The sequence below is a fragment of the Leptospira semungkisensis genome, from assembly GCF_004770055.1.
Lineage (GTDB): Bacteria > Spirochaetota > Leptospiria > Leptospirales > Leptospiraceae > Leptospira_B > Leptospira_B semungkisensis.
The window spans coordinates 230,687-288,357 of sequence record NZ_RQEP01000012.1 but is presented as its reverse complement, the minus strand read 5'-3'; the positions used below and the strand labels follow the sequence as shown (position 1 = coordinate 288,357).

Genomic DNA, 57,671 nt, shown 5'->3' with positions numbered 1-57,671 from the left:
AGCGCTTCGAGATCGCTACGCAACTCTCGCTTGGCCTCCGGCACATTTCGCTTTGTCACTCGCCTTGCAGGGCAAGTCTCGCGCCAAGTGCTTACGCACTCGCGAAACGTCGTCAAGCCTTGGTCGTTAGGCGAAATGATAATGAATTTATTCTATAACGGTGTTTAGTCATCAAGAGTTTTGGTAGTACCTTCAGTTCATTCTATTCGGGAGACAAATGTGCCTAAAAAAGCCGATGTGAACAATTTGCGAAGAAAGACAGAGGTTGAACTATCTGAAGTAGTCGCTCGCTACAAAAAGTTCAATGAACTCCAGTCACTTACCGTTGAGGACAATAGATGGGTAGTTTGCATGATCTTAGTGAATTTGCAATCTATCTGGGAACGATTTGCGGAGAAAAGATTGGTCTCAGTGATTAATCATTCCCCTGATCATTTTTTGCTCGAAAATAATGTGAGAGGGATTAAAAAAATACCTGTTGGTTTGGCTTTCGCGCTGATCAGAAAAGGTGGAAAGTATTTTGATTTTCGATCCTATAACGAATTAATAGAAATATCGAAAAGAATGGTTGGCGTTGACGCTAACCCATTTCCAATTTTAAAGGGCAGTCTTGATGAATATTTGGATACTATCGCCATAGTTAGAAATTATATAGTTCATAAGTCGGACTCATCTTTTACTTCTTATAAAAGACGAATGAAAGAAAAATATTTAATGTCATATCCTTCTGGGCCAGGGGAGTTTTTGCTTTCAATTGATTATAAGGACAATAGTATAAAGAAAAATGAACCAAGAATTAACGGCTTTTTTGAAGCTGTGAAACAGGCAATTACTCAAATATAAGAAGATTATCACTTCGCCTAACTATCGGCTCTGACGCATCGCTTCGAGATGCTTTGCACTCTCGCTCGGCCTCCGGCAAATTCCGCTTTGTCACTCATCTTGCACAGCAAGCTTCGTGCCAAGTCCTTACGGACTCGCGAAACGTTGCCAAGCCTTGGTCGTTAGACGACATTTTGAAAATCTACTTTTTGAATAAAAATATTAACACTTTCTTGGAGACGCTAATATATATAAATAATGAATAGTTTTCTATCTAGAATTAACAAAATATATGCGAGCTCAAAGGCTCGAATGATGTGCAGATGGCCCGAAATCAAATCGTTGTATGTTCAGGAACCTGATATTTTTGAGAATATTTTCAAAAGGGGCAGTTCGATTCGGTACAAATTGCGCCACGACGTGCGAATGAATGCTCTTTGGATTGCTTACAATATTACCGATGGATATCTTAAAAATCCGAGGTGCTATTATTGCGGTATACTATTCGAAAAATCAGATTATTTTAATGGAACTGTTCATCTTGACCATTTTGATCCGATAAGCAAAACAGGAAAGCATTTAGCCGGCAACGTAGTTCCCGCTTGTCGAGATTGCAATTTATTAAAATCGAATCTATTGGATATTGAGCTCTTGCAGATATCAAAAAATCCTGAAACATTTTTTACGAATAAATATTTAAGTTCTTCTGATTCTAAAAAGGAAAAGCTAATGGATTTTTCTGCATTATTTTTTCAAAGAATTGGTGGTATTGACGGATATCGGGAAAAATACAATATATCAATTAATGAAATTAGAAGTCATCAAGATAAGATGAAAGACAATTACAGAGCTAAATGGTATAGAAATTAATTCAAAACGCCGTCTAACTATCGACACTTCCGCTTCGCTTCGAGCTCGCTAACGCTACTCTCACTCCGGCCTTCGCCACATTCACTTCGTTTACAGAACAAACTCATACCATCACAAAACGTTACCAACCCTGGGTCGGTCATGCGGCAAACATTAAACTCAATTTTTGTGTTTAGGAAATATAAATAGTAATTTCCTGTTCACAATCTATTTATACACTAACCTGCGTTAATTATTTATGCCAATTTTCTCATATCACTTAGCAAATGTCCCATTCCTTATGGGGCTAAAACTATTTCTATGTCCTAGTTATCTTCGAAGCATTGATGGGATAATTCACTACGAACGAATGACGGTGATGACATTAGGTAGTTCAATAATTTCGCCAAGACGGATGTTATTTAGGCAAATAGCTTTCTTTGCTCAATGGGAGAATGAATCTTCATTAGATTATTTTTTAACAAATCATAACTTTGGGAAAATACTTGCAAAGAGTTGGCACACCCGGTTGGAGTTAGTCAGGCAATGGGGGTCTCTTAGTGGGCTTAAAACTTCCAATCTCGAAATGAACAACGAAAAGCTTGCAACGGATTCTGTTGTTGTAGCGGTTACGATAGCAAGAATGAAGTTTTTTCAAATTCCTAGATTCATCCATTGGGGTAAACCGGTTGAAAAACTTGTGCGGGATCATCCGGGCAAAATATTTGCTTTAGCGTCTATAAGGTTGCCCAATACTGTTTCAACATTTACCATTTGGAAGTCCGTTAAAGAGATGACTGATATGGTTAACGGTTTGAGTAATATCCCTCAGCCAAAACGTCACATTGATGCTATGAAGGAGAGAGAAAGAAAAGATTTCCATTTTGAATTCGTAACCTTAAGGTTTAAGCCTTTATCGGAAGTTGGAAAGTGGATGGGAAATGAAGTTATATTTTCAAATCGCCATTTGATATAAATGAAAATATTGAATGGTGATCAATCTAAACTAGACTGGCTTACACAACTGTGGGTAATTCTATTTGGTAGAAAGATAAGCTATAGCGACTTTGAATTTCTTCATGGCCCAATTGGTACTTCAGATTTTGTAGGTCATAATTTCATTAATAACTTAGCACAATCTGAAAATCTTTTAATTGATAAGTCACGAAAGAGGAGGGGTTTGCTTAAATCCTTTAAAGATTTGTTTCCAAATAAGACGGACCTTCAGTTGATTCCCACTCAAATAGTTGATTTTTATGAAAATACTGAAAGTTATACTTTAAACTTAAAAGTAAAATGGAATCCGATATTTAAATTGCTTGGTTGGGTTATTAATTATTTGTTTAGTTTCAGACTAAACCAGTTTAATATTCCTAACTCTGATAAAAGCTCACAGTCTTTATCCAATGAGATTATTGAATTGTTAGAGCCTAACCGAAAGAGAACAAAATATACAATATGGTTGCGAATAAATAAATTTAATAAACAAGTTCTATATTTGGGGATCTATGAGATTTGTACGTTAAACTCCGGGGCGAAATGCGTTAAGGCTACTTTTCCGTTACCAAATGGAAGTGCAACCGTATTGCTTCAACCGAGTATTAAGACAAATGGTAACTTTATTCTAAACGCTTCTGGCGATAGATTTGGAGACCCAGGTTTCTACTTTCTCTTAAGAGGTGAAGAAGGGTCTATTTGGGCAAAATACATAAAGAGTTTTCGTGATAGCTTAATTTTAAGTGTGAGTGACGATGGAAATTTATTTGCGGAACAAGCTATTTCCTTATGGCACATGAAGGTGATGACTTTAATATATACGATCAAAAAAATATCTTGATGGTTGTATTAATGTTCGGCGCATAACTTTCCGTTCTGACCATTATTTGCAATGTTCTAACGCTCATGCTATCTACAAATAAAAACGACCACAAAAACATCGTACCGCCATGACCGAAAATACTGAACCCCTCATCCAATCGTTTACATCCGCAAAGCAATGGAATAAATGGCTCACTGTAAATTATGCCATTGCCAGTAAAGGTATTTGGCTTCGAATTTTTAAGAAAGATTTTGGTGAAGCAACGATCACTTATGATGAGGCATTGGATGAAGCACTTTGCTTTGGTTGGATCGATGGTCAAAAGAAAACGTATGATGAAAAATCATGGCTTCAAAAATTTACTCCACGCAGATCAAAGAGTCTATGGTCAAAACGTAATAGAACAAGAGTGGCCCAGCTTATTAAAGAAAAGCGAATGCAACCATCCGGACTCAAAGAAATTGATGCTGCAAAGAAAGACGGTAGGTGGGATAAGGCTTATGATTCTCCCAGTCAGATGAAAATTCCCGCTGATTTTCTAGCAATACTTAAGAAAGACAAGGAAGCTTACGATTTTTTTAAAACGTTGAATAAGACAAATACATATGCTATTGCTTGGCGGTTAGAAACAGCAAAGAAGCCGGAAACTAGAGAAAAACGGATGCAACTTCTTCTGGACATGATGAAGAAGCGACAAAAATTGCACTAACTTCTATTATAGTCATTTCCCGAATACTGTCGCCCAACCATCATCAACGCAGCTAGCTGTAAACAACCTCGAACATTATGCAAAAAATAAATCAATTTATCGATAAAGTGAAAGAATTCGCTTTGAAAAGAGAAGAGGTTCAAGGTGTCGGAGTCGGCGGTTCGTATCTTTCTAAGGATCTTGATGAATATTCAGATATCGATTTTGTAATAGTGTTGAGAGACGGGATCCGCTATGAGCGTCAGCAAATGGTGGACTTCGCATCTAACTTTGGCCAATTGCTATCTGCATTTACTGGCGAACATGTAGGAGAGAGTAGGCTCTTAATTTGTTTATATGAAGCGCCATTTCTTCACGTAGACTTTAAGTTTGTGCAACTTACAGAAATGAAAGATCGAGTTGAGGACCCTTTCTTTGTCTATAAGAATAGCGCCGAACTTTCACAGATCCTTGAAACTACGAAAGCGAAATGGCCGAATCCCGATTTCCAATGGATTGAAGATAGATTTTGGGTTTGGGTTCACTACGCCACCGCAAAGTTAGGGAGAGGGGAGTATTTTGAGGCAATTGACTTTTTGTCATTCATTAGGAGCATTGTGTTGGGTCCCATGCTCCATTTAAAAAATAAGAGCCTTCCCCGGGGAGTTAGAAAGTTAGAATTTATTCTGGATGCAAGCGACCTTGAAAAATTGAAATCGACTGTCCCAAAATATGATTTCATATCAATTAAAGAAAGTATAATGAACGTCGCCAAGTTATACAGAGAATTAAGAGAAGATCTTTCCGAATTTAAAGTCCGAGAATTCTCCAAGGCCGAAAATTTTGCTATAGAGTACTTAAGCAAAATTGCAAACTAGCAAATCTACTAAACCTAATTGCAGGCCTTGACGTTACACTGCTAGATACTTTGGATCTTTGCCTTCGATGTATTGTATTTCTATTATTTTGTTTTCGAAACAAACTCCGCTGTTACAAAACATCATCGTGTGCCGGTTGTTAAGCGAAACTTTCAATAGATGATTTTCAAACTAGCTCTTGACTAGAGTAAACAATTTTAAAGAAATAAGCCAGTGAAACATTTCAAAGCATCTATAACACCTGAAGATATCAGATGGTACTATGATGAGAAAAGTAAAATGCCTTGTCATGATGCAATTTTGCGACCGATTGTTGAATCAGCCATTAAAATAATCGTATATGGTATAGACGTCTCTTCAGAGTTATATCAATTGGCGTCACCCATATTAATTAAATCGAAAGGTAAATTCGAAATCGATTTGTCAAAGGAGGTGATTGACGGCTTTGAATATTTATGGAACGCACATAGCTGGAAACGCGGTTCTATATTAATAGTCTTACCTAATAATTTTAACTTTGAAAGTATTCTTGAAAAATGTCATAGTATTGGTATCTTCACTAATCCAAATACTGGTAATTCAATCAGCGCGATAAAGAGTGCAAAAAAGGAAGTTGAGAATGATAATATCTCTGTACTACTTCCTGCATCAAATGGAATTGAGTGGATGCAAGTTTATTACGATGAAGAAGTTAAAAGAATTATTTAAGTTAATGAAGAATTAATATTTCAGGTGGAACAACTAAATGCCCACGATCGACTCATTCGAACTATTAATTCTGACTACGGAACTTGATAGGGCTCTTGTCCAACCGATTGAATCATCTCTTGGAGATTCCGTTGAAAAGTTTTTGCAGTACAAGGGAAAAATCCTAGGCATTGTAAATGATAAACCGGTTAGTCATAGATTAATTGAAAACTCCTCCAATTACTCGCAAATCTCTCTTTGCTATTCCTCGAGCTGGCAATACTCATCGGTCATTCCTAACTATAGCGAGTTCAAGTTTCTATTAGAAAGTTATATAGCTAATTTATCTAAGTATTTTATAATATTTGAAGTAGATTGTGAACAATCTCCATGGGTCCAAATGAGATCGAATAATGAAATGGATGTTGGGACAATTCTCGATTTAATCGGAAATTATTATGAATCGGGGTTTATTGAGCATAAGGCGATTTTCTTTGAGCAAACAGAATGATTGACTATTTTCTTCAAAAGAAAAAATGCCTTCACCATTGCACCAAGCTACATTCTTTTTATTAAAAACCCTTTCAATCAGCACTTGAACTTTCAAGTAGTCACTTTATGATTAGATATATGAGAAAAATCATTTTTGGAATTAACATTAGCGCGGATGGGTATTGCGGCCATACAGATATGGTTGCTGATGATGAATTGCATAAATACTTTACTGATCTTCTGCGCTCTGCAAGTCTTATGCTATATGGTCGGATCACTTATGAGCTTATGGTTCCTTTTTGGCCGGATGTTGCAAGAGACCGATCTATGTCAGAGACATCAAACGAGTTTGCCGATATATTTACCTCTATCGATAAGGTCTTATTCTCAACTTCATTGGAACATACAACGGACGCTAGTACTCGCCTTGTCCGTGCAAATATGATCGAAGAAGTGACTCAATTGAAGCAACAATCTGGGGGAGACATTCTTGTAGGCAGTCTTAGTATTGCGTCTCAGCTTTCTGAGCATCGTTTGATTGACGAGTATCGTTTTGTAGTCCATCCTGTGATTGCGGGCAAGGGTCCACGATTATTTGATGCTGTGAAATTGCAGAACACACTTAGGCTAGACTTTCTTGGTTCGAGATCCTTTCAATCTGGCTCCATGGCTCTTCATTATAAAATGCGTTTAGATAACTAACAATCAATAGGTGATAGAATCGCGATAGGGGAAAGGGACATTCGAACGATGGCAAAAAACAAAGTATTAAGAATGCATAATGTCGGCATCGTTGTGGAATCTCTCGACGAGGCCATCTCGTTTTTCTCCGAGCTGGGCCTACAGCTTGAAGGGCGAGCCATGATCGAAGGAGAATGGGCAGGGCGAGTAACTGGATTAAATTCTCAGCAAGTCGAGATTGCTATGATGGTAACGCCCGATGGCCATAGCCGGCTCGAGATCTCCCGATTTCTCAACCCGACTACGGTTGCCGATCACAGGAATGCTCCCGTGAACTCTCTTGGTTATTTGCGAGTCATGTTTACTGTAGAGAATCTGGATGAGCTTCTTGTCAGACTAAGCAAGCACGGTGCGCAGCTAGTTGGTGAAGTGGTGCAGTACGAAAATGTATATCGACTTTGTTACATACGCGGACCCGAGGGAATTCTCATTGGATTGGCAGAAGAACTTGGCAACGAATAAATAGTGATACGCAAGAGCGGGATTGTGTTAGCCTTTGGTCGCTAACCGCATTTCAATAAATAATTTTCTTTATCTAAACTAGAAATAAGCTTTCAAAAGAAGATAATTTTGATTTCTTCTTCCCATTAAAAACCGTAGTTTATTAACTTCTGATTCCTAAGGAATATATATGAGAAAACTAATCATGTGGAATGTGATCACTCTAGACGGATATTTTGAGGGCGAGAAAAGCTGGGACTTGAGTTTTCACGAACTTATCTGGGGCAACGATCTGGAGGAATTGAGCCTTACTCAATTAAGGTCAGCCGATATGCTTGTGTTTGGTGCAACGACATACAAAGGCATGGCGGACTACTGGACAAACGCGGAAGGTGGAGACGAAGGAGAAGTTGCCAAATTCATGAATGGGCTTCCAAAGCTTGCGTGTTCATCCACTCTCAAAACTGCTGAATGGAAAAATACTACAATAGTAAAAGATGCAATCGCCGAAATCCCTAAATTAAAACAGCAAGGAAACGGGGATATGTTTGTATTCGGTAGTGGTAATCTTTCTGATTCTTTAATGAAAGCGGAGTTATTTGATGAGATCCGTCTATGCATTGCACCTGTATTTTTAGGGAAGGGGAAACTTTTGTTCAATCAGGGGATTCCTTATAAAAAACTCAAATTGCTTGAATCCCGTCCTTTTGCTACAGGTGGCATTATTGTTCGGTATGCTCCTGATGATAAGTGAAGACAATCACTTCTCAAGTTCAGTATTTCAAATCTATCTGCATATTTACGTTAGGCGCTTCTTCTCATGGCAGTTAAAACCCAAAAATATCGAAACATCATCGATTCTCTTGTGAAGATGTGTAAAACTGGGCAAGGAAAAATCGGATCAAATCGTGTTAAGTCCGGTATTTGGAATAACTATGCAACGCCTGATGCAGAAGATTTCTCTGATGAATATCATATAAATCAATTTCTCGCGCGATTGTCCGAAAGCGATCGATTGATTCTTGCAAAAATGTTGGAAAATGAAGTGGTCGTTGGCGTTTTTGAAACACTTAAAGTTCTTGAAGAATTTGAAATAGATCAATTTGACTCTGGATATGAAGGATCTCCATATCATGATTTCATTGGTCGCCTTTCGGATGATTGGGAATGGCCAGAAAAATAATTGCTAGGCTCAATAACTTCCTGTCTGAACATCACCTGCGCGTTTGTAGTTCGCGATAATAACTCCGCTTGGAGAGACCTGACTTTCCGTTACTTTGAATGCTGCAGGGATTGTCCCTTCTACAAATAATCGTTTCCCGCTGCCTAATGTGATCGGATAAATTTTTAGCCAGAATTCATCAACCAAATCATGTTTCATTAGTGTCTGAACGAGGTTCGCACTTCCGTAAACATGCAGATCGGGACCCTCTTCTTGTTTGAGTTTGGTAATTTTCTCTACAATGTTTCCGTTTAAAAATACGGAGCGTTGCCATTCATGAGAAGTCATTGTATTCGAGGCAACGTACTTAGTTGCCGTCATGACGCTCGGCCAGAAGTCTGCATGCTTTGGCCAATACGGTGCCCAAATTTCAAACGTCTTACGTCCTAATAAGAGATCGAACGGTAGATTCATCTGCTTATTCATAACTGTTCCCACAGTCTCGTCTGAATAAGGGACCTGCCAACCTCCGTAGGTGAAGCCACCACTTGTATCTTCTTCTGGGCCACCTCCTGCTTGGATTACGCCGTCGAGGGTGAGAAATTCGAGTACAATGACTTTTCTCATGATTTTAATTCCTACAAATCTAGATCTTTAATTTGCCTCAGTGTACTTTTTAAAGTTATCTAGAATTGCCTGCCAACCGCCTCTCTGCATTTCGGCCGGATTCATCTTCTCTGGATCGAAGCTTACAGTTACAAGAGTTCCATTTCCTTTGTTTTCAAATTGGACCTCAGCCTTTCGTCCGTCCAGCATCGTATACGCAAAAGCTTTTTGATGGATGACTGAGTCATAAATAGCTTCGAATTCAAAACCGAAGCTCCCATCTTTCGCTTCCATTCTTGCACTATACTTGCCGCCAGGCTTCATATCGTTTTTGGCCCAAGGGCATTGCCAATCATCCGAGGCAAAGTTCCAGCTGATGATATGTGCTGGATTCGTATAGTATTCCCAGACTTTCTTGACGTCTGCTAAGATAGTAGATTGAACAGTGATTTTGTTTGAGTCCATTTTGGAGAATATAATCGATTTCATCCCAAGTAGAAAAGCATTTTCGGTGTATTGAAATATTACTTTATGGAAAAATTAGAAGAATATTGATTTATTAAAGCCTCAATCCGCTTGCCCTGAGAATCAATAATGCATAAGACTTCTATAGACAGAGTGATATCATAAATTATGAGCAAAGCTAAATCGATTCATAAAGAATTATCTTCAAAAGAGCAAGAAGATCTTCTCAAAATATTAAAAGCTCGTTTTAAGAAGAATAAGGAACGTCATAAAGGTCTGGACTGGGCCAAAGTGGAGATAAGGTTGGCTGCTGCTCCAGAAAAACTCTGGTCTCTGAATGAAATGGAAGCTAGCGGCGGTGAGCCGGATGTGGTTGCACTCGATAAGAAGACTGGCCAATTTATTTTCTATGATTGCTCAGAAGAAACTCCTAAAGGTCGCCGAAGCCTTTGCTATGACCGCGAAGCATTGGAGGAAAGAAAAGAGCATAAGCCTAAAAATAGCGCGATTGATCTGGCAGCTGCAATGGGAATTGAGCTATTGACTGAAGAGCAATATCGAGAGTTGCAGAAGCTTGGAGAATTTGATCTGAAGACCTCGAGTTGGGTGCAAACGCCTTCTACTATCAGAAAACTTGGTGGTGCTCTTTTCTGCGATCGTAGATATGATACTGTTTTTCTGTATCATAATGGAGCTTCTTCTTATTATGCAGTTAGAGGATTTCGCGGTCTACTTAAGGCTTGATCTCTACATAAGAGCAACATGATATAACAATATTCTTTCGTATATCATGCGATCGTTTCTACATTTCTTGCTATCTCTTTGAATTTGCGGTCCATCATCTCTATATGTTTTATATTTCGAGTGAGTTTCCAAAGAGTTACATATCCTTGGTAAGTACTGAGCATATCTAATGCGATGTCTTTCGCATTTGCATCTTTGCGAATCTTTCCTTTTTCTTGGAGGTCAATCACATAGTTGGATAATTGTTTTATCCAATCCTGGCTTATTTCCTCCATCTTTGGAGAAAAAATTTCTACGTCGGCGGTAGAAAGCTGATATGCAAAGCTCGCGAAAGGGCAGCCGTGAAATTTTTCTTCTTTTATACTCTTCTTAATATACCATACCCATTTGCTCAGATACTCGCTTAGCGATTTTCTCTTGCTAGTCCATAATGAAATTCTATTGAATAGATCTTCTTTCATCATTTCTAGATAAGCCAGACCAAGGCCGGCTTTGGATCCGAAATGATGGTACAAACTCGTCTTTGCAAGATTGCATTTATCGAGTATCTCCGCGAGTCCAGTATTATTGTATCCATTCACGTAGAATAGATCTGCAGTTATTGCCAGAATGTCTTCTTTTCCGGACATGCTTTCTTCTTCCTTACTTTAGCTTTGAAAAGTTCTTGATTATGTACGTACCAGTCGGTACATAATCATATAGGATCAAAATTAAGGAAAGGACTTTTGTGGACCTGAAAGAAAAAAGTAATGTGTTGGAGTTTGATTTGGAAATAGACGGAGCTTCTATTCGGATTTCGAAATTCGAACAGGAGAATAAGGATCTTCCGGTTCTAATTTTTCTGCATGACTCCTTAGGATGTATATCTTTGTGGAAAAATTTCCCAAACCAACTGGCGGAGACTGCAAATTGTAATTCTATTGTGTATGATAGAGTGGGTTACGGGAAATCCAGTCCCTTCCCGCCGAAAAAAAGAGACAATTCCTATTTAGAGAAGGAAGCGGACATCTTACATAGAATTATCCAAGAATTGAATATTGAAAAAGCAATTCTCTTCGGACATAGTGATGGCGGCTCTATTGCACTGATCGCTGCCTCAAAATATCCGGAACAAATTATCGGAGTGATCACAGAAGGTGCTCACGTCTTTGTAGAAGAGATTACTTTAGATGGGATTAGAGAAGCCGTGATTGCTTATAATACAACTAAATTGAAGCAAGCATTGGAGAAATATCACTCGGATAAAGCAGAAGCTGTCTTTCAGGCCTGGGCGAATACTTGGCTTTCTAATGAATTCAGAAATTGGAATATTGAAAGTTTTCTTCCGTCTATTCGTTGTCCTGTCTTAGTTCTCCAAGGAGAAAATGATGAGTACGGAAGTGAAGATCAAGTGAGCTCAATTGCAGGCAAAGTATCAGGCGCTTCTACAAAGAAGATTATTCCTTCTGCGAAGCATTCCCCTCATAAAGAAACTCCTGATATTGTGATTAAAGAAGCGAGCGAGTTTATCCGAACATTGCGCGGATTGCGAAATGAATCCGCGCTTTAAGGTCTTTAGTTCCAATCATCAATCTTGAGATCGTCCGGAGCGGGTTGGCCTTTTCCGGTTTCGACAAACGATCTTAGGCTGAGTAGAAATACTGCCCATTTCATGCTGCAATGAGCAGTTAATTCATTCTCGGTTTTCCAATCTTGGTGCCGAAAGAACACGATAGTCATTGCTCCTCCGTCCGGGGCTGTGCCTTGGGTTAGTTTAAAATCTATATGGGAGCCGACCCATTCTTCCGGTCCAATTGCACATTCCCAAAGAACTCTTTGTGGGGAAAGTTCTTGTACTTTCATATCGAAGCTTCCTTTTCCAAAGTGAAAACGGATAGATTCGCCTGCAGATGAGATTCCGTTCGGAAAATTACCTGTTACTTCTTTTGTCCACCAACCTGCTAATCCTGCTTGAGTCGATAAAGCCTTAACGACTTCAGGAAAGCCAGCACGTATTCCAATTTTGTGATATATTCCATTCATGTGTATATCCTTCTCCTTTTGTTTATTCTCTTTCGGCTTTGCCAAAAAATATTTTCGTTTATTGTTAGCTTCCCCACTTGGAGAGACCTTCGAGAATGCTTGTCCAACCAAAACGATGTTTTTCAATCGATTCAGTACCTACTAAGTTCTCATGGATTAATGTGACTAGAGTTTGAGGTTTTCGTTTTGCAGAAGTAGAATTTTCGGTTTCTGCATCCATTAGCTCCGTAAAGGTAACAGTGACTAACGTTTCTTTTCCTCCTGTCGCATCCGATCTCCAAGTAAAGACAAGCTTTGTCGGTTCTTCGATGATATGATATTCACCTTCGTGAGGAAGGATTTTGCCGTTTAAGAGCATATTAATCTTAAACTTACCACCAGGACGTGGATCAACGTTAACCGATTCGATGCCGACGTCCGCTTCGGACAAGAACCATTGCGAGATCGCCTCCGGTTTTAACCAGGCTTGGAATAATCTCGCAGGCTCTGCGTTAATTCTTTTTTCTACTTTTAGGATCTCTGTGGGTACCATGATCTTGCTCCTCTATAAAAGATTCGAGTCTCTCGAGTTTGTTGGTCCAGAATTCTTGATGGTAGGTAAGCCAAGCGGAAGCTTCTGTGAGTGTTCGATTTTGCAGTTCGAGTTTATAACTACGCCCATCCGCCGGATCCTTCATTTTTCTCACTAATCCCGCCGCCGTTAGCACATCTATATGCTTTGCTACTCCTGCAAAAGACATGGAGAAGGGCTCTGCCAGTTCCGAGATTGTAAGTGCACGCTTTCTCAAGCGCGCAAGCATCTGCCTTCTCGAGCTATCCGCAAGTGCTGCGAAAACTCGATCCAGTTGTTGTTCGCTTTTCTTTAATTCAACCATCTGGTTGAATAATTGGGATTGATTTAGCCCGCGTCAACTATTAAACTATTTAGTTGAATAAAATTTTTTCTCTTTGCCGGTTCTGTTTACGGAGAAGGGGAGATTTGCCGGACCTTTTTTCCTTTCGACTTATATGGATCTATATGCGAATTGCTTGCACTTTGCCTAAAAGTATGTGCTTATAGTGCTTCTTTGTTCGGAATAGAGAAGAGAATGGAAACAAAAACTATTAATATCAACGCTAGTACAGCTCGCTTGTTCTTCGGTTTAAACGCTGCGTCTTGTTTATTTGGGATCGTGTTGGAACTTTGGTGGTCGTATCACCACGAGTCTCTTCTGCCTCCGAATGCCGGCTTTACGCGCACTTTCGGTCCGGGTTGGGATAGCTTCTTTAACCAATTTGTTTTTTTTACTACTCAATCCAATATTATCCTAGGGATTACGACGCTTCTTCTTGCTTTGCAAATAAAGAGAAATTCGGAGTGGTTCCATATTTGGAGATTGGTTGGACTGATTGATATTACGATTACTGCAATTGTATTTAACTTTGTATTGGCGACCGGACCGAGTAGGGGAGGCATCGCCGAGCTAGCGAGTACATTCGAGCATATGATCAATCCAATACTTGCGATCGTCGGGTGGTTTGTTTTCGGTCCTTCCGGATCAGTTACTATCCGAAGAATGATCATCGCCGCTATGATCCCTATTCTTTATGCAGGATTTACTTTAATACGCGGGGCGATCATGCAATGGTATCCCTATAATATTCTTGATGTTACGAATCTAGGTTATTCGGGAGTATCGATCTATATCGTTGCGATTTTTATCCTATTCCTTATAATTGCATTCGTCCTCTTTCTATTTGATCGATGGCTTGGATCAAAATGGATCCGGCATTGATCCTTATATTGCGATGTCGGATAATAGATCATAAAAGCATATTAGAATGACAACGAAGGAAAAGATCCTTTATCATCAGATTCATCCTTTGAAACTGATGGTTGATTTTTGTACAGGTTTCTTAACTACGTTTTTGGCGTGGGAACATAACCTTCTTTGGTTTTTAGTTCTATTCCTTATACCATCGATAATTGCTACCTTGGTGATTATTCAATTTGTCGATTTGGAACGAAGAAAGAATTCACCCTTCGGAAAGTACATAGAAAACTATATGGGTTCAAGTATGCAGATGATCCGAAGTTGTGGACAACTCATCATGTGGTTTTCCGCATGGTTTCATCTTCCGATTTTAATCATATTAGGGTTTATCGTTATCTTGGCAGGGTGGATGAACGGGCTCGTCATACAATGGTTTAGAAGAAAGCGCAATTAGGATTTACAATTGACAAACATCTGATTCGACTTCAAGATCGGCCGATGCAATCGAATCCAAGTATGTCCGTTAGCACTCGTATTGTGCAGATCTGTTTGTTCCTATTTGCGGCTATCGCTATCTTCGGTGGAACATTACAAATGTATTTAGGCGAACCAACAACGAGTCCTCGTTTGGATAACGTACATCGGTTTATGGCAGGAATTTACTTGTCCACAGGTCTGATCTGCTTTTGGGCTGCTTATACAGTAAGGATGCAAAAAACATTAGTGTATCTGATCGCGATTGCGGTTCTCTTAGCTGCGACGGGAAGGTTGATTTCTATTTCAATCGTTGGCCTTCCTGAGCCTGCGGGACTTTGGATCGGTTATCTTGTACCAGAGCTATTGGTTCCTCCTATCTTGATTATTTTTCAGCTTAGAAGAAGGGACTAGATATTTCAAGGCTTTGAGGTCTAAAACTGTTTAAAGTTCGATTGGAGATCTAATGTACGTATCGAATCGCTCGCAAAGTTTATTCGTTTTTCTATCCTTCCTCTTCTTTTCAATCATTCTCTCCCAATGTAAGACCTCCGAAAATTCTACCCAGAATACGGATCCGACGTCGAAGACTATATCTTCTTTAGAAAAAGTTGAAATAGGTGAAACCGGCCAATGGCTTTTAATGAGAGGTGCGGATATTCACAAACCTGTACTCCTCATTTTGCACGGTGGTCCCGGCGCTGCTTCGATCGGATTTGCTCGCCATTTCTATAAGGATTTGGAAAAGGATTTTGTAGTAGTGAACTGGGACCAAAGAGGTTCCGGAAAATCCTTCTCCTTTTTTCTGCCAGATCTGACTCCGGATATGTATGTATCGGACACTCACGAAGTAATAAACTTTCTAAAGAAGAGATTCGGTGTTCATAAAGTTTTTCTAATGGGGCATTCTTGGGGAGGCTATATTGGTGCTTTGTATGCGAGTCGTTATCCCGAGAATCTGTTTGCGTACATTGGGATCGGTCCAGTAATTCGAGGAGAAGAAAGCGCAAAGATCTCTTATGAATACGTTTTGGAACAAGCTAAGAAGGATCCAAAATTAGAGTCCCAGGCCAAGGATCTTAGCTTAGATTCTTATCTTCAGGATCGTCGGTATTGGTTGAATTCTTTCGGGATCGGATTATTTCACGGGGAACATAGTAAGGACGAATCTGCCTTTCTAAGAGGATTAATGTCCGATTCTCCCGATTATTCTTTGCTAGATATGATTACGTATTTGCCTGGGATTTGGAAATCGTCCTCTAGGATCCGACCATATTTCTTTCAAATGGATTTATTCCAGCAAGCGCCTGAAATCCGGACTCCAGTTTATTTTTTTACAGGTCGTCACGATTACTATAATCCACTCGAGATTTTAGAGCGATATACGAAAGCCCTGAAAGCGCCTAAAAAGAATATTACGATTTTTGAAACCTGCGCACATGCGCCTCATTTCGAGTTGCCCAAGGAATTCTCGGAAAAGATGACTGCTAAATTGCTTTCCGAAAAATAATTCGATGTCTTATTCCTTTTCGGATCTTAATTCGCGGATAGCAGACTTTAAGATCTCTCTGGAAAGTTTGGGATCATTCACGGCTCTCGCCATAGATAGGGCTCCGACCAATGTGGACAAGATTGCGATTGCCTTTTTTCTCGAAGCTTTCTCTTCTCCTTGGATCAGGCCTACGAGTAGATTCAGATAGGCTTCAACTTGTCGGGTGTATGCTGACCTCGCCCTTTCATTGCTTCGCAATACGTCCGCAGCAAGAGTAGTTACCGCACAACTATTTGCCAAGTCCTCGCAATGGAGTCGGCTGAGATATCCGTTTACTAAGGTGTCTAAACGCAAATCCTTGCTCTTGCCGGAGGCCTCTACAACCTTCTGGCTGCCGTCTGCCAAAGCTTTTTCTATAGCTTCGCTTATTAGTTCCTCTTTGGATGAGAAATGCCTGTAAAATCCTCCGTGGGTTAATCCAGCTTCTTTCATCAGCCCATCCACTCCGATTCCATTTACTCCGAGTTCGCGAAACCTGGCGGCGGCCACATGCACGATCCTGTCATGGCTCTCGGTTTTGTCCGCTTTTGAATAACCCATTAGAAAATCCCTCGTTTTGAACTTGACATGGGCTGTCCCCATGCTCAGTTTCTGGAAGATGACGATCGTCATCCACAATAAAAACTGGAGTAAGAATACTATGCCAATGATAGATGTTTACGCGCCAACTGATCTTTTCCCGGCAGGGGCAGATCGTCAACTCGGGGAAGAATTGACCTTGGCCATTCTTCGTGCGGAAGGAGTTGCGAATCCAGGTCCCTTCCATTTAGACAATACCGCCGCTTATATCCATAGAATGGCGGCTTCGACAGTTCAAACTGCTTCAACTGCTCTAGCGAGAACAGTCAGAGTGCAAGTAATTACTCCTCCAGGTGCTTTAAAGAGAGAAGGGCAAAAACAGCTGGTTAAGGAAGTAACTGAGATTGTCGCTAAGATATCGGGAGATCCAAGCCAAGCAGGAAGGACCTGGGTCATTCTTACCGAAGCTGCAGAAGGTGGATGGGGATTGTTCGGCACTGCGTTTGGTAAGGAAGAATTCATTGCACTTGCGGCAAAAGCCAAAGCAGCTCAGTGAGTCGATTCACCGGTAAAATTAATCCGTTGGAAATTTCTCGGACTTCTTAAATTTTAATTTTCTATCGGATCGATTCAGGCAAAGCTCTCTTCATCCGATTGATTGCGATATTTTGCGCGAGCAAAAAGATCGTGAGTGGAATTGGAATTTAAGAAGAGAGAATTCTAAGACATTATGCCAAGCCAGGAAACATTAGAACGATTCATCGAGATGGTAGAGCAGAACAAGCATGATACTGCGATAGAAGAATTTTATACGGAAACTTCTTCCATGCAAGAAAACCAATCTTCTCCCAGAGTAGGAAGAAAATTGCATTTTGAGAATGAGCGTAGAGTTTTAGCTCGAGCGAATTCCATTGTTTCCAAGTGTGTGCGTCCCGTATTCGTGAACGGAGACTATGTTGCGATCCGATGGATCTTTCATTTTGAATGGAAGGATGGAACGGTGACTCACATGGAAGAAATGGCTCACCAACGTTGGGAAGGAGAACGCATTGCGGAGGAGACTTTCTTTTACGATCCCGCGCAACGTGTTCCCGTGGCTAAGAAATAAAAATTAGTTACGCTACTTTTACTTTTTTTCTTTGCACTAGAATTCCGCCTGCCCAAGCGCAAGGGAGCGCTATTAGCACGATCAATATCGAATACCAAGCTGGCCCTTTATCTCTCATCATGATCGCCCCAGCTATACTGATCGCTAATCCTACATAGCCTAGGATCATTGCATGGAACATAGGACGGGAAGGCGCCAGTCTTGCGGCAATATAACTTCCTAATATTCCATAGACCACTCTATAGGAAGCGGCTAATACGAATAAAGAATCGGACATCATACTGCCGAACGGTGGATATATTCTGATTAAATGTAATACAGTATCCGTTCCAATAGAAAGGATCAGTATCAAAAAGAATCCGGCGAGTAGGGCGCCGGTACTTTTTAGAATTTGTGTGGATCGTTTGGTTTCGCTCATTTTTTATTTACCGCCTTCGACCTTTTACTTTGTCAATGTCTCCATTAAATCCTCTAAGCGATTATAGCTTATCGCTACTCCTCCCTCCATCGGGGATTTTAATACCATGTCTCTGGTTTCCTTTGAGTTGTAGAGAATCGTAACTATCAAAGTGGTTCTTTCATTCTTTTCTAAGAAGTGACTTTGTACTAAAGCTTCTCCCGGATACCAAGCCTCGTCGAATACTTCAGTGCAATGAATGAGTTCCGGGCGAGTGATCACCTTAAATTCTCCACCCATTCCCATCGTGATTCCGTCGGCAATCTGTTTCCAGACATATCTATATTTTCCGCCGATCTTTAGATTCACCTCGCAAACTTCCATGATCCAGCCGTCAGGACCGAGTAGCCATTTCTTTAGAAGCTCCGGTTTGGTATGACATTCGAATACAAGATCGCGGGGAGCATCGAAGTCCCGAGTCATTACGATCTCTCTTTCTCCTTGTGCCGTTACTTTTAATTTGCTTTTAGTTTCCATCCTTAGCTCCTTGGGCGCTTTGCACGTTTTGTCTTGGTTTGTTTAGAAAGTTTTAACTCATCCAATAGAGCATCTAATTGCTGGTATCTTCCTTCCCAGAATTTGCGATAGTTTTCCAACCACTCGTTTGCCTCTCCCAAAGGCTTTGCCTCGATTCGTCTTGGTCTTCTCTGTGCATCCGATCCTCGAGAAATGAGTCCGGCTTGCTCCAGGACTTTTAGATGTTTGGAGATGGCAGGCTGGCTCATCGAGAAGGGCTTTGCCAAATCCATTACAGTGGCGTCTCCTTTTGCTAGTCGGGCAAGGATTGCTCTCCTTGTGGGATCTGCCAGTGCAGCAAAGGTGGCATCTAATCTATCAGAAGTGCTCATTCTATAATTCATAAGTTATATAACTATATGGTTATGTAAAGTAAGAAAAAGTCAACCCATTTTCTTAAATAATAATCCATTTTTGCGAATTACCCACACCTCTTTCTACTCCCGAATAAGTGCTGACCAAAGATGGAACTATGGACTTTAATTCACTTGTCAGAGGGGAGTGCCGATAAAAAATCCAATTTAGCCGCTTAGATACGGCGTTTCCTATATGAAGATCAAACTCACTAGTATTTTTGTTCATGATCCGGCCCAAGCTTTCCAGTTTTATACCGAAAAATTGGGATTCATTAGTAGGCTTTATCTTCCTCAAGCTAGACTGGCTATTGTGGCTTCTCCTGAAGAACCGAATGGGACCGGACTATTGCTCGAGCCAAATGATAATCCTCTTGCGAAAACATATCAAGAAGGCTTGTTCAATGCAGGATATCCAGTAATCGTATTCTCTACGGAGGATATTCATAAGGAATTCGAGAGATTGAAACAACAAGGAGTAGTTTTCAGAAAGGAGCCTACTCAAGCAGATATCGGAATAGAAGCTGTCTTCGAGGATAGTTGTGGAAATTTGATCCAGCTCTATCAGCTCGTCCCATAATATTAGAAAAAAATGATACAAGAACTCGAATTGAGGCTCTTGCCGGAGATTGCGGAGCAACCCGATCAATTAAAGAATTATATCTCCAAGTCCAAAAAGATCCCGGCAGACGAGATCCGCTTTGTTGAAGTCGTACATCATTCCATCGATGCTAGACAAAGAACCGTCATTATTAATCTCAAAGTAAGAGTGTATCTGGGAGAAGATTATCAGGAGAAGGAGATCCAATTCCCGGATTTTCCGAACGTGCGAAATTCCGAAGAAGTTATCGTCATCGGCGCAGGCCCCGCCGGATTATTTGCCGCCTTGGAGTTAATCCAATTAGGATTAAAACCTATCGTAATCGAAAGAGGAAAGGACGTTAAGAACAGGCCCAAGGATCTCCAACAGATTAATGCACATCATATAGTGAACGAAGACTCCAACTATTGCTTCGGAGAAGGTGGGGCAGGAACTTATTCAGACGGCAAGCTCTATACAAGATCCAAGAAACGTGGCGATGTAAAACGTATACTGGAGCTTTTAGTCGGATTCGGGGCGAATAAGAATATCCTAATAGAGGCTCACCCTCATATTGGGACCAATAAATTGCCTGGGATCGTAAAAAACATCCGAGAGTCAATCCTTGCCTGCGGAGGAGAAGTCCATTTTAACCAAAGAGTCGAAGACCTTATATTAGAGGGAAATAATATACGAGGGGTTCTTACGAAGAATGGAGACCGTTTTCTTGCAAATAGAGTAATTCTTGCAACTGGGCATTCGGCTCGGGATATTTTCGAACTTCTTCATAAAAAGGGAATAGAGATCGATCTGAAACCTTTGGCCGTCGGAGTAAGAGTGGAACATCAGCAATCCTTAATAGACTCCATCCAGTATAGCTGCGAGACTCGAAATCCTTTTCTTCCTCCTTCTCCTTATAGTGTCGTGAAACAGATAAATGGCAGGGGAGTGTATTCGTTCTGCATGTGTCCTGGTGGAGTGATCGCTGCCTGCGCTACTAAACCGGGAGAAGTGGTGACTAACGGGTGGTCTTCTTCTCGTCGAGCAAGGCCGACAGCTAATTCCGGCATAGTTGTAGAATTAAGACCCGAAGATTTTCGGGCTTTTGCAAAGCACGGTCCTTTGGCCGCAATGGAATTTCAGAAATCAATAGAACAGAAAGCATGGATTGCCGCTGGCAAAAAACAGACTGCGCCGGCGCAACGACTTGTGGATTTTGTAGAGGGAAGAATCTCCTCAGACCTTCCTAAAACTTCTTATCCTCCTGGGATCGTTTCTGTGGATCTTGGATCTGTGTTACCGGATTTTATTCATAAGTCCCTGCAGGCAGGATTTAAAGAATTCAATAAATCTATGAAAGGATATCTTACGAATGAGGCAGTAGTGCATGCGCCTGAAACGCGTACATCTTCGCCGGTGAGTATTCCTCGGGATCCCAAGACATTGGAGCATGTAAGGATCAAAGGTTTGTTTCCTTGCGGAGAAGGAGCCGGATATGCGGGCGGGATCGTTTCCGCTGCCATGGATGGTATCAATTGCGCTCGAGCCTGCGTTCCGAAATGATCTTGAGAGTTGTTTATGAAAAAGAGCACAAACACATTCCAAAATTCTGATGTAGCCGAAGTATTTGCAAATTATCCAGATAAGATCAGAGAACGATTATTGTATCTGAGAGAGTTGATCTTTGATGTGGCGAAAGAAACAGAAGGAGTAGGAAGGATCGAAGAAGTCCTGAAATGGGGACAGCCCAGCTATGTGACTGAAGAATCAAAAAGCGGATCCACATTCAGAATAGACAAGATCAAGACTGAAGAGGACCAATATGCGATCTTCTTTCATTGCCAAACGGATCTGATCTCCAGATTCAGAAAAAATTTCCCCAAGCAGTTTTCCTTCGAAGGGAATCGAGCTATTATTTTTACTGAAGGCAACAAGATTCCTGAGAAAGAATTAAAGGAATGTATTGCTTCTGCTCTTACATATCACTCTGATAAGAAAAAGTCACAAGGATCGAAGAAGACTTCAAAGAAGAAGTCCGACAAGAAATATAGAAATTAAACTAAGATTTAATGCCTAAGTGCCTTCTGCATTAAGTCAGAGAAGGGATCTCTTCTCTTCTTAATCCTTATACCCTTTTTCTCTTCTGGCATCTTCCAATTTGCGGATGATCTCTTGCGCTTCTTGGATTTTTTCTCTTTCTTCTTCTGGGGTCATGAGCTTGGGCTGTGTCGGAAGAATGAGATTGTCCATTTGATTGTCATCATAAAAGAAGAAAATCCCATATAATGATAATCCTAGGATCAATCCTCCTATAATGCTTATATTCTTACTTGCTCTTATTCCGTAAAAAATGCTTAAGATAATGATATACGTCGCGTATATAAAGAAAATCAAATATAGTATAAAACCGAATACCCTGACGAAATCAAACAGTACCAGGAGACCCCAAACCGGTATTAGAAAGGAGATCTTCGAGGCCAATCCTAAGCAGAAATCCGGCTCGGAACGACCTGAGAAAAATTTACCGATACCAAAGAAGATTGCTCCTGTAACGATCAAATACAATGAGGTATACAAGAAAGCGTAGAATGTTCCGAGCAGTGTGCTTGGGAGCAATAATTGAAAAATGAATCTGTATAAGGATCCACCTAAAAAAACATATTCAAGTGCCAAGGCCTTAAAGGAGAGATGGGAGAATAGATAGCCTGCTAAAATAGGAAGTAAGGCCCAAATATAGATCTCTAAATAACCGCTATAGGTGGAAGGTTTTTCTAATTCTGATTTAGGAGAGCGAATGAGTCGCCAGGTATCTTGCAAATAGAGTTTTATAAATTTCATGGAGGGCGCACTCAGATTAAGATGCGCCTCCGTTCTGGCAAGCTATTCTCTTTTGTAGGAGCTCCTACTTATTTAGGAAGAGAGATATGATCCGTATAATCCATCATTGTTGTGAATTTAACTGGATCTCTATCATATTCTAAGACGTCAGACAAGGTCCTGAATCTATTGATCCCTGCTCCTATCTCTATGTCTAAGCCGGTAAATTGGAGTGGATGCTCATAGCCGCAAGCATGAGCGACCGAAAGTAATTCCTTTCTAAAACCCTTGATATAGTTTGCAGCTCTCTTTGCCTTGAGATCTACATCTAATCCAGCTTGAAGCCATTTACTTTGAGTAGCTACTCCTGCAGGGCAATGGCCAGTATGACATTTTTGAGCTTGGATACAGCCTATGGACATCATAGCTTCTCTTGCTACATGAATCAGATCGCAGCCCATTGCGAACGCTACTATAGTTCTATCAGGAAATCCTAATTTACCACTTCCGATCCAAACGATTCTCTCGGAGAGATTTGCAGATTGAAAGATTTTGTACACTCTTGCAAAGCCTACTTTAAACGGAAGGGATACGTGGTCCGTAAAGGTGAGGGGAGCCGCTCCCGTTCCTCCTTCTCCTCCATCTATGGTGATGAAATCGGGACCACTTCCGGTTTCTTTCATCCTACGCGCCAATTCCTCCCAGAATTTAGTTTCTCCTACAGCACTCTTGATCCCGATCGGAAGCCCCGAAGCTTCTGCTAATCTTTCTATGAAGTCTATGAGGCTGTTTACATCGTCGAACTCTGTATGCGCATTCGGAGAAATGCAATCTTCTCCTTCTTTGATACCTCGAATGGCAGCGATCTCTTTCGTTACCTTTGCTCCGGGTAAGATCCCTCCTTTGCCTGGCTTAGCACCTTGAGAGAGCTTGATCTCTATGGCTCTTACGTTCGGGTTCTCACTTAAACGTTTTCTAAAGCTGTCCATTGAGAATTTTCCTTTCTCATCTCTGGCTCCGAAATAACCGGTGCCCAATTGCCACATAACGTCAGCACCAAAGCCGTGATAAGGTGATAAGCCTCCTTCTCCCGTATTTTGATAACATCTAGCAAGCATAGCTCCTTTGTTCAGAGAGGAGACTGCTCTTTCTCCCAAAGAGCCATAGGACATTGCAGAGATATTCACAACGGAAGCGGGCCTGTATAATTTTTTCCTTTTATGAAATTCACCCATGACTTTCAGAGAAGGGATCATCGAAGAATCTCCTTCTACATACTTGGCCTTGCTATCTGCAAAAGGAAAAGCGGAATGTTTAATAATAGGATAGCCTGCATCGTACAATAATTCGGTAGTTCCAAAGCCGAAATTATTATTTTGCATTTTGGCAGTAGCGTAGACCCAAGACCTTTCCGCGCGATTGAAAGGCATTTCTTCCTTATCATTCGCAACCCAGTACTGCCTTAATTCAGGACCTATCTTTTCGAATAGATATCTGATATGTCCTACGATAGGAAAGTTATGTTTGATCGTATGCTTTTTCTGAAAGATATCGTGAATGAAAACGCCGACTAAAAAAACAAAAACGAGAGCAGACCAGAATAGCCATGCATGTTCGTCTATAAGTTCCAACAGTTCAAGAATTTGATCTTCTGACATGCGCCGAAGTATAGCCCGTTGGCAAGAAATTGCAAATTAGTTTTTATTTTCGGAATATAAAGAGGCTCGGAAGGATAAAATGAACAACAAGAGATCAGAGTTTTAAGACGAATTCTTTCTTAAATTCTTTTCTCGCTATCATACGGATCCCTGAAAATTTCTTTTCGTCTTGGATCACGAAACTGTTACTTTTTACCCAGTCTCCGGTATTGATAATATTGATCTTAGGGATACAAAGGAAATCATGAGTATGCCCCGATATCAAAACCTTTTTGCCCTGATGAGTTAACCGAGAAAGTTTTTGGTAGTAATGTAAAGTTTCTTCGATTGTACTAGGGTCTTGTCGATTTAGATGCTTATGATAGAAGTTCTCGGAGAATTTGAATAAGGCCGGAAAGATAGAAGCGAATATATGCAACAGCCTAAGCACTAAGATCGAGCCCATCCAAGTAAACTTATTGTACTGGCCTTGGTGACCATGGATTGCGATCAAAATTTCGTTTTCTGCCTTCTCGCAGATAATCCAATCTCTTTCTCTAAGATAATTTTCCACCTTAGGCGAGAGCCTCATCAGATAGGATGTTGTATCGTGATTTCCCACGATATAATATTTCTTTCCACCACCGGAAGCGAGCTTGTCCAAGCGATCGAATAGCTTATTGAATCTCTTCTTTCCTTTTACCCTTTGGAGTCTGCGGTCCGCGCTGAAGAACCAATTCTCTATGATATCTCCGACCAAGTAGAGATTATTGAATTTGATCTCTTTCTTTCCTAAGTGATCCAATAGCTGGAAGAGTTCTTTATGTTTATGGGATTTTATCTTCTTATTTAGAAGATAGTGGATGTCCGAAATGAAAAAGGCCTCGTAAATTCTTCCTCTTCGAAATTTCATCTAGTTGAATTGCACCTTAATTCCATAAGACGCGAATCTGCGCGTTTGTCAACGGATTCGAGACTCGATTCCGTTACGGAAAAATTCCGAAGATGAAAAAACGATTACAATTTTTTCGGAAGAAGGATCGCTAAAATACTTGGATTTGAACTCTGATCCTATGAGAGCCTAGATTGGCCTTGGATTTTCTATCCAAGGCTCTAGTCTCTTGCGATTTCAAATCTGGTTGATCAGGTTGGAGGTTTGCTTCGATCCCATTCTAGATTTAGGATCGCGATGCAGCAGAGGAGGACAGTAACTGCGAGAGTAAACAATAGGCCTCCATCATTATCTACTACGATACCTAAGAATGCGATATGAGAGAAGACGGCGCCTACCATCAGTCCAAAGCCGCCTACCGCTCCTAAAAATCTAGAGATCGGAAAGAGAAGCAATCCTGCGACAATGAATTCGATTGTGCCTGTTCCGATCCTTCCCCAAGGTTCTATTCCTAAGGTAGAGAAGATCTTTACCGACTCGCTGGCTCCGGAGAATTTGAAGAATAATGTTTGTAAGAGAACCAAAGCCGAAAAAAGAGATAGTATCGTAGATAACCGACTCTTCATGGTTTGAGTTAAAACCGGCATGCAAGACTCCTTTTTGTTAGGTTCGGATCTCTTCCGAAATTGTTACATTTGGTCCCGGAAATTATTTATATAATTCTTCGATCTGTATCTTGTACTTATCCGCGACTACATTCCTTCTTACCTTCATCGTCATCGTGAGCTCGTCTCCGGGCTCGAACTTTTTAGGAAGAAGATAAAAATTAGAGACCTTTTCAAAATTTTTGAAACCGTTTTTTGAAGAGATTTTATCTTTAATTTCCTTTTTGAAAAGCTCTCTAACATCAGGATCCGAATTCGGGTCGGCGATCTCTTGTAGTAACTTCGACTTCCAATTCCTAAGCTGTTTATCTAACGCATCCCAATCCGGGACTAAAAGTGCACCGAGCATTTTCTGATCGTGGCCCACGACCATCGCTTGCAGGATCAACTCGCTTTGAGTTAGAGCGAACTCGATAGGTTCAGGTTCCAAGTTTTCCCCGCCCAAAAGAACGATTGTATCCTTGGCGCGACCAGCATATTTCAGTTCTCCCTGAGCGGTCCAAAGAAGAAGGTCCCCTGAATTCAGCCAACCGTCCTTAATGGTCTCGGCGGTTTTCTCAGGATCCAAATAATATCCCTGCATGATATGATCGCCCTTATGCCAGGCGACTCCTTTGATCCCGGGTTCGTGGATCTCTTCTCCTTTTTCATTTAGGATCTTGATTTCTACTCCAGGAATACACTTGCCTAGAGTTCCCACGCTGATCTTATTCAATCTTCTTCTGGTGGAAGCTCCGCTCGTTTCCGTCATTCCATATCCTTCTAAAATAGGAACTCTTATGGAGTTAAAGAAGCGATCCACGTACTCGGGAAGAGCACCTGCGCCGGAGATAGCGAATTTGATCCTTCCCCCTAAGCTGTTCCGTATTTTAGAAAAAAGCAATTGAGCAAATAGATTAGGCACGAAGAAGAGGAGCATCCCTAAAAATGCCGTTCCTCGATTCCAAACTTCCGAAAAGAATGAGTTCGCCTCTAAAGAAAATTCCAAACCAAGAAACCGACTCTTGTATCCATAATAAGAGGCTGCAATCGATTCGAAGGTTTTGAATAGAAATCTACTGAGAGGAGAGGCGTCCCTCAATTTATCCTGCACCTTATTATAGAAACTTTCCCAAACCCTTGGCACGGAAAGAAGGAAGGTTGGCTTGATATCTTGTAGGTCCTGAGCGAGGCTCGAGATAGAAGTAAACGCTTCCGATGCTCCCGCTCGAACGCAAGCAGTCTCAATCAATCTTTCCGCTATATGCCAAGGAGGCAAGTAGGCCATGGTCCGATCCGCAGGAGTTACCCTTACGTCATCCAAAGCCAAAGACATGTTCACGTTGAATATTATATTTTTATGATTGAGCATGACTCCTTTCGGTCTTCCAGTCGTTCCGGACGTATAGACGATCGTAGCCAGATCGGATTCTCGGATAGATTCTCCTCTGGAATGAAATTCCAGCTCACCTTTTTCTTGGATCCAATCATTTCCGAGAGAGATCAGATCGTCCAGCGTCAGTATCTTCCAAGGAGATCGTTGATCGATATGAGAAGAAGGCTCAAATAATATTACGGTTTTTAAATGTGGAAAATAACCTGGAGAGGAGCTTAACTTTCTTGCAACTTCCGAATTCCCTGCGAAGCAAATTTTCGCTTCGGAATGATTCAGAATATAAGTAAGATCTTCAAGTGTAGAGTCGGTCCCTCTGGGTACGTCCACATTTCCTATATTGGTGATCCCCATGCTCGCCCAGATCCAACGATGTCCCGAGTCGGCAATCAACCCTATATTCTCACCCTTCTTGACTCCCAGAGAGATAAGACCTAGACCGATCCGAACAACTAGTTCGTTCATGTCTTTGAAAGACAAAGCCTTATATGTTTTACCGTCAGGTTTGTAGTATTGAGCCGGATGATCTTTGTATGCTTCTGCGGAAGCTTTTAGCATCCAGTAAAGAGTCTGTGAATTTAGAAAAGGCAGTTGAAGAGGTTCCATGCGGGGACCGATTTTAATCCCAATAGAGCCTAGGGTCGAGGAAAAATTAAAATTTTATGATGTAGGGAAGCCCTTTCTCGAACGATCGTTTCGCAAAACTCAATGACGAATATGATTTCTACCAAATGCCTTCGCATCGTAAAGATTCTTATCCGCTAATCCCAGTAATTCTTGGTACGAGTGGATATCTCTGTCCGTATTTGTAGAAACTCCGATAGAAACTGTGACTCGAGTGAAGGTGCTTTTAGAATGAGGGATGCCCATATCTTCTACTGTTTGTAGCATATTCAATGCGACTACGATCGCACCTTCTACAGGAGTATCAGGAAGGATTACGCCGAATTCTTCCCCGCCATAACGAGCTATCATGTCGGAAGATCGATTTAGACATTCTTTCAGTGACTGAGCCACCTGTTCTAAAACATGATCTCCCTTTAAATGTCCATAGGTATCGTTGTACGCCTTGAAAAAATCCACGTCTATCATCAGGAGAGAAAGAGGTCTTTCGGTTCTCACGGAACGGTTCCATTCTCTTTCTAATTCTTGGTCAAAGAATCTTCGATTCGCAACTCCGGTTAATGGATCCAGAAGAGAGAGTTCGAATAGCTTATCAGCTTTCTCTTTGTATTCCTCTTTTTCTTTTTGGAATGTATTGATCCTATCTACGAGACCGAGAGAGAGTAGGATCACATTACTCAAAATGCCGATCTTCAATGTGCTCGATGCGATCTCATCCGAATCGTAAAATCCAAGTTTGTTCAGAGAGTAGATAACTGTACCGATCAAACTCAGAACCCAAGCGCTTAAAAAGATCGTGGCCTTTCTATCTTTTTGGGCGCTTTGCAGAAGAGAAATTGCGATCAAAAGAATGATCTCTAAGATCGGAAGGATCGCACTTGTAGGAAAAAGATAATGACCCGGCAAGAATGGGGAGATCACGAGTAATATTCCCCAAATATAACTAAATGCTCGGACTAATTTGTGAAGATTCGGATGAGAATTCTTGGTCTGTAGATATTCCTCTGCGAAGAGTCCCAAGAATACCATGGCTAGACAAGTTGCCGATAGAAAAGAAGCATTTATGAATTTCGGAGAATTCGGAAGAAGGAACCAGAATCCGTAACCTGAAGTCATGACTGTGAAATAGGTCACCGAAAATATTAAGATTACATAATATATGTATGTCTTTTCTCTAATTCCCAAAAATAAAAAGAAATTATAAAAGATCATTACACCCAAGGCACCGAAATAGATCCCGTTGAGCATAAGAGCCATTCGAGAAGAAGATTCCAAATAACTCTTTGTAACCAGATTGAGTGGAAGAGCTAAAGAACCTTCCGATTTGGCTCTTAGGAAAATATCGATTTTGCCTTTGTCTTCTAAGGGGAGTGGAAATACAAAGAAACGATCTGCTACCGGTCTTTCCTTGAAAGGCAACATGTCCCCGGTATGGAATTCTCCCTCACGCCCTTTTGCGTCCTTCCAAAATAGATCTACATAATCAATATGAGGATATTCTAAAATAAGAAATCGTTCCGAAGAAAGAGGCTCCTCCACTTCGATGGAAACCTTGAGCCAATACGGAGAGGAATCGTAACCGAAACTCGGAATTCGATCCGAATGCCTTTTGAAATCCGCATCGAATTCTCCGTTAGAGATTCCTTCCCAAGTAGCCGAGCCGGTGCTATCCTTAAAGTAGGAGATTTCGCTCTTTAACTGGATCTTTTCAGAAGAATGAGAGTCCAGTCGGATTACAGGGCTCAGCTCCGCCGTCTCTTGGGCGAGCAGAAGATTTGAAAAAAGCAGGAGTCCTAAATAAAGGCTCCAAACAGGTCTAAGGCGGGGAAGGTTCCTAAAAAACCCGAGATGCTTTGATCTCCCATAATCTTTTGGCATACCGAAAATTTTCTTACCCACGGGTAGATGTCAAAAACTTTAGCGAGCCGCTTTTGTTTTTGAGTCATCTCTCCTAGATAGTATATCGTATGCCTAAAGTATTAAGACTGGCGTCGATCCGAGGATAGGCGAGATCAATCCGGATCGTGCTTGAATTCCCGTCGATTCACGAATAGGAATTGGGTCTCACTTCTGAGCTTTCCTGCAGAGGTCTTACCTAAGACTACCATGGCAGGGTAGCTAGTCGTTTTCTTAAATTCAGGAATTCTAATAATGTATTCCGTATCCGATTTCCTCTGGGCGATCGCTTCTTTGCCGCTTATCTTCACTGCAACGGAGCTAGGCTCCAAACCTTCTATAGTCGCCGAAAATGTTTCTCCAGGTTTTACCCAAGAACCGTCTAGAATTCCCAAACGGATCTTAGTGGGAGGACTTGCGCTTAAGATGGAGTTGAATCTAGACTGGGATTGTCCCCATGGAATTAGGGAACGATGTACAGTGTAAGCATAAGTGCCTGGAACGTTCTTACCAGGATTTACCGTGAAAGCCATTCTGTAACCGGCAGCCTTTGCTTCTTCGATGACTCTTACGTCAAAAAGACCGAAAGGGTAGGCCAGATCCTGTACTTTTCTTCCTGTCTTCGCTTCTAGAGTAGCTTTGGAATCTCTCAACTGTTGTCGGATCTCTGCTCTTTTCATCGCTGGCAATTTAGGATGATACACAGTATGGGAACCGAGATCCAAGACACCGCTGTCTAACGCCTCTTTCAACTGAGCCCAGCTCAAGTAGAATTTATATCTTGGATTCGAGATCACAGTAGGATAGATAAATACGGAGGCTCTAAATCCATATTTTTTGAGAAGAGGCACAAGCACATTTCTATGCGTTAGGGAACCATCATCAAAAGTTAATAGGATTGCTTTCGCAGGAAAATCGCTTCCTGCCTTTCCTTGGATGTATTGGTAGAATTGATCCAAGCTCAAAGTTTGATAACCGAGTGCTTTCAGATACTTGAATTGTTCTTCGAGTAGACTAGGATCCAAGTTATAACCGCCCATCGGGTTCCCGTTATCCGACAAATGGTGGTAACAAAGTACAGGGATTCCCTTACCGTGACCGTCTACACTCCCTTGCTTTTTAACATCATACTCTGTCTTAGGCGGAAGTCCGGAAACTCCTGGGACTGCATTATCATATTTCTTTGGAGTCTCTTCTTTCTTCTCTGTTTCCTTGTCTTTTTTGGAAGAAGTTAGGGACTTGGATTTTTTCCTACGTTGCACGCGCTTCGATTTAGAAGAAGGTTCCGTATGAGAAGCAATTTGATCTTCCTTCTCTTTTTTAACCTTGGTTTCGGATTTGGGAGTCGTAGTTTCTTTGGAAGAAGGCGACTTCTCCGCCTTTTTTTCTTCCTGAGAAGAAGGTGCAGTAGAAGGAGAGGTGGAAGTTGCTTCTTGGTTTCGGTTTTGTTTGGAGGTTTTTTCCGACTTTGGTGCCGGACTCATGAAGTCCTGGACGGGACCGGCGCTCAGTCCGAAGGCGAGTAAAAGGATCGAAAAAAGAGAAAGGCGAGTGATTCGTTCAAGCATTTTGGATATAAATTTCCAAAATTACAAGCGCTTGCAACTACGCAACTGTTTCGCAAGGATTAGAAAAGCCATAAATAGAAAAAGGCCCTAACTTCACCAGGAAGAAGAGCCTTTTAAAGTCCTAAGGGACCGGGAAATGAAGATCGGACTCGTATTTATCCGGATACGAGAGAGATTATTTTTTCCCTTTTTCTTTGATTAAACGTTTGAGCACCGATTCCGAATGAGCGCTTAGCTTGATGACAGTTGCCTTGCTCGGTTTCTTTTTCTCCAATTCCAGTAAGGTCGTTGCAAAACGAAACTTTCTGCGAATATGATTTACTGCTGGAATGGAAGTTTTGAAGATTCTTGCAAGCTCGTGATCGGCGTTTCCCTCTTGGTTCAGGTCGTAGAACTTGGAAAGCTTAGAGTCATCCCAAACGATTTTCTCATCCGACTTATAGTAGTTATGGTATTCCAATCTGCGGCTGTTTCTTTCGTAAGAACCCTTATTTCTTTTTTCTCGCCAAAAAGGATGCCGATTTCTTGCGTATTTTATGTCATCTATTGAATAACCGGATTTATTTAACCATTCTGTGGTAATACTGGACTTCTTTGGCCCTTCTAGTTTTGATTTTATGGAAAATTCTATGTACTGCTCTGGTGATTTCGCAGAGAGAAGTTTCTTTTTTTCCTTTTCGTAATCCATATCCTTGCCTTGCGATTTTTGATCCCACCTTGAGGTGAAATTTTCTTTGTAAGTCGGAGGATAGTGTTCCTTACCTGGACCAATACCGAAACTCTTTTTCAAATTGCGGTAGGAAAAAACAAAAGTACTCTCCGACAAACGGGTCAAATGCGGATCAAAAGAGCAAGCCTCCTTTAAAGTATACTAAGTTCATCTCTATCTCTTGCCTTCACTATCTCTCTGTCCCTCGAAGGACTACATTGAGTCGTTATCATGACCTCCTTATTTTGCAGAAATATCATATAATAGAAAGATTGTGTACGAATGATTATTATTAATCGAAGTATGAAACATTTACTATAATCTGTCGTTGTTCCGACGAATAATAACGTTGCTGTTTCGGATCTCCTGGCTCTGGTTATTAGACATTGAACTCGTTTCAAGGACGGGAATTCTACTCGTCAAGAAATTGAAAAAAGAAGGAAACTTAGTTTAACAAGCTTGGTCACACATCTCAAGTCCATTTTTATCTTTGTGCATAAAGATTGTGAGATAAGCGAAATCGCAGACTCTTCTTATAAGTAACGGAAAGCCCTAGAAACGGGTCTTATTCATGGTTCTAAGGATGCAAAATCTTTCCGTTACGCATCTCTAGGCTTACTCTCATCAGTCTAAGAAAGCAAACTTTAAGATCGCGCTCTTGAATCATCGCGCGAAAGAATAAATTAAGGAACTTGTAACTAGATCAGGTTAGGAGAAAGAAATTGAAGCGAGCAGTCATTACAGGCGGAACAGAAGGAATCGGTAAGGCCACAGTCCAAGGACTCGCAGAAAGAGGATGGGCTATTACTTTAGTAGCTAGAAATCGAGAGAAGGCTGAAAGCACAGTGAGAGAAATTTCTTCTAAGACAGGGAACACAAACCTAGAATACGTTATCGGAGATCTAAGCTCTCTCTCGGAAGTGAAACGACTTGGTGCGGAACTGAGTGAAAAGTATTCTTCCATAGATTGTCTGATCAATAATGCTGGAGTCATGTCTCCGGAAAGAAAAGAGACCAAAGATGGACATGAGTTGAACTTCGGTGTAAATCATCTATCTCATGTTCTTCTTACAAGAATGCTTTTAGCAAATATCAAAAAGTCTCCTCAAGGAAGGATTGTCATCGTTAGTTCTAAGTTGCATAGGAATGCGAAACCGGATCTAAGCGATCTGGAACAAACTTCCAAGTACGACTGGATGAAAGCCTATTCAGATTCTAAGCTGTTCAACGTATACTTTACTCAGGATCTGTCGGAGTTACTACAAGGCACTTCTGTCACCGCCAACGCGTTGCATCCGGGAGTCGTGAATACCGAGCTAGCTCGGGATCTGAAGGGCCCGATCGCTTTGGTTTTTGGAGTGATCAAGAACCTGGTCTTCATTAGCCCTAAGAAAGGTGCTCAGACTTCTATTTATTTGGCGGACGCTCCTGGTCTGGAAAAGACGAGCGGGCATTATTTCGAGGATAGGAAACAGGTTCGACTGAAAGGTCTCGCCTTAGATTCAGATCTGAGAGCTAAGATCCGGGAGAAGACGGATCATATCCTAAAACCGTTTTTGAATTAGGATTGGATCATATCGAGGCTCGATCGGCTGTAAAAGAAGATCGGGCCTTTTTTATTTGTAGTATCTTCTACACCCCTCACTTCCGATAATCAGCATTATGTCGCATTATATTAATTTGCTTAGAATCGCCGAATCCTTGGCTTCTAAGAGCTCCCCTCTCGTAGCAAAAGTCGATTTTTCGCCCTTCTTAAAATTGGTATTGGTTCATTCAAAAATCTAAGGACCTAAAAATCAGTACGTTTTAGAACTTTTTGTTTTACCAGTTTGGATTGAGAGGATCATTGGATAGAAATCTTTCGAAAACGCGATCCCGGCATGCGGGCGCTCTCGAGTATGCCGACTAGAGTTTTTAGTTCCCACAATCTATTCGATCTTTCGGAAGCTCTTTCAATTTCCCTAAAAAAGGAGATCCGAGAGTCCGAAGGACTCTATTCTCCGGTCGTCATCATTCCAAATAAGAGCATGGAGACCTGGTTGAATCTGGACCTAGTGCAAAGGTTCGGAGTGGTTTTCAATATTCGGTTCCTGTTCTTGGAGAAGATCCTGGAGGAACTACTTCTTCAAAAATTCTCTCCAGAGTTGGACCAGAGAAGCAGGCCTTTTTTACGGGGCGATTCTCAAAAATTCCAGATCTATGAGACCTTACTTAAGAATCCGGAACTGATCCAGAAATATCCTTCTTTGAAAACTTATCTTCTTCGGCAAGGTAGAAGAAACTTAGATCCGATCCGGCTCTGGGATCTCTCCGGACGCTTGGCAAAATATTTCAAGGACTACGAACTGCATCGTCAGGATTGGATCAAGAATTGGATTGGAGATCCGTATGCCATTCTTCGTTTACCCGGAGAAGATATTTGGGAAGAGATCGCAACCCAATCCGAGATATTCTTCTTCCAAAAGGAATTGTATTCGCACATCACTCGAGCTTCTTCTAAGGAGAGCTTAATCCAATATTCGATGCGAATGCTTGGGACGAAGGAGAATCCGTTAGGCGCTTCTCGCAATATCTATCTATTCGCTCTTTCACAGCTCTCAAGCACGTATGTTTCTATCTTTCGGAATCTTCTTCCGGAAGTGGAACTGCAAGTCTTTCAGTTCGGCGTTCCTACAGATGATGCGATCATCGGTCTCGGAAGAGATCAAATTTGCAGAGGCTGGGCAAACTCGTTTCGAGCTCTTAGAAAATCTTGGGAAAATGCTGACTCAGAGTTTGTGGATGTATCCAAATCTGAAGAAGAAAAGGACACAACTGCTCTAAAGGTATTTCAGAAATATTTAATATATGGAAAGAGCAAAGTTTCCAGGAGAGTCCCTTCTGACGAAAGCTTGCAGATCCTAGAAGCTCCGAGTAAGTTAAGAGAGGTAGAGGCGATCTTCCATCATATCTTGGCTCATCTCGCCGAGTCTTCGGAAACTAAATTGACGGATATCGGAATATTCTGTGCGGATCTTTCTTCATATAGACCTGCGATCGAATTTATTTTCGAAGGCGGGATACTTGCCAAGGTTGGTGACCGTGTGCAAACAAAGACATTGCCTTATACGATCCGAGATGTGATTGCGGGAGATACGAGTAAGTATTTGAATGCGATCTCATCTTTGTTCCCGATCTTGTCGGGACAAAGATCCAGATCTTCTCTTTTTGCTTTGTTCCAAAATCCATGCTTCCAAGAAAAATGGGAATTGGATCCTTCTACCGTAAAGGAATGGGCGTCTTTTGCGGAAGACTTGGAGCTGTACCAAGACGATTCTAAAGAAGAACTCTCCCCTCTTGCATTTTCTTTCAGAAAAGGGTTCTTACGTTTGGCAGCAGGAAATATTCTTTCGGATTCCGAGGAGGAAGATTCTCCCATTTCACCGTTTGATTCGGAGAGTCATTCTTCAGAGTTATGGATCTCCGTTTGGAGAAGGGTCTCTTTTCTTTTAGATCATTTTTCAAATAAGCTGAATGATCCAAAAATCTCCGGCGAAGAATTGATCGATTCCTTGATAGAATTACTAGGATCGATCCTTACATCAAAAATTTCTAATTTAGAGGAAGGCGAAATAGAGCAGGCTATTTTTGACTCCCTATTTGAATTAAGATCGATTGCCTGGGATACAAAGGATCCTTTTGATAGGATTCGATTCTTAGAAGCATTTTTGAAACAGTCTTCTGGAGAAATCCAGGTCCGTAAGGGCCAATATTTGACGAGCGGGATTACAGTCTCCGCTTTGCAACCGATGCGGCCTATTCCGTTCAAACATGTATATATCTTAGGCTTGGGAGAAGGACTATTTCCAGGAATGGATGATACTTCTGCGTTCAATCTTAGACATCTTTCTCCTAGGGAAGGGGATATTGGGCTCAGAGAGTTAAACCAGTCTTTATTATACGAAACGATCCTTTCTGCTGAGTCGAGCCTAACACTTTCCTTTGTAGCGGAAGATATTACAAAAGATGAAAGCATTGCTCCTTCGTCTTCTCTTCTCCTTCTGGAGCAAGCCTTGAAGGAGAATGTTTTGATTCCGGACTCCTCTATCCGCATTAAGATACCTTTAAATAAGCATAGCAGGGAATATTTTGAAACGAGGCAAAACTCGCCTTCGCTTGCGGAGAAGTTTCATAAAAATTTCGATATATCCTCTTCTTTAATCTACGGAAAACCGGAAGATAAAGATTTCTACTTTAAGAACACCTTATATTCCTTCAAGACCGAAGATTCCGGTACAAAAAAAGACAATATTATTCCAACGATATTGGATTGGAACGAGTTGGTGCGTTTTGCTCGTTCTCCTCTTTCCTTTCATTTGCAAAAACGTTTCGGCTTATATGTAGAAGAAATCTCGGAAACGGATTCCAAGAAAGAAGAGCCTTTTCGTATCTCGAACGAATTCGAGTTTATGAGCGATTTATGGAACCATTCCATGAGGAAGTTTTCCTCTCTCGAGCTAACAGAGTCTTTAAAGCAAGTCTATCAATTATGGGAGAAAAAAGGAAGGATCCCGAGAGGAATTTATGGAGATGTGGAATTCCTTTTAAAATCGGAAAAGATCGAGAAGATTTCCGGATTCATTTCAGAAGAATTAGAGAATTCTAAAGTTTATGCGGGCATCTCCTTTGGCGAATCTCCTAAGCAAGGAAATCTGCTGAGTCTGGCTCCGATTTCGATCTCAGATAAAATCAATATCCAGATCCAAGGATTGAAGGAGAACATTTTTCTGAAGAACGAGTTGGATGGTTCTCATTCTATTTTTCTAATATATCCGAACTCTTCCAAGAGATTGAAAAACTTAATAGAGCCTTTTTTGATCCAATGTTTATTGGATTCTTCTTCGGAAAAGAATATTCCAAAATCCGTGTATGCGGTCCTGGGCTATGGAGATAGGCCTACGATTTTGAGAATGGATCGAGAAGGCAAAGAATCGCTTAGAAGAAAATTCCTTTTAGATCTAATCGGAGAATTCCTGAAGCCTTTCCTTTCCTTAGTTTCTCCAAGACTCTGGGAAGATTTTCCGGATAGAGAAGGATTAAAGGATCTAAGTTCTAAATCTTATCAGAAAGTTGCAAATGAATACAAGGTCTGGGCAAGCCAATCCGTTCAATATGATCCCACGACTTACTTAGATGATATCCTTCGACTTCTGCCTCATCCTCAAAACTATATTAGCGATTCTGATTTTACTTTCTGCATGAATATTTACCAGCCGATAGCGAGCGTATTGCATGTCGAAAAATAAAACGGAAAATCTCTCCGGGTCTTTTGCGGACGGGATTGATATCCATAAGAATGGTTTTATCGGTGCTTCTGCTGGAACAGGAAAGACTCACACTATTGTATTTCTGGTCTTAAAGATTTTAAGAGATTCGTTTTTAGCATCTCTGGAATCGAATGAAACTCCGATCGGCATAGATTCTATCTTAGTATTAACATTCACCGATAAGGCTGCTTCGGAGTTGCGAGGAAGGATACGAGCTGAGATCCGAAATAAAATCCTGGAATTAGAAAAGATAGAAGATTCTAGTTTAGAAAATTCTAAAGAACTCGAATATTTTCTTTTTCAATCTTCTCGTTTGGACCAGGCATATATTTCCACAATCCATGGGTTTGCACATAAGATCTTAAAGGAATATTCTTTAGAACTGGGGCTCGGAGAAAACGCTGAGTTGGTAGATGAACTTTCTGCAGTTTCCAGGTCATTGTATGCAAGAATGAGATCTGAATTTTTAGAACGTTATCCTAAGGAACTTTTGCCCTATATTCTTACCCAGGCGAATGATTCTTATAACGATGGTTTTGTTCGAGCGACCTGGGAGAATTTCGTGGCAAATCTTGCAGTAAAGAAAATCTCCTCCCCCGACTCGATCGAATTGCAGCCCAGGCCTAAAGAGTTTCCAAGTATAGATCGGATTCGGGATGTCTTTCAAAAACTCTCACTTTCTTTTCCGAAGCTACTTTTATCTCAAGAAGGGATCAAGAAGAAGATTCATGCGAGTACTTACAAGGCGCTTTCTTCTAGACAAGTTGAATTGCAAACACTTCTCTCAGAGATACAATTTGAAAAGAAAGGCTTTGATCCGCTTCGATTCACTCTGATTTTAAAATCCATTTTGGATCTGAAAAGAAGTAAAATCTTAGGCTTGGAGTCAGTCCTTCTTACGGAAGATGAATTAAAGAATGCACACTCAGAACCTGGCATTGCTTCTTATCAAATCGAGAAAGAGAATTGGAAGAAACTCTCTCTCGGTTTAGAGGATCTATATTCTGCCTTACCCTCTTTTATTGTCTCCTTGGTGGAAGATATCTCCGAGGACTCTGCGAGTTTGAAGCTAGAAGAAAATTCGATTACTTATGGAGACATGATCCTAAGGCTCTACCAGGCTTTGTCTTCTCATACGGACTTTCTGGAAACTCTAAGAAGAAGATTTCATTTCGGGATCATCGATGAGTTTCAAGATACGGATCCAGAACAATATAAGATATTTAGAATGCTTTTCTTGGAGAAAAATCCTAACTCAGAATCTCGTGGCAGTTTGTTCCTGATCGGAGATGCGAAGCAATCTATCTACGGTTTTAGAGGAGCTGATTTAGGCACCTATCTTTCTGCAAAACAGGAATATGATCTGAAAGGTTCCTTTGCAAATTCCTCGATCGTGTATCCGGAGTTGGACACAAACAGAAGATCTTTGCCGGAGTTGATCTCTTCTTATAATACTTTATTTTCTGCCGCGAATGGGGACTGGTTCCCGATTTTGGAGGAAGGTTTTTCTCCGATCTCTTACAATGAGGTAAAGGCTCCCGATCTTCCCGGCAAAGCAATTCTGTATTCTGATAAAAGCAATCGTGCAGCATTCAATGCGTTCTCTCTTTCTAAGGAATCTAGTTCTGAAAGAATGAAGGAAGAATATTCCAAATTCTTGGCAGAAGAAATCTTGCATCTTGTCTCGGATAACTCAGAGATTTTTCTTAAAAAGGATACGAGTCCAAATATTCCGGAAAAGATCGGTTGGTCTGATATAGCTATTCTCATCCGAGGTTGGAACGATGCTGAACTTCTCCAAAGACAATTTAGGATTCGGGGGATTCCTTATACATATCATAAGCAAGCCGGACTTTACAAATCGGGAGAAGCAATTCGTATTAGAGAAATATTATCTTGTTTAGACCAAGAAGGAAGTAGGGATTCTTTTTATAAGCTGTTAGTGTCGGATCTATTCTGCATTCCTCCGGAAAACTTACAAAATTATGAGGAATATCCTATAGAATCTAGGGAGAAACGACTCTTGGAATCTTGGAGAAGGTTTGCAAGAAAACGAGATTATCCTGGGCTCTTTCGTTCCTTATTAACGGAAAGTATGCTTTCTGCCCCTCTTGAGAAGGAATCCTTGCAAGATTGGGAGAGAAAAACAACAAACTTCAGACAGCTATTCTTCTTCTTATCGGAAAAAGCTTCCTCGAATGATTTATCTCTCTCCGAATTAGTCTCTTATCTTGAATCTAAGATCATTTCTGATGAGGAAGAAGAAGATTATCTCGAAAGAGATTCGGAGGAAGATAGAGTCAAGATACTTACGATGCATTCTTGCAAAGGTTTGGAATTTCCGATCGTTTTCCTGTTCGGGGGATTTTCCGGTTGGGGAAATGCTAGAAAGAAATTTTCCGAGTATAGATCGGATCTTATTTCTTCTTCGGGAGAAAAGATCAGCAAACGTATTATAGATTTGGAAAATAAAAAGGAAGAAACTTCTTCTGTGAGCCAGATCAATGAGGACAAACGTCTTTACTACGTCGCCGTCACTCGAGCAATGTACAAGTTTTACTTTCCATTATTAGCGGAAGAAGATCAAAAACGTCCTTTAGAATTGTTTAGAAAAGCTTTTCAAGCGGCTCTACCTTTGTTCTCTGATTCTTCCTCCGTAGCGATCCTTCAGGAAAATGAAAACGGATCTTATGAACCGAAATGGATCCAGAGAGGAGGAAAGATCTCCGAATCACAATCGTATAACCCGAAAGAAGTCATCGAAAAACCGAATCGCTCTATTTCTGTCTGGCCGAACCAGGCAGAAAGAAGAAGAATACAATTGGAAAGTTATTCGTCTTTGGATCTATTTTTCCAAGAAGAAGGCAAGGCATTTCATTTGGATGAGGTAAAACCGCCGAAGACTGACGAAGAGACTATCCCGATTCCGGTTTTACAGAGCGACCTACCTTCTTCCAATCAAATGGGAAATCTATTACATCAAATCTTAGAAGTCGCTGATTTTAATATCTATCAGAACGCAACTTCTCCCGAAAAACTCCCGAAGGAAACTAAGAAAGCATATCAAGATATTTTAAAGTCTTATGGATATGGCACGAGCAAGGATCAATTGGATTTTTTCTCGGATCGGATCGGTGACTTTCTTTGGAACAGTCTGAGGACTCCCCTTCCCAATCTACAAAATGAGATCTCACTTTCTCAGATCAAAGCAAAGAATCGGAAGCACGAAGTGGATTTCTTTCTTAAAGTTCCGGAACAAAAAGGAGAATTCGATCTCTTAAAAGGGACTCTCGATCTAATCTTTTATCGAGAGGGTAAATATTGGATCTTAGATTGGAAATCAAATCGTTTGGAATCTCAATATGCGATAGATCCTTATTCCGAGGAGCATTTGCAAGAGAAGGTAGAAGGCACCTATTCTTTGCAATTAGCAATCTACTCAGTGGTTCTGGATGATTGGCTTAGGTTTAAGTATGGAGATGATTATAATCCGGATCTTTTGGGAGGAATGTATTTCTTATTTTTAAGAGGAACAGATACCAAGAAGATTGGTAACGGGATCTTTTTTCAAAAACTAGACATCGATTTTGTGCAGTCTTCTAGAAAGAAGATCCAAGAGACTCTCTCACTCAAAAATCTCTATTCGGGAGAAAAGGAATGAAAGAAGAAACTTTGAAAGAAGTTTTGGATTCCGAGTATGCGAGTTTTTTAACGGAAGAGCTTTCTTCTTATTCCGAAGGGATCTCGAAAGAAAAACTGTATGAATGGAATTTAGCCTTAATACAAGCCTCTCAACAAGGAAGCCTTGCGATCCCATTTTCTGAAACCAAGAACAAGCCTGGGATTTTCTTTAAGGAAAGAAACGGATTACTATATTATAATAAAATATTTCACCAATTGACCTTAGTGGAAGAAGGATTTCGGAGATTATCTGAAACTTCTTCTCGTACAAAAGAAGTCGAAAAAGTACAAAATGTATTTCGAGAACTGATCCAAACGAATCCCCTCTCTATCAGAAAGGATTCTCAAGAGTTCATTCTCTGCGGAGAAGGAGAGCAAAAGGAAGCCTTAGAGGCTGCCTTGCAGAATTCTTTCTTTGTTTTAACGGGAGGCCCTGGAACGGGAAAGACAACGGTGATCACGAACGTGATCCGAGGACTTTTACGCTTAGGATATAGAGCGAATCAGATCGGACTTGCCGCACCGACAGGAAGAGCGGCTCAAAGATTAAAAGAATCCTTGGAAACCACTCTCTCCTATGTAAAACAAAAGAATGAACTCGACAGTTCCATTTTGGAGATACCTGCTTCCACTCTTCATAGATTGTTAGAATACAATCCTCGTAGGAGATCCTACAAATATAAGGAGGATTTCCCTCTGCCGTATCAAGTGATCATCATAGACGAGGTCTCCATGGTGGATCTGAACATGATGTACAGATTGATGAAGGCACTTCCCTTCTTTCGAAAAGAATTCAGATTAATCCTTTTAGGAGATCCGAATCAATTGCCTAGTGTCGAGGCGGGAGCAATCTTATCCGATCTAGTCCAAGTCTTAGTACAAAAAAAATCACAAAACTTAATCGCATTAAGGACAAGCCATCGCCAGGAGATCGGATCCGTCTCTATTTCGAAAGCTGCAAATTCTTGCGTGCAAGCCTCTGTTACTCTTTCCGAGTTCTTGGAGAATTCACAGGGCAAGATTTCACTCGATCCTTCTTTTCAAACGGAAATCCAAACTAGTAAGGGATTTTTTCAATTAGATCTAAATTTTCGTACGCAATGGAATGATCTTCTGAAAAGAATCGCAGAGGATCTTATTCTTCCGAATCTGAAATACCTACCGAACCCAGAGAATTTTATCGAGGTTCAAGAATACCTAAGTAAAGACATTAACAAATTTAAGATCTTGGCCATTCTGAGAAACGGACTCTACGGAAGCGAGAGGATCAATTCGGAACTAACTCGTATTCTTCTCTCACATAAAAAGGAAAGAGTCGCAAGCCTCGGAAATAGACTCTATTTCGCTGGAATGCCTATCATGATCACCCAAAATGATCGAGTGAGAGGCGTATTTAACGGAGATACGGGAGTCGTTTTGGAGTTGGAGACTCCAAGAGGAGAAAAAGAGTTGAGAGCCTTATTCGTGATTGAAGGTCAGATCCGAGATTTCGCGTTAGACACTCTTCCTCCTCACGAGCCTGCGTTTGCGATCACGGTACACAAATCGCAAGGTTCCGAGTATGATTCTATCTTGATAGTTTTCCCCCCCGATCCAGAAGAAGAAAATGCAGATCTTTCTCTAGAATTATTCAAGAAAGAGATCCTTTATACTGCCTTAACCAGAGCCAAGAGATCCGTACTCCTCCTCGCAGAGGATCGACTTTTAGAATATTCTTTGACGAATAAATTCGATCGTTTGACCGGATTTCAGTTGGACTGATCTATCCGGCCATTCGGACATTATATATTAGATTTTATTTATGTGTTCTAGTATAGACTCCGTCCCAGGAAGCAGGCGGCGGAGTGATCTTATATTCTTTGCAGCGATCGACCAGAAGTTGGACTGCCTTGTCCTCGTCTCCTTTTGCCTTTTCGGAATCTTTGAATTTTTTGATAGCCGGATCCCATTTTCGTTCCAGATACAAAGCTAAACCTTCTTCGTAAGCGCCCACGATTTCCTTGCGAGAAGAGTTGGTTCCTTTCAATTCCGAAATTGCCTCGTAAAGAATTACAGGCTCATTCTTTCCTTTTACACGAACCAAATCCAATTTGCGAGTAAAGATATGATCCTTGATCTCCGTATGAACTGCATCCGAGACCAAAATAGATACTCCATAATCTTTACCGGCAGCTTCTAAACGCGCAGCAAGATTTACTGTGTCACCCATCATCGTATAAGAGGCTAACGCATCGGTTCCCATAAAACCTACTTTTGCAAGTCCAGTATTCAATCCGATTCGGATCTTCATATCTCTTGCTTCCGGAATGTATTTATGAGCCTTCTTCCATCCGGTTTTGAGTTCTTCGAGCTTAGCGATCATCTTAAGAGAAGCTTTGGTTGCTTTGAGGCAATGACCTTCTACTTCAACGGGTGCATTAAAGATCCCGACGATCGCATCTCCTATGTACTTATCCAAGACTCCCTCATTTTCTTTCAGGATGAGTGTCATTGCGGAAAGGTATTCGTTTAATAATTCTGCTAATTCTACTGAGCTTAATTTTTCGCTAATGTCTGAAAATCCGGCCACATCGGAAAAGAATGCGGTTACTCTTTTTTCGGAGCCTCTCTTTAACGCAGCCAAATCTTTCATAGCCTCGCCGATCACCACAGGATCGATCATGCTTCCTAGAATTCCTTTGATCTTTTCTCTCTCTCGAAGTCCAGTCACCATTTGGTTGAGAGCGATAGAAAGATTTCCGAATTCGTCGCTTCCACCAGGTTCGAATTCTACGTTGAGATCTCCCCTTCCCACTTGCTCTGCATTTCGAATGAGCTTCTTAATTCTTTGCACCACGAAGCCGGAAATAAAGACCGCTAAGAAAATAGAAAACCCACAGATACCCAATGCGGAGATCACTGCTCTGTCTCGATTGCTACGAATCGATTGCAATCCTTCCGTTCTGTCTACGACTGTTCGAATGATCCCAGCAAAGTTAGAAGCAAGCACAACTGTAGGAAGATCATCTAAGGTTTCGGAAAGCAAAGGAGCCGAATCCAATTTCCAAAGGATTTGCTCCGCTTCCGTTCTACTATTTCCGATGATGCCGTCCGGAAAGAGCGCCTTTAATTTGGGAGTGGGAGTCTCACTCTCTCCTGCGTAAATCCAGTCTCGAACTGCATTCCATCTTTTTTCGAAGAGTTCTTTTCCGGCTTCCGATTGGACTGATTTTCCGTAATCGGAGCCGTCCGGTCTGAATCTCAAGAGAATCTGATCTTCTAATGCTGAATTGCGAATGGAACCGATTGCCTCTACTTCTAATTCCTCTTCTTCTTTAGGAGGATTGTTTCTCATGTAGGTAGCAAAGAGAAGATTTCGTTTGCGCACAAGCCCAGCGTACTTTGCATATTCTGCTTTGAATTCTTTGTCCTTAAACGGAGGAATGGGAGGCTTCTTCTCCTTTAAGAATTTCAGTCTAGCATCTAAGATCGGAGGAATTTTAGAGAGATCAGTCAGTATTGCCCCTTCTTCTTGCAAATAACCGTTCCAGGCTCCCAGTTTTCCTCGTTTGGATTCTACTAGCTTCGCTCTTTCAGTAGATGCAGGATTTCTAAAGTGAGGAGAATACAATGCTTGTAGTTCTAAATTGCTCTGTTGGAAGGAAGTGGCCGGAACTTCTCCCAGTACTCCTTCTCCCTCTAAAAGAGAGGATAACGCTGATTTTAATCCTTCTTCTAGATTTTCCTGCATAGGAGCTTGGTTTAAAGGAGATTCAGAATCGAAGATCTGAGTGTCTAAGGTCGGCTCGGAAGCTTCTCCGGGAATGATTCCAGAAAGAGGGAATGTCTGTAATCTGAATCTTCCTGTGTCTAAGCCGAGATCCTTGATCTTTCTCTTCTTGGATTCTGCTACGATGGCTACGATATTTTCATCCAACTCAGATCTGAGTTTTCTAGAAAGAAGGGACTTTTTTCGGAGATCCTCTTCTGCTGCAGAAATTTCTGTTTGGTCCGGCTTCTCTTGGTTTTCCTTCAACTCTGCCAGTCTCTTTCGGATCAGTCCGATATCCCTGTCAGTGAATACGAACTTCTTTGCCATGGACTGCAAACGGGCAAATTCCTTATCTGTAACAGGCTCTTCCCCGCCTTGCTGGAGCTGAAGTCGGATATTTTTTTCCAGAACTTGGATATCATCTTTGGATAGGTAGGTAGAATAATACGTATCCAGCTTCTTATGAATTTTATTTTTTCCTAATGCTCCGAAAAGACTGGTCTTGATCCCGAAGAGGGAGACCTGCTTTTGTTGAACCAGAGTCTTGGTAGTTTTATATTTTTTTAATGCTTCTGTTTGCTTGCTGACCCTGTCCCTAAACTCTTCGATCCGGATCAAACTTTGCGAGATATTGTCCAATTCTAGGACTAAAGAAGAGATATACTTTCGGGAAATCGCCGCTTCCCTATCATAACTTTCCGTAAGGATAACGGTTTGCTGTCTTACGTAGATGACTGAAAGAATAAAGATCGTAAGAACGATCAAACTTCCGGTAAACCAAGCGAGTTTTGCGCGTATCCCGGAATAGAATAGCTTCGGAAGAATGAGAAAAACGTCAAGTATGCGTTTGGCGATTGTTGGATGGTCCGAAGAATTTGTACCCATTTAGAAACTGCATCAGCCAGAATTTTTTCTGGCAAGCATATTAACTGGAAATTTCTTTAGGAAGAATTCTTACAGATTCTCAGAACAATTTCTCGTAGCTTGCCGTTCTATAGTCGGCAGTCAGATAGAAAGTGTGAGAGCAAGTAGGACAACGATAATTTCCCTTGCCCTGCACTCTTAAGATTTGCAGACAAGCCGGACAGGTGGCAGTGCTTTCTAAAGAGTGAGTTTGTTTTTCCTCCACGCCGTTGGAGAGGAGGTAGGTCTTCGCTTCTTCCCTTGTGGAAAAGTACGGAATCGTCTCGTTCAACCGCAAACGGTCCCAGTCTTTTGCCAAAGCTTCGGATAAACTACAAGCGGCGTAGATAGATCTTGCGTGAGAAAGGGAGGAATTTTTTAGAAGGGTCAGCCCCGCCTCATCCCATCCTTGCAGCTCTCTGGCATCCAACAAGATCCTATGAGGGAAGTTGATGAGAATATCATCCGTTTTTTCGCGAAAGGTGCTTCCGAGAATGGAATCTAATTTGCCCTGAAGATTAACGATCAATTCTTTCACGAGAGTTAAAGACCCTTTGGAGGATCGATCGGGTACGCGTTTTCGGCAACCTAAAAAATTCCCAAAAAGATTGGACTTTTCCTCTTTCAGACATTTTTTTTACTTAATGGGTCAATGGAATCGTCGAAGTCTTCTTTTCCCTCTAGACTTGATCTTCATGGTGCTTTCCTATTTTCTGGCGCACCTAATCCGCTTTGAATCTCTGGCATTTCTGAATCGATCGGATGATTTTCTCATCCCTCTTGCTATAGTAGTACTATGCAGATCTGTAGTATTCTTGTTTTCGAATATATACAGATCCATTTGGGCCTACGCTTCCATCCATGATCTGGTCGAGATCATCAAGACAACAGTTCTTTCTTCTTTGATCTCCAATACTGCATTACTCTTTTATAACGGTTTCGAGCATCTCTCTAGAATGATCCCAGTGATCGATACTCTTCTTCTCTTAGGATTCCTCTGCATCCGAAGTCTTTCTTGGAGATTAGTTCGAGATCAGTACATTCTTCGAAAGAAGCAAGGTGTAGGAATTCCCACATTGATTCTAGGTGCAGGAAAAACAGGGGCGACTCTTCTGACAGAATTGCGCAGGCATAATGATCTGAACCTGAATCCGATCGCTCTTTTAGATGATGATGATAGTAAGCTCGGAGCCCATATCCAAGGAGTCCCGGTTTTAGGAAAGGTAGATCAGGCAGAAGAATTGATTCGTTCTCTCGGGATCCAAAAAGTGCTGATCGCATTCCATCATCCGGACGGAAAACTGATCGGAAAATTGATCAAGACTTTCGAATCCACTCATGTGGATTTTAAGATCCTTCCCTCTTTAGGTTCGTTGTTTTTCGATCCTCCTAAGATCCAGCAATTGAGAGAGATTCGAGTGGAAGATGTACTCGGAAGACCTGTCGTGGATTTGGAAATAGAATCCATCCGTTCTTATATCGCAGGAAAAACCATCCTCATCACCGGGGCGGGAGGATCCATAGGGAGTGAACTCTGCAGACAGGTTGCGGTATTTCATCCTTCCAAAATGATCCTACTGGATTCGGCAGAGACTCCATTGTACGAGATCGATTACGAGCTCAGAAAAGTATTTAAAGATTCCGGAATACAGTTCTCTGCGGTGGTTGCAGATATCAAAAACCCTTTGCGTATTTCTTCCGTATTTGAAACGGATAAACCTCAGGTAGTATTTCATTCTGCCGCATACAAGCATGTTCCTATGATGGAAAGCAATGCGTCGGAGGCCGTTTTAAATAATGTACTAGGGACTAAGAACTTAGCCGATATCTCTCGCGCAAGTGGTGTGGAACGCTTCGTTTTGATTTCCACAGACAAGGCAGTGAATCCAGTGAATATAATGGGTGCTTCTAAAAGAGTTGCCGAGTTGTATTTGCAAACCATCTCGCCTGAGACAAAGACCAAATTCATCACAGTACGTTTTGGGAATGTGCTCGGCTCCAGCGGTTCCGTTATCCCTCGTTTTAGAGAGCAGATCGGAAACGGTGGACCTGTAACGGTGACTCATCCCGATATTATCCGCTACTTCATGACCATTCCGGAAGCAACTCAGCTCGTCCTACAAGCCGGAGCCATGGGTGAGAAGGAAGAGATCTTTCTCTTGGATATGGGAGAACCGATCCGAATCTTAAGTCTTGCCGAGGACATGATCCGACTCTCCGGCTTTCGACCTTATACGGATATACAGATCGTGTTCACAGGACTTCGACCGGGCGAAAAACTCTTCGAAGAACTGTTGTTAGATATGGAAGGAATTAAAAAAACACATCATCCGAAAATCAGGATTGCAGCTCCTCTAGAGGATAGAGATCCTAGCAGCTTTCAGGCCAGATTCCAGGCACTGATTGATGCAGCCAAAGCAGATCAAGAAGAAGTAATCTTCTCCTGTTTCAAGGCCTTGGTACCGGAATATAGAACTCATAAGGATTATATCAGCGAGGAAGCTTCCCGCAAGATCGAAACGAATGGATAATCCGAATTTAGAAGACATACAGGCCCTTCGTGAATTTAAGAAACAGCTTTTCTCAGTATATTGGGAAAGGTTCGGAACCTTCTATGTGCATGCGATGCCTCATCCTGACCTAAAAATTGGCAAACGAGGATTAGTGGGAGAAGAGCCTGAATCCGGGATTATCCTAGTCATAGGACCCCGAGCCGCTCGAGACATTCGCATCGAAGAAGAATGGGTCTATGCAGAACTTCAATTCGGTTATACTTGGGAAGAAGTCTTCCTACCTTGGGATTCTATCTTTCGATATTTTGATAAGTCCCAGCAAACAGTAACTCAGATGCGTATCTTCTTAGGAAAGGTAGAAGTACCTTCCTCCAAAACGGAAGCGCCCGCAGAAGAAATCCAAGAAGAAGGATCCAAGGAACCTTCTTCCAAGAGTAAGAAACGAAAAGATAATGTGATCCAAGTCGACTTCGGGAGTAAATCGAAGAAATGAGCAAGTACAAATGGTTTGTTGCCGGAGACCTAGACGGATTCTTCGGATTAATGATCGATAACCTGATCCAGATTTTGGTTCTGGTCGGGCTATGTATCGGGCTCTGCGGAATGCCGCAGGAATTCGTGTTTAGGGTCGTGATCCCTGGAGCAGCCATCTCTCTCTTAGTCGGAAATGTTTTTTATGCATGGCAGGCGGGAAGACTCGCTCACACAGAAAACAGAAGCGATGTAACCGCTCTTCCATACGGGATCAATACCGTTTCCTTGTTTGCATTCGTATTCTTCGTGATGTTTCCGGTTTATCAAAAGACAAATAGTTATGAGGCAGCCTGGTCCATTGGTTTACTTGCAAGTTTCATCTCAGGTTTAATCGAGTTTCTAGGAGCGTTCGTAGCGGAGAAGATCAGAAAGGCAACTCCTCGCGCGGCACTTCTTTCCGCATTAGCTGGGATTGCACTTACATTCATCTCCATGGATTTCTTGGTACGCACCTTCTTAAATCCTTTGGTTGCATTCGTACCTTTTGGCATCATTCTACTGCAGTATTTCGGAAAGGTAGTCTTTCCATTCAAGATCCCTGGAGGATTGATCTCAGTAATCGCAGGTACCTTACTCGCTTGGTATTCTCCTCACTTTTCCGGAAGAACTCTTATGGATGCGGATGCGTTACGCTCTTCTTGGAGTTTAGGACTTTATCTTCCAGTCTGGAGCGGCGGGGAATTATTCTCCGCATGGGGACAAGCAGATATCAGAGAGTATCTTTCCATCATTCTTCCGATGGGAATTTTCAATGTGATCGGTTCCCTACAGAATATCGAATCTGCAGAGGCTGCAGGAGATAAATTCAATACTCGTAATTCTCTCATGGCGAATGGTCTCGGGACAATGGTTGGTTCTTTATTCGGATCTCCCTTCCCCACAACCATCTATATAGGACATCCAGGTTGGAAAGCATTGGGTGCAAGAGCAGGATATTCTAGCTTGAACGGGGTTTTTATGACCTTGGTTGCATTCTTAGGACTCATCGGGTTTGTTTCCAAACTCATTCCGGTCGAGGCAGGAATGGCAATCGTTCTCTGGATCGGAATCGTGATCGGAGCTCAAGCATTCGAGGCGACTCCTACGCGACATGCTCCAGCGGTAGTGATCGGGCTTCTTCCAGCTTTGGCAGGTTGGGGAGTTTTGCTGATCCAGAGTGCTTTCAATTATGCGGATCCTATTCTTTCCAAAGCGATCGAAGGAACTGTTGCCGCTTCTAAAACTCCGAATATTTGGCTTTCGGCCGTGCCTTTGGATCAGCCTATCTTTCCGTATTCTCTTGCAGGGCTCTTAAGTCTTTCTCAAGGATTCTTATTGTCCGCAATGGTTTGGGCTTCCATCGCTACTTTTGTGATCGATAGAGATTTTAAGAAAGCGATCGTTGCGAGTTTAACGGGAGTTTTACTTTCAGGGACGGGTTTCATTCACGCATATTCCCTAAGAGGAAATGCAATTATCACGCCATTCGAGCTAAACTTTGGTCCATTTGTGCAGGCATATCTATTCCTTGCGGGACTTTTTCTGCTCGCTTCCTTCTTGAAAAAGGAACCAAGATCGGTCTAAGATTTACCGGAAATTTAGAAGACCGGGGAGCCGAGGAAATCCCGAGGCTCAAAAACCTTCTATAAGGAGAATGATTCGCCTATGGCGCTTTTTCGTAGATTCGGATTGTTTGCGATCACGAACATCGTAGTAATTTCCACGATCGCGATCTTAGTGAGAGTTTCCGGTTTAGGGGAATACCTGGAACATTCGGGAATTTCTTATTCCGGATTATTATTATTCTGCACGATCTGGGGGATGGGCGGTGCCTTTATTTCACTTCTTCTTTCCAAGATCATGGTAAAGATGTCGATGGGAGTGCAGATCATCGATCCAAAAAATGCTTCGGGATGGCAAAGGGATTTACTCGTAAGAGTACAAAGATTGGCTCAAGGTGCAGGACTTCCTATGCCGGAAGTCGGTTACTATCAATCACCTGAAATCAACGCATTTGCTACCGGTCCAAGTAGAGACAGTGCTCTCGTCGCAGTGTCCACAGGACTATTGAATGGAATGGATAGTTCAGAAGTGGACGGAGTACTCGGCCACGAATTGACTCACGTCGCAAACGGAGACATGGTAACAATGACCCTAGTGCAGGGAGTTGTGAACTCGTTCGTATTCTTCTTCGCATGGATAGTAAGCCAGATCATCGCGTCCCAACTTTCTCGCAGAGACGACGAAGGAAGAGGAGGCGGAGGCTTCTTCATGCAATACATGATCCAGCAAGTGCTGGTTATGGTATTCGGACTTTTGGGTTCGATCGTAGTGGCTTACGTTTCCCGCGCTCGTGAGTTTAGAGCGGACGCAGGCGGAGCGAAACTCGCAGGTCGTGAAAATATGATCCGCGCCTTGGAAAGACTGAAAGTCGCCTTCTCCCATGATCCGATCGATCAAAGAGGAGAATCCATCGCTGCCTTAAAAATTTCCAATAGAGGTGGAGGACTCGCTTCTTTATTTGCGACTCACCCTCCTTTAGAAGAAAGGATTGCCGCTCTTAGAGCAAGAGCATACTAAACGAGATCGGCTCTCTTCGGAGAGCCGTTCCATTCTCGCCAGAAAAAAGAATTGTTAGTTCCTTTTACAAAAATGGAATTGGACTTCGAGCCCATGTCCATCGTCAAAAGCAAAATTCGCACCATCCCGGATTATCCCCGCAAAGGGATTCTCTTTAGAGATATCACGTCCTTATTACTAGACCCAGAGGGTCTCGCACTTACTATCGGGACCTTTGTGGACCGCTATACTGGCAAAGGAATTACCAAAGTCGCCGGGATAGAAGCCAGAGGATTTATCATAGGTGCTCCCCTTGCCTTCCAACTCGGAGTGGGATTCATTCCTATTCGTAAAAAGGGCAAACTTCCGTCCGAGACTGTTTCCCAAGAATATGATCTAGAATACGGAAAAGATGTGATCGAGATCCATAAGGATTCTGTTACTCCTGGAGATCGCATCCTTATCATGGATGATCTGATCGCGACTGGTGGTACGATGATCGCAGCAGTTCAATTGCTCCAAAAGTTAGGTGCAGAAGTTCCTGAGGTAGGTGTGATCATCGATCTGCCGGATCTAGGTGGAGCTACAAAATTAAGCAAAGATCTAGGCGTGAACGTTTTCTCTATTTGCGAATTCGAGGGTCACTAGACTTTCTATGCGAATTCTGAAATCGGGTCTTCTAATATTCGTAATCCTAGTATCTTTTGGGATCGGTTCGGAAGAAAAAACCGATTTCGATCATGTGCGCAAAGCAGTCGTCCAGATCAAAGTCTATTCCCAAGCATTCAGCGCTTACACTCCTTGGGCAACAGAAGGAGTTCGTGCGAGTTCCGGCACAGGATTTCTGATCGGGAACAAAAGAATATTAACAAATGCGCATGTAATTTCAAACGCGAAGTACATCCAAGTCCAAAGATACAATCAGACAGAATGGTACAGAGTTAAGATCCTTCATGTAGCTCATGACTGCGACCTCGCCATTTTAGAAGCCGAAGATCCGGAATTCTATAAAGAATCCACCGAGCTAAGCCTTGGACAGATCCCGGAACTTAACTCTCCTCTGATCGTAGTTGGTTATCCTATCGGAGGAAATAAGGTCTCCGTTACGAGAGGGATCGTTTCCAGAAAGGAACAATCCAAGTACGAGCATTCTTCTGTAGATAGCCACTTAGTATTGCAGGTGGATGCCGCTATCAATCCGGGAAATTCCGGAGGACCTGCCATACAGGACAACCAAGTGGTCGGAGTCGCTTTTCAGGTTGCGACCAAGGGAGAAAATATAGGCTATCTCATCCCTACCAAGGTAATTCGCCATTTTCTGAAGGATATAGAAGACGGAAAATACGACGGATACGTAGAGCTTGGGATAGGAACATTCAATTCTTTTAATACTGCTCTTAGAAAGGCAAAAGGGATCCCGGATGGATTAGAGGGAGTATTCGTGAATCGAATTTTACCTCATGGTTCCGCAGATGGATATCTGAAAGAGGGAGATTATCTGACTCAGATTGACGGTCTAACCATCGGAAGAAATGGGACTACCACCTTGGATAAGGATGCCAGGGTGGATTTCACCGAAACCGTAGATGATAAGAATTCTGGAGAACTGATACGTTTTAAGGTCTTTAGGGACGGCAAATTCGTAGATGTCGAATTCAAAGCCAGAAGAATGCCTGATTTCGATTTCATGAGAAATCGATACGATACTCCTTTCGATTACGCAATGATCGGTGGATTACTCTTCCAGGAAATGTCTAGAGATTTGCTAGGCGCCTGGAGCAGAGGAGGAAATACTTCCGGAGGAAGTCAGTTCCTGTTTAGATACGATTATTTTATAGAAGATGGGATGAATCGCGCCAAGAAGGCGGATGTGGTTCTGTACAGAAAACTCGCTCATCCGGTAAATTCTTCGGCAGATTATTTTTTGAATTTGGTTTTAGAATCAGTGAACGGAGAACCCGTGAACAGTCTTGCCGACCTAAAAAAGGTCATCTCAGAATCCAAATCTAGATTTCTTAAATTAAAATTTTTAGATATAGAACTACCGCTTATTTTAGATAGAGAAGAATCCAAAAAAGCGGACTCTCAAATTCGAAGCACGTATGGTCTGGAGTAGAACATTGCATATTCGTATTCTTTCGGCGATACTGGTATTCGGATTCGGACTTTCTACTGTCCACGCAAAAGCCAAGACTCCTAAAAAGGCCAGAGAGGCAAAGACAGTATCTTCTGTTTCGGCATCTTCTTCCAAAACAGAAGAAGAATTCAAGAAGAGCATCGTTCAAGTTAAGATCTCTTACCAAGAGCCTGATTATTTTAATCCTTGGAAAAAGAAAAACCCTAAGGTACGAAGAGGAGTTGGTGTTGTAGTCCCAGGCAATAAGATCATCCTACCGGCTCATCTGGTTACCTACTCCACTCTCATAGAAGTCAAAAAGCATTCTTCTTATGCGGAGACAAAGGCTACGATCTCTCGTATCGACTACGAAACCAATCTTGCTCTTTTACAAGTAAATGAGGAGGGGTTCTATAAGGATCTGACTCCTCTCGAATTTCATTCTAATATCACCTATCCAAAACAGGTTTCAATCTATCAACTGGACAACTCAGGTTCCATTCAATCCGCAGTCGGAGCTCTAGTTAGCATGGATCTGGACCAGTATCCGCAAGGACTCGTGGAACTTCCGATCTTGGATATCAACTCCACAGAAACTTTGAACGGAAATGGAGAAGTAGTCTTAGAAGACGGAAAGGCTACAGGAATACTATTCGATTTCTCGGGAGATAAGAATTCGGGAAGAGCCATCCCTTCCTTTCTTATCCAGAAATTCCTGGGAAAATTTGGAACGACGGAAATTTCTTATAAAGGATTTCGTTATAGACCTATAACGGATCAGGCAACGAAGGAATATTACGGAATCAAGGAGAAGGACCAAGGAATTCTGGTAGCAGAGATCCTTCCCAATAGCTCTGCAGAAGGTGCTTTAAAGATCGGTGATGTGATCCTGGAGTTTGGCGGAAAGAAGATAGATTCAAAAGGATACTTTGATCATCCCAAATACGGCAAACAGGTGCTTTCTTATATCGCTCATATCGGAGACGAATTCGGTTTTCAAACAGGTAAGCAAGTTCCTCTTAAGATACTAAGAGGAGGAAATCCAATGGAGATTTCACTGACTCTGAAACCTTTTCCATATTCTTCGGTTCGCATTCCTCATAGAAATCCTTCTTTGAAATCCGATTATTATTTCGACGGTGGTTTTCTATTCGTAGAACTTTCAGAAGGCTATTTACTGGAATGGGGAAAGGATTGGAGATCCAAAGTGGATCGTAAACTTCTCTACTCTTTCGACTATGATAAATTCGGCTCTCCCGGAAAGCAGGAAGGTAAGATTATCTTACTTTCTCAGGTCATTCCGGACGAATCGAACAATGGATACCATGAGGTTTCAGGAAGGATCGTAGCGAAGGTAAATGGAAAACAGATCCAATCTGTTAAAGATATTTCTAATGAAGTAAAAGGATCGAAGTCGCGATATATCGTCATTCTTCTAGATGATGGAACTGAAATCGTTATGGATAAGAATATCCTTTCTGAAGCGAACGCGAGGATCCAGAAAGAATATAGAATTCCAGCAAGCGGTATGGGAGAACATTAAGTCTCTTTCTTACGTTCTTTCTCTTTTTACAAACATTCGTCCAAAAAAACCGTGCCAGCTACTCTTCTGAGGAAAGAATTTCTATTTCGAATCGGTCTAATTGTATAGGAAGCAAGGTTTGAGACGGTTTTCTTCTTTTTTGGAATAGAACACCTTCCTAATTAGGTAAAATCTCGAACTTTATGCCAGATCGGCAGTAATCGCCGGGTTTCGCTCCCCTATCCTCCCAGGGTTTTTTCTTTGCCAGGAAAGAGGATTCGAAATGATGGCAGTGAACAGCCGGTAAGAGAGGGTTCTTTTATGAAACGGACCGAATTGGAGAGACGAGAAAGAGATCTCCGTAAAGCGCAAAAAAAACAAGAAGTCCTGGACAGACGCTCCGGACAAGGGACTAGCGTTGGCGATTTTATAGACCAACTATCCGGATTATTCCGCCATGACGCGACCGAGATTTTCAATACCAAAGACGATATTAATGTTTTGGAAGTCCTGGAAGAAATGCAGGCGATCATCCCTCAAAAGAAATGGGACGACGTTCTGAAGAAAGCCATTAAGAAAACCGGAGTGGTTGAGAAAGAGAGAGCTTACAAAGAGCTCACTGAGTTGCTTAGCCTCGAAGAAGAGGAAAGCGAAGAAGAAGTCGGAGTTTAATGGAAGATCTCCGAGAAGCCTAAGCCTCTCGGAGAATTAAAATTTAGCGTCTTCCGCCGCCGCCACCGCCTCTTGGCTTGAACGTTTGAGGCTTCGCGATATCGATATTCAAAGTTCTTCCTTTGAAATCGGTTCCGTTTAGGCTATTTTTAGCGTTGTTAGCCTGTTCCTCATTCGCCATTTCCACGAATCCGAATCCCTTACCTTCGATTATTTTAGCGTAAGAGACTTCTCCGTAGTTTGAGAACAATTCGGTGATGTCGTTTTGACCAACCGAGTAATTAAGATTTCCAACAAAAAGTTTGCGATTCTGCATGCTTTCCTCGAATAAAAATTTTAGGTAGCTAAAGACACTTCGCAAGGGAACTCAATTCGCCTCCCAAAAAGACTGCTTACTCTCTATAGAATGCGGGGATTGATTTGAACGACCGTTAAATCGGAAGAAGAGATTTTCTAAGAAACCCGACTTGGATCCAATCGGTATGAACTATAACACGTGCGGATTTCTGAACAGCGGACCTACAATAAAGCCAATATAAATCTTTTAAAAGAAGAATCAAGTCTAAGAAATTTTTTACCCTTCCTTTCTTTAAAAAATATAAGGGTCTTCACCATACGACGTAACGCAGTGGCTTGGAAATCAGAGCTAATTTGATTAAAAATGCGACAAGTATGATTGCGAGTAAATACCAATATGGTGAATTCGGGAGGCTTTCATCCTCCTTTTGCCAAAGGATCAATAGAGGAATACTGATCGTAAACATCCTGGAAACGTTTTCGTACGTAGCCCAATAGAGCACGTAGCCTCCGGAGAAAACGGTCAGCATTGTGATCCCGAAACCGATCCTGTATGCGAGTCCCAATTTCCAATTTCCGCGAAAAAGTAGAAAGGTCCCATATAGGAAAAGCAAGAGTAAGGGGAAGCGGGAAAACTTCTTCGCAAATCCTATAATCCCCTGGCCTCCCCCGCTGATAGATTGCTCTAGTTCCGACAAATAACCTAGAATCCCGGCAAACGGATCGAAGAAATTGCCTAGGGAACCGGGAGTCCAATCCGGGAACTGAGTCTTTAAATATAAGCTCCAACATGCCGGGATCAATAAGGAGGCCAGGACCCACAGGCTTTTTTTGAATTCCTTGTGATAAACTGTCTCTAGTCCCAGAGGAAACAATAAGAAGAGAGCCTGTTCCTTTGTTAGGATGGCGAGTCCGCCAAGAACCGCAAAGAGTACGAAATTATTTTTAGAATATGCCCAATACGCGAGAAGGATCAGGCTTAACATTACCGTATCGGAAACAAGAAGCACATAGCTTCCCAAGGCAAAAGGAGAAAGCAAATAGATAGCGCTCAAATACTTCTTACTTTCTGGCAATAAACTCCTAAGAGCTAGATAAGAAAGATAGAACAGTCCCAAATTCAGTAAGTACATTCCGAAGATGGTCCCCTGTGGACCGAACCATCCGAATGGAGAAACAAGAAGAGGATATCCTATTCTAGGAGCCCGAAAACTAGTCTCGAATCCTTTTGGCCAATCCAAACTCCATTTGGATAACATTCTAGAATAATAATAAAAGATTTGTCCGTCATAGCCGGCGCCTAAATTCCCTTCTTCTCCCAAGAATACGATGGCACCTTTGGGAGTTTCGCTGGAGTTTTGGTCTGCAAATTCCTTTCCGAAATTAATCTGTGAACTCGGATTGTACTCGTACTTCTTCCAAACAAAAAAGGAAGAAGCGGCATATAAAATTAGAAAGAGTATCGTAGTCGTTTTGCAGGATTCTAAGGATTGCGAAATCTTTGCGCGTGAGTTCCTCTCGATCCTAAGAACTGTTTGGAAGGGATTAGACATTTACTTTTGATCCAATATTTTTTGGATCCATTTGGAATACAGATCCGAAGATTTTTCGGAAGCGATATAGGTCAAATGATGCGGATCTAGAAAAGAAGTTTGATCAGGGAACTCGGACACTGCGTTCCTAAAGAAGTATTTGTCCTTTCCTAAACTTTCTAAATATTGAATATAGCCAGCATACCAAGGAGTGTTTTCGTACACCTTTCTCTCGAACGGATTCTCAGGAGAGTTTACGAGTACTACTTTGATCCCTTGGGATTCTAGGTATTCTACACCTCGTTTTAGATACTCCATCTCGGACCAGCTAAAGAATTTAGGAGAAGCAGCTAATTTCATTTTAGCCATTCTTAATGTAACTAAGCGAGACATCTTT

General features: G+C 41.7%; 56 protein-coding genes (1 of these 56 cut by a window edge). 33 read left to right on the top strand and 23 right to left on the bottom strand.

Features of this window, described 5'->3' with window-relative positions; genetic code table 11:
* Positions 1–219: 219 nt before the first annotated feature.
* The 11 genes from EHO59_RS10950 (at position 220) to EHO59_RS10900 (ending at position 8,600) form a co-directional block, all read left to right on the top strand.
* Positions 220–843 (top strand): hypothetical protein, encoded by a 624-nt coding sequence (locus tag EHO59_RS10950; RefSeq protein WP_135587889.1) that lies wholly within the window; start codon positions 220–222, stop codon positions 841–843.
* A 405-nt stretch (positions 844–1,248) separates the two neighbouring features.
* A complete protein-coding gene (locus tag EHO59_RS10945) occupies positions 1,249–1,692 on the top strand; it encodes an HNH endonuclease (protein ID WP_246052831.1) in 444 nt (147 codons plus the stop codon).
* 358 nt (positions 1,693–2,050) lie between these two features.
* The gene (locus EHO59_RS10940; protein WP_210413063.1) at positions 2,051–2,647 is read left to right on the top strand and encodes a hypothetical protein; all 597 of its coding nucleotides are present in this window, start codon (positions 2,051–2,053) and stop codon (positions 2,645–2,647) included.
* Positions 2,648–3,508, top strand: a complete 861-nt coding sequence (locus EHO59_RS10935; RefSeq protein WP_135587883.1) for a hypothetical protein — start codon at positions 2,648–2,650, stop codon at positions 3,506–3,508.
* Between the two features lie 109 nt (positions 3,509–3,617).
* The gene (locus tag EHO59_RS10930; RefSeq protein WP_135587881.1) at positions 3,618–4,199 is read left to right on the top strand and encodes a YdeI/OmpD-associated family protein; all 582 of its coding nucleotides are present in this window, start codon (positions 3,618–3,620) and stop codon (positions 4,197–4,199) included.
* Positions 4,200–4,276: 77 nt separating this feature from the next.
* Positions 4,277–5,056 carry a nucleotidyltransferase domain-containing protein gene (locus tag EHO59_RS10925; RefSeq protein WP_135587879.1) on the top strand — a complete coding sequence of 260 codons (780 nt, stop codon included), beginning with the start codon at positions 4,277–4,279 and terminating at the stop codon, positions 5,054–5,056.
* 213 nt (positions 5,057–5,269) lie between these two features.
* Positions 5,270–5,764, top strand: coding sequence for a hypothetical protein (locus EHO59_RS10920; RefSeq protein ID WP_135587877.1), 495 nt, complete (start codon positions 5,270–5,272; stop codon positions 5,762–5,764).
* Between the two features lie 609 nt (positions 5,765–6,373).
* Entirely contained in the window at positions 6,374–6,937 is a 564-nt protein-coding gene (locus EHO59_RS10915) for a dihydrofolate reductase family protein (RefSeq protein WP_135587875.1), read from the top strand.
* Positions 6,938–6,985: 48 nt separating this feature from the next.
* Complete coding sequence (locus EHO59_RS10910) at positions 6,986–7,438, top strand: VOC family protein (RefSeq protein WP_135587873.1); 453 nt, start codon at positions 6,986–6,988, stop codon at positions 7,436–7,438.
* A 169-nt stretch (positions 7,439–7,607) separates the two neighbouring features.
* Entirely contained in the window at positions 7,608–8,171 is a 564-nt protein-coding gene (locus EHO59_RS10905) for a dihydrofolate reductase family protein (RefSeq protein ID WP_135587871.1), read from the top strand.
* Between the two features lie 66 nt (positions 8,172–8,237).
* Positions 8,238–8,600 carry a DUF6547 family protein gene (locus EHO59_RS10900; protein WP_135587869.1) on the top strand — a complete coding sequence of 121 codons (363 nt, stop codon included), beginning with the start codon at positions 8,238–8,240 and terminating at the stop codon, positions 8,598–8,600.
* 9 nt (positions 8,601–8,609) lie between these two features.
* On the opposite strand, the gene EHO59_RS10895 is transcribed toward EHO59_RS10900, so the two are convergent.
* Positions 8,610–9,206 carry a dihydrofolate reductase family protein gene (locus EHO59_RS10895; RefSeq protein WP_135587867.1) on the bottom strand — a complete coding sequence of 199 codons (597 nt, stop codon included), beginning with the start codon at positions 9,204–9,206 and terminating at the stop codon, positions 8,610–8,612.
* Between the two features lie 27 nt (positions 9,207–9,233).
* On the bottom strand, positions 9,234–9,650 hold the full coding sequence (locus EHO59_RS10890; RefSeq protein WP_135587865.1) for an SRPBCC family protein: 417 nt from the start codon (positions 9,648–9,650) through the stop codon (positions 9,234–9,236).
* A gap of 168 nt (positions 9,651–9,818) precedes the next feature.
* On the opposite strand from EHO59_RS10890, the gene EHO59_RS10885 reads away from it, so the two are divergent.
* Positions 9,819–10,394: a DUF4256 domain-containing protein gene (locus EHO59_RS10885; protein ID WP_135587863.1), complete on the top strand. Its 576-nt coding sequence runs from the start codon at positions 9,819–9,821 to the stop codon at positions 10,392–10,394.
* Between the two features lie 44 nt (positions 10,395–10,438).
* Here EHO59_RS10885 and EHO59_RS10880 read toward each other — a convergent pair whose 3' ends face one another.
* Positions 10,439–11,023, bottom strand: a complete 585-nt coding sequence (locus tag EHO59_RS10880) for a TetR/AcrR family transcriptional regulator (RefSeq protein WP_135587861.1) — start codon at positions 11,021–11,023, stop codon at positions 10,439–10,441.
* Positions 11,024–11,121: 98 nt separating this feature from the next.
* On the opposite strand from EHO59_RS10880, the gene EHO59_RS10875 reads away from it, so the two are divergent.
* The gene (locus EHO59_RS10875; protein WP_246052829.1) at positions 11,122–11,943 is read left to right on the top strand and encodes an alpha/beta fold hydrolase; all 822 of its coding nucleotides are present in this window, start codon (positions 11,122–11,124) and stop codon (positions 11,941–11,943) included.
* 5 nt (positions 11,944–11,948) lie between these two features.
* On the opposite strand, the gene EHO59_RS10870 is transcribed toward EHO59_RS10875, so the two are convergent.
* From EHO59_RS10870 to EHO59_RS10860, 3 genes are all read right to left on the bottom strand, one after another.
* A complete protein-coding gene (locus EHO59_RS10870) occupies positions 11,949–12,416 on the bottom strand; it encodes an SRPBCC family protein (RefSeq protein ID WP_135587937.1) in 468 nt (155 codons plus the stop codon).
* A 64-nt stretch (positions 12,417–12,480) separates the two neighbouring features.
* Entirely contained in the window at positions 12,481–12,948 is a 468-nt protein-coding gene (locus EHO59_RS10865; RefSeq protein ID WP_135587859.1) for an SRPBCC family protein, read from the bottom strand.
* A complete protein-coding gene (locus EHO59_RS10860) occupies positions 12,908–13,291 on the bottom strand; it encodes an ArsR/SmtB family transcription factor (RefSeq protein ID WP_135587857.1) in 384 nt (127 codons plus the stop codon). The genes EHO59_RS10865 and EHO59_RS10860 overlap by 41 nt, the downstream gene beginning before the upstream one ends.
* 213 nt (positions 13,292–13,504) lie before the next feature.
* Here EHO59_RS10860 and EHO59_RS10855 point away from each other — a divergent pair, with 213 nt between their 5' ends.
* The 3 genes from EHO59_RS10855 to EHO59_RS10840 all read left to right on the top strand — a co-directional run bounded on the left by EHO59_RS10855 (position 13,505) and on the right by EHO59_RS10840 (position 16,154).
* Positions 13,505–14,191 (top strand): Pr6Pr family membrane protein, encoded by a 687-nt coding sequence (locus EHO59_RS10855; protein WP_167882102.1) that lies wholly within the window; start codon positions 13,505–13,507, stop codon positions 14,189–14,191.
* Positions 14,192–14,668: 477 nt separating this feature from the next.
* Positions 14,669–15,058: a DUF4345 domain-containing protein gene (locus EHO59_RS10845; protein WP_135587853.1), complete on the top strand. Its 390-nt coding sequence runs from the start codon at positions 14,669–14,671 to the stop codon at positions 15,056–15,058.
* 52 nt (positions 15,059–15,110) lie between these two features.
* On the top strand, positions 15,111–16,154 hold the full coding sequence (locus EHO59_RS10840) for an alpha/beta fold hydrolase (RefSeq protein ID WP_135587852.1): 1,044 nt from the start codon (positions 15,111–15,113) through the stop codon (positions 16,152–16,154).
* A gap of 9 nt (positions 16,155–16,163) precedes the next feature.
* On the opposite strand, the gene EHO59_RS10835 is transcribed toward EHO59_RS10840, so the two are convergent.
* Positions 16,164–16,778 carry a TetR/AcrR family transcriptional regulator gene (locus tag EHO59_RS10835; protein ID WP_210413062.1) on the bottom strand — a complete coding sequence of 205 codons (615 nt, stop codon included), beginning with the start codon at positions 16,776–16,778 and terminating at the stop codon, positions 16,164–16,166.
* Here EHO59_RS10835 and EHO59_RS10830 point away from each other — a divergent pair.
* Entirely contained in the window at positions 16,777–17,271 is a 495-nt protein-coding gene (locus tag EHO59_RS10830) for a tautomerase family protein (protein ID WP_135587850.1), read from the top strand. The genes EHO59_RS10835 and EHO59_RS10830 overlap by 2 nt on opposite strands.
* Before the next feature lie 174 nt (positions 17,272–17,445).
* Positions 17,446–17,823: a nuclear transport factor 2 family protein gene (locus EHO59_RS10825; protein WP_135587848.1), complete on the top strand. Its 378-nt coding sequence runs from the start codon at positions 17,446–17,448 to the stop codon at positions 17,821–17,823.
* A gap of 7 nt (positions 17,824–17,830) precedes the next feature.
* Here EHO59_RS10825 and EHO59_RS10820 read toward each other — a convergent pair whose 3' ends face one another.
* The 3 genes from EHO59_RS10820 to EHO59_RS10810 are packed head-to-tail and all read right to left on the bottom strand — an operon-like array spanning position 17,831 to position 19,128.
* Positions 17,831–18,241: a hypothetical protein gene (locus EHO59_RS10820; protein ID WP_135587846.1), complete on the bottom strand. Its 411-nt coding sequence runs from the start codon at positions 18,239–18,241 to the stop codon at positions 17,831–17,833.
* 24 nt (positions 18,242–18,265) lie between these two features.
* On the bottom strand, positions 18,266–18,757 hold the full coding sequence (locus EHO59_RS10815) for an SRPBCC family protein (RefSeq protein WP_135587844.1): 492 nt from the start codon (positions 18,755–18,757) through the stop codon (positions 18,266–18,268).
* Positions 18,758–18,759: 2 nt separating this feature from the next.
* The gene (locus tag EHO59_RS10810; RefSeq protein WP_135587842.1) at positions 18,760–19,128 is read right to left on the bottom strand and encodes an ArsR/SmtB family transcription factor; all 369 of its coding nucleotides are present in this window, start codon (positions 19,126–19,128) and stop codon (positions 18,760–18,762) included.
* Positions 19,129–19,345: 217 nt separating this feature from the next.
* On the opposite strand from EHO59_RS10810, the gene EHO59_RS10805 reads away from it, so the two are divergent.
* From EHO59_RS10805 to EHO59_RS10795, 3 genes are read left to right on the top strand one after another with little or no spacing between them, the layout of a single operon-like run.
* Entirely contained in the window at positions 19,346–19,729 is a 384-nt protein-coding gene (locus EHO59_RS10805) for a VOC family protein (protein ID WP_135587840.1), read from the top strand.
* Between the two features lie 12 nt (positions 19,730–19,741).
* On the top strand, positions 19,742–21,292 hold the full coding sequence (locus EHO59_RS10800; protein ID WP_135587838.1) for an NAD(P)/FAD-dependent oxidoreductase: 1,551 nt from the start codon (positions 19,742–19,744) through the stop codon (positions 21,290–21,292).
* Between the two features lie 15 nt (positions 21,293–21,307).
* Positions 21,308–21,787 carry a DUF1801 domain-containing protein gene (locus tag EHO59_RS10795; RefSeq protein WP_135587836.1) on the top strand — a complete coding sequence of 160 codons (480 nt, stop codon included), beginning with the start codon at positions 21,308–21,310 and terminating at the stop codon, positions 21,785–21,787.
* Positions 21,788–21,847: 60 nt separating this feature from the next.
* Here EHO59_RS10795 and EHO59_RS10790 read toward each other — a convergent pair whose 3' ends face one another.
* The 8 genes from EHO59_RS10790 to EHO59_RS10755 form a co-directional block, all read right to left on the bottom strand.
* Positions 21,848–22,567, bottom strand: coding sequence for a hypothetical protein (locus tag EHO59_RS10790; RefSeq protein WP_135587833.1), 720 nt, complete (start codon positions 22,565–22,567; stop codon positions 21,848–21,850).
* A gap of 68 nt (positions 22,568–22,635) precedes the next feature.
* Positions 22,636–24,204 carry an FMN-binding glutamate synthase family protein gene (locus tag EHO59_RS10785; RefSeq protein WP_135587831.1) on the bottom strand — a complete coding sequence of 523 codons (1,569 nt, stop codon included), beginning with the start codon at positions 24,202–24,204 and terminating at the stop codon, positions 22,636–22,638.
* Positions 24,205–24,298: 94 nt separating this feature from the next.
* Positions 24,299–25,096, bottom strand: a complete 798-nt coding sequence (locus tag EHO59_RS10780) for a UDP-2,3-diacylglucosamine diphosphatase (RefSeq protein ID WP_135587829.1) — start codon at positions 25,094–25,096, stop codon at positions 24,299–24,301.
* A 230-nt stretch (positions 25,097–25,326) separates the two neighbouring features.
* Positions 25,327–25,722 (bottom strand): DoxX family protein, encoded by a 396-nt coding sequence (locus tag EHO59_RS10775; protein ID WP_135587827.1) that lies wholly within the window; start codon positions 25,720–25,722, stop codon positions 25,327–25,329.
* Between the two features lie 61 nt (positions 25,723–25,783).
* Positions 25,784–27,718, bottom strand: coding sequence for an AMP-dependent synthetase/ligase (locus tag EHO59_RS10770; RefSeq protein WP_135587825.1), 1,935 nt, complete (start codon positions 27,716–27,718; stop codon positions 25,784–25,786).
* A gap of 99 nt (positions 27,719–27,817) precedes the next feature.
* Complete coding sequence (locus tag EHO59_RS10765) at positions 27,818–29,614, bottom strand: sensor domain-containing diguanylate cyclase (protein ID WP_135587822.1); 1,797 nt, start codon at positions 29,612–29,614, stop codon at positions 27,818–27,820.
* Positions 29,615–29,748: 134 nt separating this feature from the next.
* Positions 29,749–31,200 (bottom strand): polysaccharide deacetylase family protein, encoded by a 1,452-nt coding sequence (locus EHO59_RS10760; RefSeq protein WP_135587820.1) that lies wholly within the window; start codon positions 31,198–31,200, stop codon positions 29,749–29,751.
* 175 nt (positions 31,201–31,375) lie between these two features.
* Positions 31,376–31,888, bottom strand: a complete 513-nt coding sequence (locus tag EHO59_RS10755) for an LB099 family protein (protein ID WP_135587818.1) — start codon at positions 31,886–31,888, stop codon at positions 31,376–31,378.
* A gap of 743 nt (positions 31,889–32,631) precedes the next feature.
* Here EHO59_RS10755 and EHO59_RS10750 point away from each other — a divergent pair.
* The 4 genes from EHO59_RS10750 to recD all read left to right on the top strand — a co-directional run bounded on the left by EHO59_RS10750 (position 32,632) and on the right by recD (position 42,657).
* On the top strand, positions 32,632–33,474 hold the full coding sequence (locus EHO59_RS10750) for an SDR family oxidoreductase (protein ID WP_135587816.1): 843 nt from the start codon (positions 32,632–32,634) through the stop codon (positions 33,472–33,474).
* A gap of 333 nt (positions 33,475–33,807) precedes the next feature.
* Positions 33,808–37,194 carry an exodeoxyribonuclease V subunit gamma gene (locus EHO59_RS10745; protein WP_135587814.1) on the top strand — a complete coding sequence of 1,129 codons (3,387 nt, stop codon included), beginning with the start codon at positions 33,808–33,810 and terminating at the stop codon, positions 37,192–37,194.
* A complete protein-coding gene (locus EHO59_RS10740; RefSeq protein ID WP_135587812.1) occupies positions 37,181–40,876 on the top strand; it encodes a UvrD-helicase domain-containing protein in 3,696 nt (1,231 codons plus the stop codon). Before EHO59_RS10745 ends, EHO59_RS10740 begins: the two co-directional genes overlap by 14 nt.
* The gene (gene recD / locus EHO59_RS10735; protein ID WP_135587810.1) at positions 40,873–42,657 is read left to right on the top strand and encodes an exodeoxyribonuclease V subunit alpha; all 1,785 of its coding nucleotides are present in this window, start codon (positions 40,873–40,875) and stop codon (positions 42,655–42,657) included. Before EHO59_RS10740 ends, recD begins: the two co-directional genes overlap by 4 nt.
* Before the next feature lie 34 nt (positions 42,658–42,691).
* On the opposite strand, the gene EHO59_RS10730 is transcribed toward recD, so the two are convergent.
* Together EHO59_RS10730 and EHO59_RS10725 are read right to left on the bottom strand one after the other, a co-directional pair.
* Positions 42,692–45,532, bottom strand: coding sequence for an adenylate/guanylate cyclase domain-containing protein (locus tag EHO59_RS10730; RefSeq protein ID WP_135587808.1), 2,841 nt, complete (start codon positions 45,530–45,532; stop codon positions 42,692–42,694).
* A 79-nt stretch (positions 45,533–45,611) separates the two neighbouring features.
* A complete protein-coding gene (locus tag EHO59_RS10725) occupies positions 45,612–46,088 on the bottom strand; it encodes an STAS domain protein (protein ID WP_135587806.1) in 477 nt (158 codons plus the stop codon).
* Positions 46,089–46,194: 106 nt separating this feature from the next.
* Between EHO59_RS10725 and EHO59_RS10720 the strand changes: the two genes are divergently transcribed.
* From EHO59_RS10720 to EHO59_RS10685, 8 genes are all read left to right on the top strand, one after another.
* Positions 46,195–48,081: a polysaccharide biosynthesis protein gene (locus EHO59_RS10720; RefSeq protein ID WP_135587804.1), complete on the top strand. Its 1,887-nt coding sequence runs from the start codon at positions 46,195–46,197 to the stop codon at positions 48,079–48,081.
* Positions 48,074–48,556 carry a ClpXP protease specificity-enhancing factor SspB gene (locus tag EHO59_RS10715; protein ID WP_135587802.1) on the top strand — a complete coding sequence of 161 codons (483 nt, stop codon included), beginning with the start codon at positions 48,074–48,076 and terminating at the stop codon, positions 48,554–48,556. Before EHO59_RS10720 ends, EHO59_RS10715 begins: the two co-directional genes overlap by 8 nt.
* Complete coding sequence (locus tag EHO59_RS10710; protein WP_135587800.1) at positions 48,553–50,160, top strand: NCS2 family permease; 1,608 nt, start codon at positions 48,553–48,555, stop codon at positions 50,158–50,160. The genes EHO59_RS10715 and EHO59_RS10710 overlap by 4 nt, the downstream gene beginning before the upstream one ends.
* An 81-nt stretch (positions 50,161–50,241) precedes the next feature.
* Positions 50,242–51,156 (top strand): protease HtpX, encoded by a 915-nt coding sequence (htpX, locus tag EHO59_RS10705; protein WP_135587798.1) that lies wholly within the window; start codon positions 50,242–50,244, stop codon positions 51,154–51,156.
* 93 nt (positions 51,157–51,249) lie between these two features.
* Complete coding sequence (locus EHO59_RS10700; protein WP_135587796.1) at positions 51,250–51,783, top strand: adenine phosphoribosyltransferase; 534 nt, start codon at positions 51,250–51,252, stop codon at positions 51,781–51,783.
* Positions 51,784–51,790: 7 nt separating this feature from the next.
* The gene (locus tag EHO59_RS10695; RefSeq protein ID WP_135587794.1) at positions 51,791–53,251 is read left to right on the top strand and encodes a S1C family serine protease; all 1,461 of its coding nucleotides are present in this window, start codon (positions 51,791–51,793) and stop codon (positions 53,249–53,251) included.
* A complete protein-coding gene (locus EHO59_RS10690; RefSeq protein ID WP_135587792.1) occupies positions 53,238–54,794 on the top strand; it encodes a S1C family serine protease in 1,557 nt (518 codons plus the stop codon). The genes EHO59_RS10695 and EHO59_RS10690 overlap by 14 nt, the downstream gene beginning before the upstream one ends.
* Positions 54,795–55,094: 300 nt before the next feature.
* Entirely contained in the window at positions 55,095–55,445 is a 351-nt protein-coding gene (locus EHO59_RS10685) for an LB_289 family protein (RefSeq protein ID WP_135587790.1), read from the top strand.
* Positions 55,446–55,488: 43 nt separating this feature from the next.
* Here EHO59_RS10685 and EHO59_RS10680 read toward each other — a convergent pair whose 3' ends face one another.
* The 3 genes from EHO59_RS10680 to EHO59_RS10670 all read right to left on the bottom strand — a co-directional run.
* Positions 55,489–55,761 (bottom strand): RNA recognition motif domain-containing protein, encoded by a 273-nt coding sequence (locus EHO59_RS10680; protein ID WP_135587788.1) that lies wholly within the window; start codon positions 55,759–55,761, stop codon positions 55,489–55,491.
* Between the two features lie 292 nt (positions 55,762–56,053).
* Positions 56,054–57,295, bottom strand: coding sequence for an AZOBR_p60025 family cell surface glycopolymer formation protein (locus EHO59_RS10675; RefSeq protein ID WP_135587786.1), 1,242 nt, complete (start codon positions 57,293–57,295; stop codon positions 56,054–56,056).
* Positions 57,296–57,671, bottom strand: the final stretch of a protein-coding gene (locus EHO59_RS10670) for a hypothetical protein (RefSeq protein ID WP_135587784.1). 1,214 nt of this gene lie beyond the right edge of the window; only the last 376 of its 1,590 coding nucleotides appear in the window; its start codon lies off the right edge, out of view; its stop codon occupies positions 57,296–57,298.

Excerpts from the sequence above, each read along its gene's own strand:
- EHO59_RS10680 (WP_135587788.1), bottom strand. The coding sequence starts at position 55,761 with ATGCAGAATCGCAAACTTTTTGTTGGAAATCTTAATTACTCGGTTGGT.
- EHO59_RS10895 (WP_135587867.1), bottom strand. The coding sequence starts at position 9,206 with ATGAGAAAAGTCATTGTACTCGAATTTCTCACCCTCGACGGCGTAATC.
- EHO59_RS10810 (WP_135587842.1), bottom strand. The coding sequence starts at position 19,128 with ATGAGCACTTCTGATAGATTAGATGCCACCTTTGCTGCACTGGCAGAT.
- EHO59_RS10715 (WP_135587802.1), top strand. The coding sequence starts at position 48,074 with ATGGATAATCCGAATTTAGAAGACATACAGGCCCTTCGTGAATTTAAG.
- EHO59_RS10800 (WP_135587838.1), top strand. The coding sequence starts at position 19,742 with ATGATACAAGAACTCGAATTGAGGCTCTTGCCGGAGATTGCGGAGCAA.
- htpX (WP_135587798.1), top strand. The coding sequence starts at position 50,242 with ATGGCGCTTTTTCGTAGATTCGGATTGTTTGCGATCACGAACATCGTA.
- EHO59_RS10880 (WP_135587861.1), bottom strand. The coding sequence starts at position 11,023 with ATGTCCGGAAAAGAAGACATTCTGGCAATAACTGCAGATCTATTCTAC.
- EHO59_RS10695 (WP_135587794.1), top strand. The coding sequence starts at position 51,791 with ATGCGAATTCTGAAATCGGGTCTTCTAATATTCGTAATCCTAGTATCT.
- EHO59_RS10785 (WP_135587831.1), bottom strand. The coding sequence starts at position 24,204 with ATGTCAGAAGATCAAATTCTTGAACTGTTGGAACTTATAGACGAACAT.
- EHO59_RS10840 (WP_135587852.1), top strand. The coding sequence starts at position 15,111 with ATGTACGTATCGAATCGCTCGCAAAGTTTATTCGTTTTTCTATCCTTC.
- EHO59_RS10930 (WP_135587881.1), top strand. The coding sequence starts at position 3,618 with ATGACCGAAAATACTGAACCCCTCATCCAATCGTTTACATCCGCAAAG.
- EHO59_RS10760 (WP_135587820.1), bottom strand. The coding sequence starts at position 31,200 with ATGCTTGAACGAATCACTCGCCTTTCTCTTTTTTCGATCCTTTTACTC.
- EHO59_RS10685 (WP_135587790.1), top strand. The coding sequence starts at position 55,095 with ATGAAACGGACCGAATTGGAGAGACGAGAAAGAGATCTCCGTAAAGCG.
- EHO59_RS10805 (WP_135587840.1), top strand. The coding sequence starts at position 19,346 with ATGAAGATCAAACTCACTAGTATTTTTGTTCATGATCCGGCCCAAGCT.
- EHO59_RS10780 (WP_135587829.1), bottom strand. The coding sequence starts at position 25,096 with ATGAAATTTCGAAGAGGAAGAATTTACGAGGCCTTTTTCATTTCGGAC.
- EHO59_RS10865 (WP_135587859.1), bottom strand. The coding sequence starts at position 12,948 with ATGGTACCCACAGAGATCCTAAAAGTAGAAAAAAGAATTAACGCAGAG.
- EHO59_RS10925 (WP_135587879.1), top strand. The coding sequence starts at position 4,277 with ATGCAAAAAATAAATCAATTTATCGATAAAGTGAAAGAATTCGCTTTG.
- EHO59_RS10910 (WP_135587873.1), top strand. The coding sequence starts at position 6,986 with ATGGCAAAAAACAAAGTATTAAGAATGCATAATGTCGGCATCGTTGTG.
- EHO59_RS10755 (WP_135587818.1), bottom strand. The coding sequence starts at position 31,888 with ATGGATTACGAAAAGGAAAAAAAGAAACTTCTCTCTGCGAAATCACCA.
- EHO59_RS10710 (WP_135587800.1), top strand. The coding sequence starts at position 48,553 with ATGAGCAAGTACAAATGGTTTGTTGCCGGAGACCTAGACGGATTCTTC.
- EHO59_RS10830 (WP_135587850.1), top strand. The coding sequence starts at position 16,777 with ATGCTCAGTTTCTGGAAGATGACGATCGTCATCCACAATAAAAACTGG.
- EHO59_RS10905 (WP_135587871.1), top strand. The coding sequence starts at position 7,608 with ATGAGAAAACTAATCATGTGGAATGTGATCACTCTAGACGGATATTTT.
- EHO59_RS10825 (WP_135587848.1), top strand. The coding sequence starts at position 17,446 with ATGCCAAGCCAGGAAACATTAGAACGATTCATCGAGATGGTAGAGCAG.
- EHO59_RS10900 (WP_135587869.1), top strand. The coding sequence starts at position 8,238 with ATGGCAGTTAAAACCCAAAAATATCGAAACATCATCGATTCTCTTGTG.
- EHO59_RS10945 (WP_246052831.1), top strand. The coding sequence starts at position 1,249 with ATGAATGCTCTTTGGATTGCTTACAATATTACCGATGGATATCTTAAA.
- EHO59_RS10845 (WP_135587853.1), top strand. The coding sequence starts at position 14,669 with ATGCAATCGAATCCAAGTATGTCCGTTAGCACTCGTATTGTGCAGATC.
- EHO59_RS10940 (WP_210413063.1), top strand. The coding sequence starts at position 2,051 with ATGACATTAGGTAGTTCAATAATTTCGCCAAGACGGATGTTATTTAGG.
- EHO59_RS10915 (WP_135587875.1), top strand. The coding sequence starts at position 6,374 with ATGAGAAAAATCATTTTTGGAATTAACATTAGCGCGGATGGGTATTGC.
- EHO59_RS10935 (WP_135587883.1), top strand. The coding sequence starts at position 2,648 with ATGAAAATATTGAATGGTGATCAATCTAAACTAGACTGGCTTACACAA.
- EHO59_RS10675 (WP_135587786.1), bottom strand. The coding sequence starts at position 57,295 with ATGTCTAATCCCTTCCAAACAGTTCTTAGGATCGAGAGGAACTCACGC.
- EHO59_RS10835 (WP_210413062.1), bottom strand. The coding sequence starts at position 16,778 with ATGGGGACAGCCCATGTCAAGTTCAAAACGAGGGATTTTCTAATGGGT.
- EHO59_RS10770 (WP_135587825.1), bottom strand. The coding sequence starts at position 27,718 with ATGGAACCTCTTCAACTGCCTTTTCTAAATTCACAGACTCTTTACTGG.
- EHO59_RS10885 (WP_135587863.1), top strand. The coding sequence starts at position 9,819 with ATGAGCAAAGCTAAATCGATTCATAAAGAATTATCTTCAAAAGAGCAA.
- EHO59_RS10795 (WP_135587836.1), top strand. The coding sequence starts at position 21,308 with ATGAAAAAGAGCACAAACACATTCCAAAATTCTGATGTAGCCGAAGTA.
- EHO59_RS10740 (WP_135587812.1), top strand. The coding sequence starts at position 37,181 with ATGTCGAAAAATAAAACGGAAAATCTCTCCGGGTCTTTTGCGGACGGG.
- EHO59_RS10890 (WP_135587865.1), bottom strand. The coding sequence starts at position 9,650 with ATGGACTCAAACAAAATCACTGTTCAATCTACTATCTTAGCAGACGTC.
- EHO59_RS10820 (WP_135587846.1), bottom strand. The coding sequence starts at position 18,241 with ATGAGCGAAACCAAACGATCCACACAAATTCTAAAAAGTACCGGCGCC.
- EHO59_RS10860 (WP_135587857.1), bottom strand. The coding sequence starts at position 13,291 with ATGGTTGAATTAAAGAAAAGCGAACAACAACTGGATCGAGTTTTCGCA.
- EHO59_RS10790 (WP_135587833.1), bottom strand. The coding sequence starts at position 22,567 with ATGAAATTTATAAAACTCTATTTGCAAGATACCTGGCGACTCATTCGC.
- EHO59_RS10870 (WP_135587937.1), bottom strand. The coding sequence starts at position 12,416 with ATGAATGGAATATATCACAAAATTGGAATACGTGCTGGCTTTCCTGAA.
- EHO59_RS10690 (WP_135587792.1), top strand. The coding sequence starts at position 53,238 with ATGGTCTGGAGTAGAACATTGCATATTCGTATTCTTTCGGCGATACTG.
- EHO59_RS10700 (WP_135587796.1), top strand. The coding sequence starts at position 51,250 with ATGTCCATCGTCAAAAGCAAAATTCGCACCATCCCGGATTATCCCCGC.
- EHO59_RS10765 (WP_135587822.1), bottom strand. The coding sequence starts at position 29,614 with ATGCCAAAAGATTATGGGAGATCAAAGCATCTCGGGTTTTTTAGGAAC.
- EHO59_RS10855 (WP_167882102.1), top strand. The coding sequence starts at position 13,505 with ATGGAAACAAAAACTATTAATATCAACGCTAGTACAGCTCGCTTGTTC.
- EHO59_RS10720 (WP_135587804.1), top strand. The coding sequence starts at position 46,195 with ATGGGTCAATGGAATCGTCGAAGTCTTCTTTTCCCTCTAGACTTGATC.
- EHO59_RS10745 (WP_135587814.1), top strand. The coding sequence starts at position 33,808 with ATGCCGACTAGAGTTTTTAGTTCCCACAATCTATTCGATCTTTCGGAA.
- recD (WP_135587810.1), top strand. The coding sequence starts at position 40,873 with ATGAAAGAAGAAACTTTGAAAGAAGTTTTGGATTCCGAGTATGCGAGT.
- EHO59_RS10815 (WP_135587844.1), bottom strand. The coding sequence starts at position 18,757 with ATGGAAACTAAAAGCAAATTAAAAGTAACGGCACAAGGAGAAAGAGAG.
- EHO59_RS10775 (WP_135587827.1), bottom strand. The coding sequence starts at position 25,722 with ATGCCGGTTTTAACTCAAACCATGAAGAGTCGGTTATCTACGATACTA.
- EHO59_RS10730 (WP_135587808.1), bottom strand. The coding sequence starts at position 45,532 with ATGGGTACAAATTCTTCGGACCATCCAACAATCGCCAAACGCATACTT.